The organism is Neolewinella persica DSM 23188, from assembly GCF_000373105.1.
Lineage (GTDB): Bacteria > Bacteroidota > Bacteroidia > Chitinophagales > Saprospiraceae > Neolewinella > Neolewinella persica.
In genome coordinates, this window is the sequence record NZ_KB890419.1 from 57,672 (window position 1) to 115,342 (window position 57,671).

At 52.6% G+C, this 57,671-nt stretch carries 36 protein-coding genes (2 of these 36 cut by a window edge); 30 read left to right on the forward strand and 6 right to left on the reverse strand.

Annotated features, from left to right (window positions below):
- The 9 genes from sucD to B036_RS0105855 form a co-directional block, all read left to right on the forward strand.
- On the forward strand, nucleotides 1-769 hold the 3' portion of the coding sequence (gene sucD / locus B036_RS0105815; protein WP_020567752.1) for a succinate--CoA ligase subunit alpha. Its footprint begins 104 nt before the window's first position; only the last 769 of its 873 coding nucleotides appear in the window; the start codon falls outside the window, past its left edge; its stop codon occupies nucleotides 767-769.
- Nucleotides 770-1,540: 771 nt separating this feature from the next.
- On the forward strand, nucleotides 1,541-4,267 hold the full coding sequence (locus tag B036_RS0105820; RefSeq protein WP_044101909.1) for a two-component regulator propeller domain-containing protein: 2,727 nt from the start codon (nucleotides 1,541-1,543) through the stop codon (nucleotides 4,265-4,267).
- A gap of 169 nt (nucleotides 4,268-4,436) precedes the next feature.
- The gene (locus B036_RS0105825) at nucleotides 4,437-8,009 is read left to right on the forward strand and encodes an SGNH/GDSL hydrolase family protein (RefSeq protein ID WP_020567754.1); all 3,573 of its coding nucleotides are present in this window, start codon (nucleotides 4,437-4,439) and stop codon (nucleotides 8,007-8,009) included.
- Between the two features lie 497 nt (nucleotides 8,010-8,506).
- Nucleotides 8,507-10,363, forward strand: coding sequence for a glucoamylase family protein (locus tag B036_RS28210; RefSeq protein ID WP_083926148.1), 1,857 nt, complete (start codon nucleotides 8,507-8,509; stop codon nucleotides 10,361-10,363).
- A 36-nt stretch (nucleotides 10,364-10,399) separates the two neighbouring features.
- Entirely contained in the window at nucleotides 10,400-13,102 is a 2,703-nt protein-coding gene (locus B036_RS0105835) for a T9SS type A sorting domain-containing protein (RefSeq protein WP_020567756.1), read from the forward strand.
- 11 nt (nucleotides 13,103-13,113) lie between these two features.
- A complete protein-coding gene (locus B036_RS0105840; protein WP_044101912.1) occupies nucleotides 13,114-14,526 on the forward strand; it encodes a glucoamylase family protein in 1,413 nt (470 codons plus the stop codon).
- Nucleotides 14,527-14,574: 48 nt separating this feature from the next.
- Nucleotides 14,575-16,800: a beta-glucosidase BglX gene (gene bglX / locus B036_RS0105845; RefSeq protein WP_020567758.1), complete on the forward strand. Its 2,226-nt coding sequence runs from the start codon at nucleotides 14,575-14,577 to the stop codon at nucleotides 16,798-16,800.
- Nucleotides 16,801-16,840: 40 nt separating this feature from the next.
- Nucleotides 16,841-19,834, forward strand: a complete 2,994-nt coding sequence (locus B036_RS0105850; protein ID WP_026231731.1) for a SusC/RagA family TonB-linked outer membrane protein — start codon at nucleotides 16,841-16,843, stop codon at nucleotides 19,832-19,834.
- A gap of 91 nt (nucleotides 19,835-19,925) precedes the next feature.
- The gene (locus B036_RS0105855; protein ID WP_044101945.1) at nucleotides 19,926-21,389 is read left to right on the forward strand and encodes a RagB/SusD family nutrient uptake outer membrane protein; all 1,464 of its coding nucleotides are present in this window, start codon (nucleotides 19,926-19,928) and stop codon (nucleotides 21,387-21,389) included.
- 150 nt (nucleotides 21,390-21,539) lie between these two features.
- Here the strand turns inward: B036_RS0105855 and sov are convergent, their stop codons facing one another.
- Both sov and ruvA read right to left on the reverse strand, forming a co-directional pair.
- Nucleotides 21,540-29,177 carry a T9SS outer membrane translocon Sov/SprA gene (gene sov / locus B036_RS0105860; protein ID WP_020567761.1) on the reverse strand — a complete coding sequence of 2,546 codons (7,638 nt, stop codon included), beginning with the start codon at nucleotides 29,175-29,177 and terminating at the stop codon, nucleotides 21,540-21,542.
- Nucleotides 29,178-29,318: 141 nt separating this feature from the next.
- Nucleotides 29,319-29,912 carry a Holliday junction branch migration protein RuvA gene (gene ruvA, locus B036_RS0105865; protein ID WP_020567762.1) on the reverse strand — a complete coding sequence of 198 codons (594 nt, stop codon included), beginning with the start codon at nucleotides 29,910-29,912 and terminating at the stop codon, nucleotides 29,319-29,321.
- A 315-nt stretch (nucleotides 29,913-30,227) separates the two neighbouring features.
- Between ruvA and B036_RS0105870 the strand changes: the two genes are divergently transcribed.
- The 15 genes from B036_RS0105870 (at nucleotide 30,228) to B036_RS0105940 (ending at nucleotide 47,292) form a co-directional block, all read left to right on the forward strand.
- On the forward strand, nucleotides 30,228-31,928 hold the full coding sequence (locus B036_RS0105870; RefSeq protein WP_020567763.1) for a M3 family oligoendopeptidase: 1,701 nt from the start codon (nucleotides 30,228-30,230) through the stop codon (nucleotides 31,926-31,928).
- A gap of 184 nt (nucleotides 31,929-32,112) precedes the next feature.
- Nucleotides 32,113-32,358 carry a 4a-hydroxytetrahydrobiopterin dehydratase gene (locus tag B036_RS0105875; protein ID WP_020567764.1) on the forward strand — a complete coding sequence of 82 codons (246 nt, stop codon included), beginning with the start codon at nucleotides 32,113-32,115 and terminating at the stop codon, nucleotides 32,356-32,358.
- Entirely contained in the window at nucleotides 32,351-33,904 is a 1,554-nt protein-coding gene (locus tag B036_RS0105880) for a hypothetical protein (RefSeq protein ID WP_020567765.1), read from the forward strand. The genes B036_RS0105875 and B036_RS0105880 overlap by 8 nt, the downstream gene beginning before the upstream one ends.
- A 187-nt stretch (nucleotides 33,905-34,091) precedes the next feature.
- A complete protein-coding gene (locus B036_RS0105885; protein ID WP_020567766.1) occupies nucleotides 34,092-35,732 on the forward strand; it encodes an NAD+ synthase in 1,641 nt (546 codons plus the stop codon).
- Nucleotides 35,733-35,734: 2 nt separating this feature from the next.
- The gene (locus tag B036_RS0105890) at nucleotides 35,735-36,739 is read left to right on the forward strand and encodes an ADP-ribosylglycohydrolase family protein (RefSeq protein WP_020567767.1); all 1,005 of its coding nucleotides are present in this window, start codon (nucleotides 35,735-35,737) and stop codon (nucleotides 36,737-36,739) included.
- 23 nt (nucleotides 36,740-36,762) lie between these two features.
- The gene (locus tag B036_RS33445; protein WP_020567768.1) at nucleotides 36,763-36,909 is read left to right on the forward strand and encodes an ADP-ribosylglycohydrolase family protein; all 147 of its coding nucleotides are present in this window, start codon (nucleotides 36,763-36,765) and stop codon (nucleotides 36,907-36,909) included.
- Nucleotides 36,910-37,035: 126 nt separating this feature from the next.
- The gene (locus tag B036_RS0105900; RefSeq protein ID WP_020567769.1) at nucleotides 37,036-37,326 is read left to right on the forward strand and encodes a helix-turn-helix domain-containing protein; all 291 of its coding nucleotides are present in this window, start codon (nucleotides 37,036-37,038) and stop codon (nucleotides 37,324-37,326) included.
- Nucleotides 37,323-38,537 carry a type II toxin-antitoxin system HipA family toxin gene (locus B036_RS0105905; RefSeq protein ID WP_020567770.1) on the forward strand — a complete coding sequence of 405 codons (1,215 nt, stop codon included), beginning with the start codon at nucleotides 37,323-37,325 and terminating at the stop codon, nucleotides 38,535-38,537. Before B036_RS0105900 ends, B036_RS0105905 begins: the two co-directional genes overlap by 4 nt.
- Before the next feature lie 11 nt (nucleotides 38,538-38,548).
- The gene (locus tag B036_RS0105910; RefSeq protein WP_020567771.1) at nucleotides 38,549-39,508 is read left to right on the forward strand and encodes an ADP-ribosylglycohydrolase family protein; all 960 of its coding nucleotides are present in this window, start codon (nucleotides 38,549-38,551) and stop codon (nucleotides 39,506-39,508) included.
- Between the two features lie 261 nt (nucleotides 39,509-39,769).
- Complete coding sequence (locus B036_RS28215) at nucleotides 39,770-40,234, forward strand: MarR family winged helix-turn-helix transcriptional regulator (protein WP_044101914.1); 465 nt, start codon at nucleotides 39,770-39,772, stop codon at nucleotides 40,232-40,234.
- Nucleotides 40,227-41,423 (forward strand): efflux RND transporter periplasmic adaptor subunit, encoded by a 1,197-nt coding sequence (locus B036_RS0105920; RefSeq protein ID WP_020567773.1) that lies wholly within the window; start codon nucleotides 40,227-40,229, stop codon nucleotides 41,421-41,423. The genes B036_RS28215 and B036_RS0105920 overlap by 8 nt, the downstream gene beginning before the upstream one ends.
- A gap of 86 nt (nucleotides 41,424-41,509) precedes the next feature.
- Nucleotides 41,510-44,716 (forward strand): efflux RND transporter permease subunit, encoded by a 3,207-nt coding sequence (locus tag B036_RS0105925; protein WP_020567774.1) that lies wholly within the window; start codon nucleotides 41,510-41,512, stop codon nucleotides 44,714-44,716.
- A 108-nt stretch (nucleotides 44,717-44,824) separates the two neighbouring features.
- The gene (locus B036_RS0105930; protein ID WP_020567775.1) at nucleotides 44,825-45,370 is read left to right on the forward strand and encodes a 5' nucleotidase, NT5C type; all 546 of its coding nucleotides are present in this window, start codon (nucleotides 44,825-44,827) and stop codon (nucleotides 45,368-45,370) included.
- Nucleotides 45,367-45,843, forward strand: coding sequence for a GtrA family protein (locus B036_RS31695; protein ID WP_020567776.1), 477 nt, complete (start codon nucleotides 45,367-45,369; stop codon nucleotides 45,841-45,843). Before B036_RS0105930 ends, B036_RS31695 begins: the two co-directional genes overlap by 4 nt.
- Nucleotides 45,844-45,948: 105 nt before the next feature.
- Nucleotides 45,949-47,292: a TolC family protein gene (locus B036_RS0105940; protein ID WP_020567777.1), complete on the forward strand. Its 1,344-nt coding sequence runs from the start codon at nucleotides 45,949-45,951 to the stop codon at nucleotides 47,290-47,292.
- Between the two features lie 121 nt (nucleotides 47,293-47,413).
- On the opposite strand, the gene B036_RS0105945 is transcribed toward B036_RS0105940, so the two are convergent.
- The 3 genes from B036_RS0105945 to B036_RS0105955 form a co-directional block, all read right to left on the reverse strand.
- Entirely contained in the window at nucleotides 47,414-48,409 is a 996-nt protein-coding gene (locus B036_RS0105945) for a T9SS type A sorting domain-containing protein (protein WP_020567778.1), read from the reverse strand.
- 9 nt (nucleotides 48,410-48,418) lie between these two features.
- A complete protein-coding gene (locus B036_RS0105950; RefSeq protein ID WP_157472052.1) occupies nucleotides 48,419-49,150 on the reverse strand; it encodes a hypothetical protein in 732 nt (243 codons plus the stop codon).
- Nucleotides 49,151-49,403: 253 nt separating this feature from the next.
- A complete protein-coding gene (locus tag B036_RS0105955) occupies nucleotides 49,404-50,003 on the reverse strand; it encodes a hypothetical protein (protein WP_020567780.1) in 600 nt (199 codons plus the stop codon).
- A gap of 102 nt (nucleotides 50,004-50,105) precedes the next feature.
- Here B036_RS0105955 and B036_RS0105960 point away from each other — a divergent pair, with 102 nt between their 5' ends.
- The 6 genes from B036_RS0105960 to B036_RS0105985 all read left to right on the forward strand — a co-directional run bounded on the left by B036_RS0105960 (nucleotide 50,106) and on the right by B036_RS0105985 (nucleotide 57,218).
- A complete protein-coding gene (locus B036_RS0105960; RefSeq protein WP_020567781.1) occupies nucleotides 50,106-51,617 on the forward strand; it encodes a GH3 family domain-containing protein in 1,512 nt (503 codons plus the stop codon).
- A gap of 249 nt (nucleotides 51,618-51,866) precedes the next feature.
- Nucleotides 51,867-52,445 carry an SH3 domain-containing protein gene (locus B036_RS31700; RefSeq protein WP_020567782.1) on the forward strand — a complete coding sequence of 193 codons (579 nt, stop codon included), beginning with the start codon at nucleotides 51,867-51,869 and terminating at the stop codon, nucleotides 52,443-52,445.
- Between the two features lie 71 nt (nucleotides 52,446-52,516).
- Entirely contained in the window at nucleotides 52,517-53,431 is a 915-nt protein-coding gene (locus tag B036_RS0105970) for an LpxD N-terminal domain-containing protein (RefSeq protein ID WP_020567783.1), read from the forward strand.
- A 98-nt stretch (nucleotides 53,432-53,529) separates the two neighbouring features.
- The gene (locus B036_RS0105975; protein WP_020567784.1) at nucleotides 53,530-54,141 is read left to right on the forward strand and encodes a ribonuclease HII; all 612 of its coding nucleotides are present in this window, start codon (nucleotides 53,530-53,532) and stop codon (nucleotides 54,139-54,141) included.
- A gap of 173 nt (nucleotides 54,142-54,314) precedes the next feature.
- Nucleotides 54,315-55,508 carry a helix-turn-helix domain-containing protein gene (locus B036_RS0105980; protein ID WP_020567785.1) on the forward strand — a complete coding sequence of 398 codons (1,194 nt, stop codon included), beginning with the start codon at nucleotides 54,315-54,317 and terminating at the stop codon, nucleotides 55,506-55,508.
- A 69-nt stretch (nucleotides 55,509-55,577) separates the two neighbouring features.
- Complete coding sequence (locus B036_RS0105985; protein WP_020567786.1) at nucleotides 55,578-57,218, forward strand: serine hydrolase domain-containing protein; 1,641 nt, start codon at nucleotides 55,578-55,580, stop codon at nucleotides 57,216-57,218.
- On the opposite strand, the gene B036_RS0105990 is transcribed toward B036_RS0105985, so the two are convergent.
- On the reverse strand, nucleotides 57,175-57,671 hold the 3' portion of the coding sequence (locus B036_RS0105990; RefSeq protein WP_157472053.1) for a hypothetical protein. Its footprint extends 175 nt past the window's final position; only the last 497 of its 672 coding nucleotides appear in the window; the start codon falls outside the window, past its right edge — the gene reads right to left on this strand; the stop codon is at nucleotides 57,175-57,177. The genes B036_RS0105985 and B036_RS0105990 overlap by 44 nt on opposite strands.

The window sequence follows — 57,671 nt, forward strand, 5'->3', positions numbered from 1 at the left end:
GGTTGGTGGTGTTACCCCCGGAAAAGGCGGTCAGGAAACCCTGGGCGTTCCCGTATTCAACACCGTAGCTGAGGCGGTAGCCAAAGTCGGTGCTGACGTCACCGTTATCTTCGTGCCCCCGCCCTTCGCCGGTGATGCGATCATGGAGGCAGCGGTTGCTGGCATCAAGGTCATCATTTGTATTACCGAGGGTATCCCGGTACAAGACATGGTGAAGGTGCGTTCCTTCATCAACGATTACGACTGCCGCCTGATCGGCCCGAACTGCCCCGGCGTCATCACGCCCGGTGAAGCCAAGTGTGGTATCATGCCCGGATTCATCCACAACCCCGGCCGTATTGGCATCGTTTCCCGTTCCGGCACCCTGACTTACGAAGCCGTAGACCAGGTCACCAAGGCTGGTATGGGCCAGAGTACTTGTATCGGAATCGGTGGTGACCCCATCATCGGGACTACCACCAAGGACGCCGTAGAATTACTGATGAACGACCCCGATACCGACGGTATCGTGATGATCGGTGAGATCGGCGGTACAATGGAAGCCGACGCTGCCTACTACATCAAAGAACACGGCACTAAGCCAGTAGTCGGTTTCATCGCCGGACAGACGGCCCCGAAAGGTCGTACCATGGGCCACGCCGGTGCCATCGTAGGCGGTCATGAAGACACCGCCGAAGCCAAGATGAAGATCATGGCCGAATGTGGCATTCACGTAGTAAGCAGCCCGGCGGAGATCGGCATTACTATGGTGAAGGCGTTGAGTAAGTAATTTATTACTCCGTTTACGATAAAAATGCGCTGACGCTCTCTGGAACGTCAGCGCATTTTTTATGCCTGGTCAGGAGTTGGACTATAGTTGCCCCGGTCATCAGAGGTGATTTTGCGTTCGCGTAACGAATGCGGCCTTTAAGAAGTCTGTCCAGTAGGGGCGCCCCTTGCGGCTATGGTGTGCACACATCTTTACGGTGCTCTAAATGATCGCGATTTTACACATCCGATGAACTTTCAGCCGACTACGTCAGGCTGAAAGATGCATCGGATGAGAAAACCGCGTGACTGTCGAGCCGTTTTCTCATCGTAGGCATCTTTTTTGAGCACGGAGGCGAAGCCGAAGCGCTCAAAAAAGTTCCTCCGATGTGTAAAACGGCGGGTCTGTAAACTTGTGTGCACACCATAGCCCTTGCGGTCGCCCGACTGGTCGCCCAGCAGGTGAAATATATTCACCTCCGGAGCCCGAGACTGGTATAGCCAGTATCTTCCTGCAGTGAAGTTGTCTGTTCTAGGCCGAGTTGTTGTTTCAGGAGATTAAAATTATCCCCTCTATTGACGCAAGTCCGAATGGAAAATGAGGAATCACGATTCGCAATGGCTGGCCTTCTACCATTCCCTGCACCTGCGGCCGCGCCTGAACATCATCGTGCGCTACTCAGAACAGTTCAGGCATTGTTGAAGACACTACGACCTTGCATAAATTTAAACCAGTACTTCCCCCTACCTTTACCCACCAACCAAACCAATCCAATTGCCGCTAAAAGTCTTCTTGTCCATACTCCTGCTAGTGCTGCCAGCGAGCGGGGGCGGTCTGTGGAGCCAGGAAAGCCTTTCCTTTCCGAAGGTGCATGCGTTTACGACCAATACTTATGGTGGTGGCAACCAAAACTGGGACATCGCCCAGGGGGAGAACGGTTTGCTGTACGTAGCAAATACCTCCGGAGTCCTGAAGTACAACGGCGTTAACTGGACGACCCTTTCCTTGCCCGGGAATCCTACCGTACGTTCCCTTGCGGTAACTGAAGCCCGACTATATGCTGGTGGCTACGGCGAATTCGGCTACTTCGAAAACCCGGAAAATGCGGACCCGAAATGGATCTCTCTGGCAAGTGACCTTACCAGCCCTGACCGGAATGAGGAAATTTGGAATATTGAGCTATTGCCTGGCGGGTCAGTTGCTTTCCAATCTTTTGGCCGCCTTTTTATTTATGATGGGTCCTCGCTTCAAACGGTCGTTCCTCCGGGGGTGATGATGTTTGCGCGGGTGTGGAAAAACGATTTGATTGTTCCCGTAACGGGGCAGGGTCTTTTTCGCTGGACGGCCGAAGAAGGCTTTTCTCTTCTGCCCGGCACTACTGAGCTTGGAGACCAGGAAGTCGTCAGTATAGTACCCTGGGAAAACGGTCTGTTACTCGGCAACGCTGACGGAATTCTATTTTGGGACGGCACCAACTTGGTGCCATGGTCAGCCACCGTAAATGCACAACTTAGGGATCGTGAAATAAACAGACTGGAGGTGCTGAAGGATCACTCTTTGGCGATCGGTACCATCACCAGCGGTTTATATATTTGTAATCCGACGAAGCAGACATTACTTCACCTTGATGAGGTTAGTTCCCTGAGTAACAATACGGTGCTATCGCTTTTTCAAAGCGCTGCCGGTAATTTGTGGGTGGGCCTGGATCGTGGCATTGATCTGATTGACCGCTCCGGAGCGATTAAGTACCCCTCCAGAATGGAGCGACCACCGGGAGCTGTCTACGCTGCGCTTCAGTATGGCGGGCGAACCTACCTGGGGACGAACCAGGGGCTCTACTGGTTAGATACCTTGCGCGCCACCCCGATGTACCACCTGATTTCCGGTACCTCCGGCCAGGTCTGGGAGCTGAGACCTACGCCTAAGGGTTTACTTTGCGGGCATAATGAAGGAACTTTTCTGATTCAGGATACCACCTCCAACGTGATTTCTGAACGTTCGGGCGGTTGGCAAACGGTTGACTTGAAGGACGGGACCAACCGGCTGTTACAGGCGACCTACACTAACCTGCAATTACTAACGCCCGCAATAGCCGGGTTCGAAGCCGTTGACATTCCTGGGTTCAGTGCGCCTATTCGGTACCTTAGACAAACGGGACCAAGATCTTTTCTAGCACTCCATGGATCCAGGGGAGGATTTGTTGTCCATTTAAGCGAGGACTACCTGCGGGTCATTAGCACAGACACCTTAGGGGAGCCATCGTTGATCAAGGCTGGAATGGTTGCCTTCCATGACACGATACTGGTTCAGAACAACGAAGCAATCTACCATTTTAAAGAAGGGAAGCTGGAAAAAATAGCTGCTTTTCGCGGGGTCCCGCTTGAGCGAGGCAACTATTGCCTCAAGGGGGAGGAGCGCACCAATGAGTGGTTTGTTTATCAGCCTGACCGGGTCAGGGTATATCGAGGGAGCAGTCAGATAGCCGAAATGCCATTGCGCCTAAGGTATCCCTTCCCCGTTATTCTTCCCTGGAAAGACAACAAGTACCTGTTCTTACTCGAAGAAGGCTTTGCGGAGGTAGAGGTGTCAAAAGAGGAAGGCCCATTTCCCGGCCTGCTCTTACAATCTGCCTGCCGAACGAACCTGGATTGGCGCGTGTTGGAAACCAGCGATGCACTACCGGAACTCCATTATGCGAATAATGACCTGCACTTCTCGTTTGCACTTCCAGTATTTGACCGGCCGGTTCGTTACCGGAGCAGGTTGGTCGGATACTCCGCCGAAGACTGGTCGGCGTGGTCCTCACTGGGAGAGCGCGAGTTCACCAGTCTGCCAGCAGGTAATTACCGATTTGAAGTAGAGGCGAACTGGTTTGGCACAAAGGCAGAACGCTCTTTTTCCATTCTGCCACCCTGGTATCTATCTAATTTTGCCTACCTGGCTTATGCACTCTTTTTAATGGTGTTGGGCCGACTACTCTACCGGCTGCACCTGCGCCGGTTGGAAAGGCAGGCACGTCACCTTGAAGTAGTACGGAAAAGGGAATTACAACGGGAGCGCATCCTGGCCAGGAATCGGGAGCTTCGGACCGATGTAAAGCGAAAAAGTAAGGAGCTGGCGAATACAACCCTGACTTTGGCAAAGAAAAACGAAATGCTGCTGGCCCTGAAGGAGGAGTTAGCTAAAGGACATAATAACCCATCGGGAGGTATCGACCACCGAAAAGTAGGGAAGCTGATTGACCGGAACCTCAATAACAAAGAGGACTGGGCCATCTTTGAATCTCATTTCAACGAAGTCCACGAGGCATTCCTGAAACGCCTGCGAAAAGAACATCCTGAATTGACTACGGGTGACCTCAAACTGGCGGCTTACCTGCGTATGGACCTTAGCTCCAAAGAGATTGCTCCGCTGCTGCATATCTCGTTAAGGGGCGTAGAGAATAAGCGCTACCGGTTGCGGAAAAAACTGGGCCTGGGAGGGGACGATAATATGAATCGATATTTATTGGAATTTTAGATATGGTGAGAGCCTGTTAGCAAAAGGAATCTATACCTCTCCCCAACGGGTTCGGAAATTGTCGAAACCAGAAAAAAGGGGCCTGTGGTGTATTGGTGGTGAGGTGAATTCCTTGGCGATTTCCGGAAAATGGATCAATTTGAGCAAGACACAATTAACTGATTCGATTATGCTGAAATTTGATTTCTTCGCCTACCTGTTTTGCTGCGTAGTACTAGGAGTGTTTTCACCGGCGGTTCACGCTCAAACACCGGTAAATGATACCTTGCTCATTGACTTCGGAAATCGCCTTTCCCCAGGTCCCTGGAATAATATTCTGGAGCCGGCGGCTCCGGACACTACTACACTGACGAATTCGGCGGGCTTTACTACTACTTACGGTCTATCCGTATTCGACCCTTTTAACAATATTAACACAGGAGGTACGCAGGATCCAGACGCTGCCCTGGGCTTTCCGGCGACAGCGACGGGAGACAGTTTCTTTGGTAACGTAACAACCTTCGGAGGTCAGATCCAACTGACTGGTGGGGTGGAGCTGGTGAACCTCCTACCGGGGAAAAATTACTCCCTTACCCTTTTTGCTTCGAGAGATGCAGCGGACAACCGGGAAGCCCAGTACATTATAGAGGGCCTTACTTCGGACACCCTATATCTTGATGCTTCCGACAATGCCTCGATGGTCGTCATGTCCACAGTTCTTCCATCCGTAGATGGCCGTATTCGAATTACGGCCTCTACTGGCCCAGGTAATAATAATGCTGCGGGTTTCTATTATTTCGGTGCCATGAAAGTGGTGTACGCACACGAAGAAGTGGAGCTGCCACAGGATACTATTTTAGTGGACTTTGGCAACGTTATCTCTCCACTTCCCTGGAATAACCTCGCGGATCCCGTTGCCGGAACCATTCAGGATATGTTAAATACGGCCGGGTTCTCCTCTGCCTATGACATCAACGTTTTCGACGCGTTTAACAACATAAATACTGGCGGGACACAAACCCCTGACGTATCACTAGGGTTTCCGGCTACTGCAACGGGAGATAGTTTCTTCGGTAATGTGACGGAATTTGGCGGCCAGGTTCAACCTACGGGAGGGGTCGAGTTGACGGAGCTGCGCCCGGAGAAAACGTACACGCTAAGTCTCTTCGCCTCAAGGGATGCTACCGATGTGCGGGAAGCACAGTACATAGTGGAGGGCCTTACCCGCGACACGCTTTACCTTAATGCATCTGATAACACCGGCACTATCGTTACCACAACGTTGTTCCCTGCGGCAGACAGTACCTTACGGATCACCGCTGCGCCCGGACCGAATAATAACAATGGTGCGGGTTTTTATTACCTCGGTGCCTTGCGCCTGAACTACGATATGGAAGTACGGCCACCGATTGTCGACACCGGAGGCGATACCCTTTTGATTGATTTCGGGGACAATCTGTCGCCGATTCCCTGGAACAATGTAACCGACCCTGCGGTGGGGATGATTCCGGACTTGCTGACCGCCAACAACGCTTCCAGTGGCATTAGCCTTATCGTTTTGGATTCCTTTAACAATATTAATCGGAATGGAACACTGAGCCCGAACCCATCTATTGGATTCCCGGGAACGGCAACCGGCGACAGCTTCTTTGGTAACGTTGCCGCCTTCAGCGGCCAAACCCAACCAACCGGAGGAATAGAGCTTGGTAATATGGATCCGGATATACCCTATTCCTTTACCATCTTTGCCTCTCGATCAGCTTCGGACAATCGGGAAGCACAATACGTTCTGGAAGGTTTGACGCTGGATACGATTTATCTTGATGCTGCGTCGAATGCAGACAGTGTTTCTACGGCAACCTTATATCCCAACGCGGAAGGTGAAATTCGGATCACGGCCTCTCCTGGTCCAAATAATACGAATAGTTCCGGGTTCTATTACCTTGGAGCCATCAAGGTAGGCTACGAATCCACGCCAATTATTCCTCCCTTTGACACAATTTTAGTGGATTTTGGCGGTACAAATACTTCACCGGCACCTTGGAATAACGTGACCGACCCGGTGGCTGGTAGCATAGAGGACCTACCTAATTCCAGCGGTTTCTCAACGGGATATGCCCTCACCGTGGTCGATGCTTTCAACAATATTAATACTGCCGGTACCATTAACCCCGCCCCAGCCATCGGCTTGCCCGCAACAGCAACGGGTGACAGTTTCTTTGGCAATACACAGACTTTCGGCGGGCAATCCCAACCTACGGGAGGAATAGCACTAGAGAGCTTAAACCCTGAAAAGTCCTATACGCTTGAAATTTTCGCCTCCCGCACGGCAGCCGACAATCGGGAGACTCAATATGTTATCGAAGGGCTAACCAACGATACGTTATTCCTTAATGCTTCCTCTAACACGGACAGCGTCGCGACTACCACAATTTTTCCAGCACCCGACGGAAGCATCCTGATTACCGCTTCGGCAGGTCCCAATAATAACAACGCCTCCAGCTTTTACTATTTGGGAGCGCTAAAAATCATCTACGAAGATGAAGCTCCGGCCGGCGGCACCACTTTAACCTTACTTGCCCCGAACGGAGGGGAATTTTTACAGGCTGGAAAAACCACCCCGATCCGTTGGGAGAGCAGAAACCTGGCCAGGGTAATTTTAGATTATTCGATAGACGCCGGAAATTCCTGGATAGCCATCGATACTGTGGCAGGTTTTGCGCAGGAATATTTATGGACCATTCCGGACAGTCCTACTTTGGAAGGCCTGGTCAGACTTACCGCTGACACGCTCGTGGAGATTAGCGACGACGTTTTCGAAATTTCCCAAGACGGTACTTCGTGTAACATCGTGGTGCTGGGGTCTTCCACTGCAGAAGGTACTGGTGCCTCTTCCCCGGACAGTTCCTGGGTTAATCGTTTCGCTCACCTCCTGGCTGGTGACACACGGTATAAGGTGACCAATCTCGCGCGGGGAGGATTCACGTCCTACCATATTTTACCAACGGGTACGCAGATTCCAGCAGGTGTAAACATCAACATCGACCTTGCACGCAACGTCACCCGGGCACTGGAGGAGGATCCCTTTGCCATCATCGTAAATATGCCTTCAAATGATGCGGCCAACAACTTCCCGGTTGCGGACCAGCTGGCCAACTTCAAAGCAATCGCCGAGGCGGCGACCAGCCAGGGTGTTAGGGTATGGGTGGCAACTACCCAACCTCGCAATTTTACCAATCCGGCTCAGATAGCGATTCAGCGAAATGTCCGGGATTCTATCTTGTCCATTTATGGTGATTTTGCGATTGATTTTTGGAATGGCCTGGCTGCAGAAAGCGGTTTCATCCTCCCGGAATTCAACTCAGGAGACGGAGTACATCTCAATAATGCCGGCCACCGGCTTCTTTTCGAAAGAGTACAAGAGTTGGGGATCGACACTCTAAACTGCTCGTTGACAACGGCAGTAGATGACATACCCGGACGAACCAACCCCGTAGACGTTCGGGTTTTCCCTAACCCAAACGAAGGGAGATTTCAGGTAGAGGTCACAACTCTAATAAGAGGAGAGATGACGCTAAGCCTGGTTGATCTTTTGGGTAGGGAACTATACCGGACGAACGAATTTGTTCCGGCAGTAGACAATTACCGGATTTCCGTTAATCCGGGGATAAACGTCTCCAACGCACAGCAATTATTTTGTGTGATCACCCTCCGCACGGTTAATGGAGTCCAACGCAGCGTGATCCCATTGGTCTTCAACTAATACTACTATACTCCTCACGAAGTAGTTTGGGAAATTACGTGGCGCTGAGCGCCAGCAATCGCTATTGACCTCAGGTCAACTGCATCCCAAACCTTCACGGTCACGGTTTGGGTATATAAGGCAGCTACTAAAATTTCGGGGGGTGTAGGTGTAAAAGCCTGCATCCCCCGTAAGTTTTCAACAACTACAACGGGCTTATGCCGACGTGATACCAGATGGATTGTCGTGTTCACTCCCGTAACTCCTGTTGGTGAGGTGATGATCTGATGCCGTTAACAGGCTTTAGGGAGTAATAAGAAGATGTAATTATTTAGTTGTCAAATAGTTACGGACTATTTTATGGCGATGTCCAAACCTACTACTGTTTAGATAATTTCTATAATGGCGTAGTCGTGGTGAGGTGAATATTTAGGATTAAAGGATAATTAAGCTGAAATTGTCTTTCGAATTGGAGGAGTCAGCCTCACTCCCTGAAAAAGTTGCCTAGTTTACCTATCATGCAGAAAACACTATCATTTATCCTTGCTGTTTTTATGTCGGCCACCCTCTCCGCTCAACCCGGCCCGGTAACTGGCGTGGAAATCAAGGCTTACGATCATCACATTGCGTTGCGTTGGGACCAACACCCTAACCCTACGGTGACCGATGTGAAGGTGTACGGTAAGACAGAAGACGGAAACTTCACCTTAAGAGGAACGGTAAACAACGTTACGACAGACTATGTCGACTTTCTCGGAGATTTTGATGTGACCAGTAGTTACTACCTCCGGGCCGTTGGCATCGGTAGCCAGGAAGGACAACCATCAGACACCGTTACGGCCACGACTTTCGAGATGAACGACTCCATGCTGCTGGACATGGTGCAGGAATATACTTTTCGCTATTTCTATGACTTCGGGCACCCGACTTCGGGCTTGGCGCGCGAACGAAATACGACTGCCACCGTTACCTCCGGCGGTAGTGGGTTCGGCATCATGGCCCTGATCGTAGGCGCCGAACGTGGTTTTATTACCTTCGAACAAGCGCGCCAGCGAACGACAAAGATCGTAGACTTCCTCCTAACCGTCCCCCGCTTCAGGGGGGCTTTCTCCCATTGGATGAACGGGACCACCGGCAGGGTGATTCCCTTTAGCGCCCTGGACGATGGCGGGGACCTGGTGGAAACGGCCTTCCTCATTCAGGGGCTACTGACCGCCCGCCAATACTACTCCGGAGACACCCCGGAGGAGGTTGCCCTGCGGGAGAACATTACCCAAATATGGGAAGAAGTGGAGTGGAGTGGTTATCAGCAGCCAGGAGATAATGTATTGAGCTGGCACTGGTCGCCCGCTAATCAATTCGCCATCGACCTGCCATTGCGGGGGTTCAACGAAGTTCACATCGCCTACCTCCTGGGTATCGCCTCACCAACGGCGGCCAACAAAATTCCGGCATCGCTTTACCACACCGGCTGGGCCGGTGCCAACGACTACGTCAATAACTTCAGCTACTACGGTATTCCCGTCCTGGTGGGCAGGGCAAAGGGTGGGCCACTGTTCTTCAGCCATTACAGCTACCTGGGTTTCGATCCACGCGGCATTAAGGACCGGTATACCAACTACTTCACCCGGAACACCAACCAGACCCTGATCAATTACGAGCACTGTCAGGACAATCCTTATAACCGCGTTGGCTACGGCCCTACGGTGTGGGGCCTCACCGCCAGCGACAATCCTGGCGGCTACCTGGCACACTCGCCCAACAGCTCTGCCGAAGACAACGGTACCATTGCCCCGACCGCTGCCCTCAGTTCGATGCCCTACACACCAGAATTGAGTATGGCCGCCCTGAAGCATTTCTACCGCGAACTCGGCGATAAAATATGGGGGCGATATGGCTTTTTCGACGCCTTTAATCAGGGCGCTAACTGGTATGCCGACAGCTACCTGGCGATTGATCAGGGACCCATCATCTGTATGATTGAAAACCATCGGAGTGGTTTGCTCTGGGACTTATTCATGCAGAACCCGGAAATCGGTCCCGCACTGCAGGAAATCGGCTTTACCACCGATTCTACTACTACAAGCATTAACCAGGTTCCTCAGTTCCTAACCTCCAAACCAAGTGTTTTTCCCAACCCAGCCAGGGGCTTCACCAACCTGACCCTTGAATTGGAGCGGGGAGGAAATATCTCCGTAGACCTGTTCACCCAGGATGGACGGAGCCTCGGCCAGGTGCTGCCTCCAACCCGCTTGCAGGCCGGCGCCCATCAACTTCCCCTGCACCTGCGGCCGCGCCTAAAAAGCGGCTACTACCTGCTAAAAATTAATGGTCCCGGCGGATCGGCCACCGTGCCACTGCTGCTTACGGACTAGCCTTTTATTTATTCGCTTAACTCAAATCAACCGATCATGCAAAGAGTATTACTTTTCCTTTTTATCGCCCTGTTCTGCGGCGGACTCAGTGCCCAGGTGGTACTGGAAGACTTCGAAGGCGGCGTAGCCGACCTAACCTGGGAAGCTTTCGAAGGTGTTTACGACGGGCCCGTCATGAACACTGCCGACACCCTGCTCAACACCAGCGAATGGTGCGGGCAATACACGAAAGCCGGCGACCGCGCCTTCAGCTTTTTTCGTGCCCAGGTCGCTACTCCACTCGACCTGAGTGTCAACAACCAATTCTCCATCCAGATCAATGCCGGAGCGGCTACCCAATTGCTGCTTAAGCTGGAAGGCGGTGGCAATAACATCGAAAAAACGGTCAACATTGCTACGGCTAACGTCTGGCGGACCTACACCTTCGACTTTAGCGCCGCAGCCGGCTTTACCGGCCTGACCGACATCATCCTCTTCTTCGATCCAGGCGTCGAGACAAGCACGGATACTTACCTGTTCGATAACATCATCGCTTCTCCTGCCGGGATCTGCGCAGGTACGGTTCCAGATCCGACGATTCTTGATGATTTTGAATGCCAGCGCAACGCCACCTACGGCGTTCCCGGTTTCGATGACATCTCTGTCGTTGCCAACCCCGCCCCCGGAGGCATTAACACCAGCGACGGCGTCGGCCGCTATACCGACCAGGAAGGCGGTTTCCACGCCCTGGTCATTAGCTATAACTCAGCCATTGACCTCTCCACCAACAACCAACTTTGCCTCAAAGTGTGGGCCCCGGTAACCGGTAACCTGCTCTTTAAGTTGGAAGGAGGCGTCTCCCCTGCCTTTGAAACCGGCGTGCCCGTGGAAGAAACGGAAACATGGGTAGAAATCTGTGCCGACTTCAGCAGTCAAAGCAATGCCAACCATACCCGTTTGGTCTTCTTCCTTAATGCCGGACAAGATGGCACTGGAGATATTTATTTCCTCGATGACATCACGATAACCCCACCGCCACCGGCTGAAGCGCTGGAAGATTTCGAAGACGGTGCTAACCTCGCCTGGATGCCATTGAATGGCGACAATGCCCTGCACGGTACCTTCACCGGGCCAATTGCCAACCCCGATGCTACCGGAGATAACACCAGCGACAATGTTGGTCAGTACGTCCGCGGAACTTCTATGTTCTCCACCCTGACGAGCGTACTGCCCGACGGAATCGACCTGAGCACCAGTCCGCAACTTAATCTCGACGTGTGGGCACCTGCCGGTGCCACTAAGGTGACGCTCCAACTGCGCAGCGCCATTGAAGGCGCTAAAAGTGCCGAGGCCAACATCACCGCCACGGAAACCTGGCAAACCCTCAGCTTCAATTTCGAAGCTTTTGCCGACGTGACGGACTTCAGCGACGTAAACATCCTTTTCGATTCTGAAACGGCGGGTACGGGCACTTACTACTTCGACAACCTGATCCAGGGAGAAAGCACGGTGGATGCCTGTGCAGGCGTAGCACCTGATCCGAGTATTGTTGACGACTTCGAATGCCAGCGTAACGCCAACTACACTTGCTGTAGTGCTGTTCCGGTGCCGGTAAATAACCCCGACGTATCGATGGGTAACCCCAGCGACAAAGTGGGCGAATTTATCGATCCTCCCGGTGCCTTCGATGCCTTGGTCATTGAGTACCCCCAGCCCATTGACCTGAGCCTGAGGAACATCTTCTCGATGAAAACCTGGGCACCGGTCGCCGGACAGATCCTCTTCAAGTTGGAAGGCGGCACCGCAGCTAATGTGGAAGTTTTTGTTGATATCCCTTCGACCGAGGAATGGGTAGACTATAGCGTAGACTTAAGCGCTCATGCCGATGGTGGCTACACCAAGCTGGTCCTCTTCTTTGGTGCGGGTACCGACAACGCCGAGCCAAATACTTACTACATAGACGATCTCCGCTGGAACCGGGCACCTTTCGTCAGCTCTTGTGTGTCTTCCTTTGACGATGATGATTTTACCCTCCTGGGCTGGAGCTACTTTGCCAACGGAGCATTGGAAGGGAATGAATTCATGGTGGTGGATAACCCGCTAATGGATGACGTGAACAGCAGTGCCACGGTTGGCGTCTTCGAAGAAGCCAGTGATGGAGAACCATTCGCTGGTTCGTTTGCGGACCCTGATGCCCCGATCGCCTTGCCCAACGACAATAAGGTTGTGACCATGAAGGTACTGATGGACGTAGCCGGGCAAGTCGTACTCAAACTGGAAGGTGGCCTGGACGGCGCACCGGCCTCTGGTGATGTTACTGCTGAATATACGACCGCAGGAGCGTGGCAGGAACTGACCTTCAATATGAGCGTACTCCCGGATGATGCCAGGTACAGCCGCATCACGATCATCCCTAATTTCGGGGTTGTACCAACGGAGAACCTGACCCATTACTTTGACGACATCAGCGTAGGTGGCGGAAGTTGTATGACGACCAGCATCTTCAATCCCGTGGTCATAAAAGACCTGCGGGCTTATCCGAACCCCGTCGGTGAACAACTGACGATTGAGAACGCAGAAGGTGCCCGTACTTTCCAATTAACGGATATGCTGGGCCGGCGGGTTCGTCAGCTGACGGTTTCAGGGGCGCGTACGCAGGTGCAATGGGAGGTTAATGGCCTGCCCGTTGGTACCTACGTACTGACGGCCAGAGGCGAAAATGGCAGCCTCGTTGCCCGGACCATGATCATCAAGGAGTAAAACACCGCTTGATGAAATACTTACCGCTATTACTGCTTTGGGCAGTAATGACGGCCTGTCAGTCATCAGTTGCTGATGTGGATGAAATATCCACATCAGCAGCCGGTGGCCCTGGCACCGCCGTCCCTCTTAATACTGAATTCAGCATCGATGAACTCCAGCGAAGGACCTTCAACTACTTCTGGGAAACCGCCCTGCCGGGCAACTACCAAATCCCGGATCGCTGGCCAACCAAACGCTTCAGCAGCATTGCCGCTACTGGTTTTGGCCTCACTGCTTATCTGGTAGGCGTAGAGCGTGGCTACGTTAGCCGCGCCGCTGCCGCTGAACGAACCATGCTGACGCTGGAAAAACTATGGTCCCTGCCCCAGGGGGCAGAAGAGTCCGGGATTGCAGGGTACAAAGGACTTTTTTACCACTTCCTTACTAATGATGAAGCACTACGCTACAAAAACGTAGAGCTTTCCACCATCGACAGCGGGCTGCTCATGGCCGGAGTACTCTCCAGCCAGGTCTATTTCGACGGTAATACTGACCATGAAAAACGTATCCGGGAACTAGCAGATCAACTCTACCGGCGGGTGGAATGGGACTGGGCACTGAACGACGCCGGTCGCATCAGCATGGGCTGGCACCCGGAGAAAGGGTTCATAAAAGCAGACTGGAACGGATACAATGAAGCGATGGTCCTCCTGGTGTTGGCCATGGGATCTCCTACCCATCCGGTACCCGATAATGCCTGGGAGAAGTGGTCTGAGAACTACCAATGGGGAGAATACCAAGGTTATGACCACCTCAACTTTAGTCCACTGTTCGGCCATCAGTACAGCCAGATGTACATTGATTTCCGGGGAATTCGTGACGACTACATGCGGAAGCAAGACAGCGATTACTTTGAAAACAGCCGTAAAGCAACCCTGGCTAACCGTGCCTACTGTATGGAAAACCCCACCGGTTTTGTTGGTTACGGCCCCAATCAGTGGGGACTTACGGCCTGCGACGGCCCCGGAGGACTGGACACCCTTTATAATGGTAACCCCGTTAAATTCCGGGCCTACTGGGCACGTGGTGCCTCCGGTCGTGATGTCCGGGATGATGGCACGATTGCCCCTACGGCGGTTGGCGGCTCAGTCCCCTTTGCACCCGAGGAAACCCTTGCTGCGCTCGACCAAATGTGGACGACCCACTACGACAGCCTGATCGGCCCCTACGGTTTTAAAGATGCCTTCAACTTGTCTTTCCCCGACCAGGAACGGCCTGACGGCTGGTTTGACGTCGACTATCTGGGCATCGACCAGGGACCGATCGTGATCCAGTTGGAAAATCATCGCTCCGGCCTGGTGTGGGAGCTGATGAAGAAAAGCCCGTACATCCGTAAAGGGCTAGAACGCGCCGGCTTCACCGGCGGCTGGTTGGAAAACTAATTGCCGCCCTTCCTGCGATATAACCTGAAGGGCTATAAAAATTATCACATGCGTATTTGTTACCTCTTTATTTTATTTCTCCTGGTTAGCCCACTTGCTGCCCAAGTGTCTGTTCCCGACTGGTATAACGCCGGGCATGAGGCCCATATCGACAGCCTGCTCAGCATCATGACGCTGGAGGAAAAGGTGGGGCAAATGACGTTGTTCACCAGTGATTGGGACGTAACCGGACCCACCATCCGGAAAGGTTACGAAGCCGACATCAAAAGCGCTCGCCTTGGAGCAATTTTCAACGCTCACACTGCCGACTACACGCGTAAACTGCAGAAAATCGCCGTAGAGGAGACCCGTTTGAAAATACCGCTGCTATTCGGTTACGACGTTGTCCACGGCCACCGGACGATCTTTCCAATCCCCCTGGCGGAAGCCGGGAGTTTTAATCCGGATGCCGCCGAAGAATCGGCCCGCATTGCCGCCAGAGAAGCAGCCGCCGCAGGGCTGCACTGGACCTTTGCACCAATGGTCGACCTTGTCCGCGATCCAAGATGGGGACGCGTGATGGAAGGTGCCGGAGAGGATGTCTATCTGGGTGAGGTCATGGCTGCCGCGCGCGTGCGCGGCTTCCAGGGCAAGGACCTGAACGATCCGTTCACGGTGTTGGCCTGTGTCAAACATTTTGCCGCCTATGGTGCTGCTCAGGCCGGTCGGGATTACCATACCGTCGACATCTCTGAACGTGTTCTTCACGACATTTACCTGCCACCTTTCAAGGCGGCACTGGACGCTGGCGCAGCCACCTTCATGACCAGTTTTAACGAGGTCGACGGTGTCCCCGCTACCGCTAATAAGCACCTGCTAACCAAAATCCTCCGCGAAGCCTGGGGGTTTATGGGATTCGTCGTAACGGACTACACCAGCATCAACGAACTGGTCCCTCATGGCGTAGCGGAAGACGAAGCTGCCGCCGGCCAGCTCTCGGTCAAGGCCGGCGTAGACATGGATATGCAGGGAGCTGTCTATTATAACCACCTGCGTAAACAGGTAGAAGATGGAGCAGTAGCGATGCGCCAGGTAGACGAGGCTGTTCGCCGTATCCTCCGCATGAAGTATGCCCTTGGCTTATTCGATGACCCTTACCGCTACAATGACGCAGCGCGCGAACGGGAAAACATCCTCACTGCTGAACACCGGGAAGCCGCGAGGCGGATTGGGCGGGAAAGTATCATCCTGCTGAAAAACGAAATGCAAACCCTGCCGTTGCGCAAAGACCTGAAGCGAATTGCCGTCATCGGTCAGCTGGCCGATAGCCAGGTTGACATGATGGGAGCATGGAAGGCCGACGGGCAGGCTAAAGACGTCATTACTTTACTCACCGGTATTCGGGAGGCTGTAGGCAAATCTACCAGGATTGACTACGTTAACGTTCCGGCCATCAAGGGAAGTGACCGGACCGGTTTCGACGACGCGCTCAAGGCTGCCAGGGCTGCCGACGCCGTCATCCTGACCCTGGGAGAGACCTGGGAGATGAGTGGCGAGGCGGCCAGCAGGACCGATATCGGCCTGCCGGGGGTGCAGGATTTGCTGGTTGCTGAGTTGACCGCTACGGGGAAACCAGTGATCGCCGTGCTATTCAATGGCAGGCCACTGGCCATCCCCGAACTTGCGGAAAAAGCTACCGCTATTCTGGAAGCCTGGTATCCGGGAACTGAAGCCGGCCACGCGGTGGCCGACCTGTTGTTCGGCGACCATGCACCGTCGGCGAGAGTGCCGATGACCTTCCCCCGGTCCGTCGGCCAGGTACCACTTTTTTACGCTGCCAAAAACACCGGCCGGCCCCTCAACCCAAACGATAAGTACACCAGTAAATACCTGGACGAAAGCAACGAGGCGCTGTACCCTTTTGGTTTCGGACTGACTTACACGACCTTTTCTTACGGAAATCCAACGATCGACAAAAAAAGCATTACTGCCAACGATCGTGTCACGATTAGTATTCCCGTCACCAACACCGGTCAACGGGCAGGGACAGAGATCGTCCAGCTCTATGTCCAGGATGTTGTGGGCAGCGTGACCCGCCCGCTGCGCGAATTGAAGGCTTTCGAGCGGGTCCTGATCGACGCTGGACAAACGCAGGTGGTCACCTTTACACTAACTTCCGACGACCTGGCCTTCCACCGCCAGGACATGACCTACGGTACCGAAGCGGGCACCTACCGGGTATTTGTGGGCGGAAGCTCTCAGGCGGACCGGGTAGTTGAATTCAGTCTGAAGTAATACTTCCCGCAATCGCCCAATCAAACAAAATCAACATATCATGCGACAACGATTTATTACCATCCTTGCTCTTATGCTCCTCCTTTGCACCGGCGTCCGCGCCCAGAAAAGTGTCAGTGGAACGGTGACCGCCAACGGGGACCCCCTGATCGGCGTAAGTATCCGGGCGACGGGCACAAGCAGTGGAACGGTGACGGATATTGACGGAAATTATTCCCTCTCCATCCCGGAAACCACCGACAGTCTTCAATTTTCGTACATCGGATTTAATCCGCAAACCATTGCTATAAACAGCCGGTCCAGGATTGATGTGGAGCTTAGCGAGGCATCTGAATTATTGAATGAAGTAGTTGTCATCGGCTACGGTGTTCAAAGAAAAAGCGATCTCACCGGCGCAGTATCGGTGGTGGAAAGCGAGGACCTGGTGGATATACCCACCCAGTCGCTGGGGCAGGCCCTGCAGGGCAAAGTTTCCGGCCTGCAGATCATTCCCGGCTCCGGTGCTCCTGGTGCCGATGCCATCTTTCGTGTCCGTGGTGTAGGGACACTCAATAATGCTGATCCGCTCTTCGTGGTAGACGGTATGATTTTGAACGACATCTCCTTTTTGAACCCACGCGACGTGGCCAGCGTATCGGTGCTTAAAGACGCATCGGCTACGGCCATCTACGGCGCAAGGGGGGCTAATGGCGTGATTATTGTGACAACTAAGCAGGGCGGGGACGCAGGTGCAGGCCGCATCACGTTGGGCGCATACACCGGAACGCAGGAGGTGCTTCGCACCATCGATCTGGCCAATGCCACCGAGTATGCTAACCTGATCAACGAAGCTGATCTGAACGAAGGCCGGGTGCCCCGCTACCCGAATCCGGAGGAATTCGGCGAAGGAACGGACTGGCAAGACGCCATATTCCGCGCGGCGACGATCCAGAATATTCAGTTGGGTTTCGCTAATGGCAACGAGCAGTCTTCCCTGAATTTGAGTGCCAACTACTTTCGTCAGGAGGGCATTATTTATGGATCGGCATTTGATCGGTTTACGCTGCGGTTGAATACTTCCCGTAAGGTCAAGGATTGGCTTAAAATCGGTAACAACCTCAGCCTGGTATTGAGCGGTTCAGACAACATAAACGCAGGAGGGATTCTACTGGATGCTTACCGGACTTCGCCTATTGTCAGCCCACGGGATTCATTGGGGAATTTCAACAATACTTCTGCCGTCAGTAATACGGGAAACCCACTTGCTACGATTGAGTTTACGGACAACAAGAGCCAGGAGTACCGCGCCGTAGGTAACCTTTACGCCGAAGCGGGGCTGGGCAAGTTTTTTACGTTGCGTACCAGTTTCGGCCTCGACTTCAACTATGCCCGTAACCGCAGCTTTACGCCGGTTTTCGAAGTCAGTGCCAACCAACGCAACGAAGAAAGTATCCTCAGCGTCTTCAACGGCTACCGCCGTAACTGGCTTTGGGAAAATACCCTTGCCTACAATAATGACTTCGGCAGGCATCACCTCGATGGCGTAGTGGGGCTTACGTATCAGGATAACTTCGGAGAATTTATAAGTGGAAGCAGGTCGCGCCTGATCGGTGAGGATCCTTCGTTTTTCTACCTGAGTTCGGGAGATATTCTGACGGCTACCAACAACAGTGGTGTCAACGGTGGTGACTGGGGATTGGCCTCGTACCTCGGCCGGGTCAACTACGTCTTTGATGATAAATACCTGATTACGGTTTCTGGCCGCGTGGATGGTTCCAGCCGCTTTGGTGCGAACAACCGCTATGGATTTTTCCCTTCTGTTGGCCTTGGCTGGAACGTAAGCCAGGAGGACTTCTGGAATGCCGACGGTCTCATCAGCCGGCTTAAACTACGGGCCAGTTGGGGACGGACGGGCAATGATCGCATTGGGGATTACAACTACACCGCTCTGGTGAACAGCGGACTGAACACGGTATTTGGGACGGACGAAATCCTGTTCCCCGGATCAACGCTCACCGCCCTGGCTAACCCGGACTTGCGCTGGGAGGAAACGACCCAGTCCGACGTTGGCCTGGAGCTAGGCTTCTTTGCCAATAAGCTGCAACTGGAGGCCGACGTATACCGCAAAGTAACCAGCGGTGTTCTCTTCCGTGCGCCTATCCCTGATTACCTGGGGGCTGAACCTGCCGTCAGGAACATCGCTGAGGTACTTAACCGGGGAGTTGATCTTCGCCTCACCTGGCGGGAGACGCGGGGAAAACTAACTTATTCGCTGGGCGCGAACTTCAGTACGGTTCATAATGAAGTGCTGAAACTGGATGGTGACCGTAATGATTTCTTTGCTGGCGGACTTGGTATCGGCGGTCAACTGGGGACGAATTCGCGGGCGGGTAACCCCGCCGGAGCCTTCTTCGGCTATGAGCTGGATGGCGTTTTCCAGACGGAAGAAGAACTCAATCAGTTTCCAACACTTGGCACCCAGCGGGTGGGCGATCTGCGATTCCGTGACCAAAACGGCGACGGTATGATCACCCCCGACGGAGACCGGGTGGTGCTCGGTTCGGCTATCCCCGACGCTATTCTGGGGGTCAACGGTAGCGTTGCTTACGCGGGCTTCGACCTGAGTTTTGACCTAACGGGACAATTCGGCAATGAGGTCATTAATGCCAAAAAAATGTCGCGCTTCGGTGCTTATAACTACGAAACCAGTTTCCTGGACCGCTTCAGCCCCGACAACGCCAGTGACACTGAACCCCGGGTTACCCTGGCCGGACAGAACATCGAAACCCTCTCCAGCCGTTTTGTAGAAGATGGTTCCTACCTTAGGTTGCGGAACCTAACCTTTGGCTATCGATTACCAAATACGTTAACAGATCGACTTAAAATGCAAAATTTCCGGGTCTACGTAAGTGGTACTAACTTATGGACAAACCAGGATTACTCCGGTTATAACCCGGAAATTTTCAATGGTTCGGTATTTGATAATGGGATTGACCGGGGGACCATTTACCCCATCTCCAGAACGGTAACCTTTGGCCTGGACGTCACTTTTTAAACCCATTTCTACTTAGCGTAAGGTTCCGGAAACACAGCATGTTTCAAAATTAGTGAACCCTGAGATCGGTTTCACCATTAAATTAAGCATCATGAAATTATCAAAAATAAGCGCCCTTTGCGGGCTACTCTTACTGTCTTTTTCCTGTAATGAAGTACTGGAGCGAACGCCACAAGGTGTTTACACGCTCGACAATTTCTTTCAGACGGAGGAACAGGCGGTTCAGTCGGTCAATGCCGTCTATAATCAACTTCGCACGTGGCAAGTCCACGTTTTTAGCTTTATCGGGATGACGGATATTGTCAGCGATGATTCCGAAAAAGGAAGTTTCCCGTCCGACGGATTTTTTCTTCAGGAGGTAGAAGATTTTGAGCACACGCCTTCTAACGTTGCGCCAGCCTCGGTTTGGGAAGGCTACTATGTGGGCATTTTCCGGGCTAACCTGGCCATTAACCGTATTCCTGATGTGCCGGAAATGGATGAAGTGCTACGGACCCGGTTGATTGCTGAAGCACAGTTTCTGCGCGGCTATTTCTACTTCAATCTTGTGCGTTGGTTTGGCGATGTCCCGTTGATTCTGGAACCATTTCCCGAAGAGTTTGCCATTCCACGTGCTTCTCAGGAGGATGTTTATGCACAGATTATTGCTGACCTGGAGGCCGCTGCGGCCGTACTTCCGCAAAAGTCGGCCTACGCCTCCGTTGACCTGGGTCGGGTAACGAAGGGAGCAGCTGAAGGCCTGTTGGCTAAGGTGCATCTAACCCGTGGTGAATACCAGCAAGCTGCTGATTTCGCACTTGGCGTTATCAACTCCGGCCAGTATTCCTTAGCCCCCAGTTTTACCTCGATTTTCAGCCGGCCGGGCGAGAACGGGCCCGGCAGCATTTTTGAAGTGCAGGCCGCTGCATTGGAAACGGGCGGTGGCGGTAGCCAGTATAACGAAGTGCAGGGCGTGCGGGGAACGCCTAACCTCGGCTGGGGTTTTAACCGGCCAAGTGATGACCTGATTGCCGCTTTCGAGCCGGGAGACCCACGTCGGGAGGCAAGTATCCTTTACGTAGGAGAGGTATTGCCGGACGGCTCCGCTATCGTCCAGGATAACCCCAACATCGTCGGAGAGCGCTTTAACCAAAAAGCTTTTGTGGTGGATCATCCCGGAGGCAACGGTAACGGACCGGGTAATATTCGGATTTTTCGTTACGCCGACCTTCTGTTGATTGCTGCGGAGGCGCTTAATGAGTTGGACCGGGCCGGTGAAGCACTACCACTTCTGGAGCGGGTGCGGGCACGGGCTCGTAGCGGTAACAGCCGTATTCTACCCGTAGTAACAACGACTAACAGGGCCGAGCTGCGTACTGCTATATTACGGGAACGCCGGGTGGAGCTTGCGCTGGAGCAACACCGCTGGTTTGACTTAGTCCGTACTGGCCGCGCTGCAGCAGCAATGCAGGCACTGGGCAAAGCCTTTGTGGAAGGAAAGCATGAGCTGTTTCCCGTTCCTCAGGGGGAGATCGATCTTAGTGAAGGTGCTTTGACGCAGAATTCTGGATATTGAGTGAATGGGAGAATGAGTGAAGGGTAGAATGCGTGAATAGCTGCCGCAAGTACCGTTCGCAAAGCTTCGCTTGCTCACCCTGGCGAACAAGCGAAGCGACGTGAGTGGTAACAGCGGCAGCTATTCTCCCATTCGTCATTCTCCCATTCTCTACTGGAGCTGGAAGCGTACCACCATTCCTCCACTTGCCGCTGTCTGCGGGAAACCGAGGGGGTTAAACGGTGTCGTTTTGCGGTAATCGAAGAACGCCCGCAGACTGAGCAAATCATTGACCTGGTACTCGACGGACGGCGCCAGGGTAAAGACCCGACTACCTTCTACGATCTCGCGGATACGCGGGTTCAGACGGCTGGCGTAGGTTTTGCCATCCCGGAGGCTGAAGTTGAACTGGATGTCCATGTCACTGATGGACAGCCGGCCACCGGACTGGCTATTGCCACGACCTCTTTGAGGGGTGCGCTGGTTCGCTTGTTCTTCCTGCTCCCGACTTGATGAACGCTTCTTTTTCTTGCCCTGCAGGAAACCAATCTGAACGTCTTCGAGTACAATGCCGAAACCACCAATAATCTCCTTGTTGACCTGCTCACTGAGCAGCTTACTGGTGATGTTGATGCTTTTGTTATCCTGGCTCTGGTAAGCAAAGTTGAAGGATAGTCCGTTTTGCAGTTCCGCTTCGATGGACAGCAGCGGTGCGAAAGATTTAGACTCCGTAATGTTCGGGATTTCGATGCGGGGGAAGTAGTTCAGGGTTACCGTATCGAAACCAATCAACGGTGCTGTGGCGTCCTCCAGTGCATCCAGGTAATCCAGGCTGGTGCCATAACTACTGATGGAGAAGGTAGACTGAAAACCGTGCTGAATGTTAACCCGGCGGAAAATCTCACCGAGGGCGCCGACTTTATCCAGCCCCGTCCAGGTCAATCGCCAGTTCGGACTAGCCTGCAGGTCGAATGGATTAAGGCTCACGTTGTTCGCGTCTTCTCCACGGTAGGCGGCGAGGAAGGCGGGCAACAGAACGTCTTGTTGGTTTGGTCCGTAGCCCTGGCTATAACCTTGCTGTGCCAGGTTCGTATCATCATGAAGGCTGGTGCTTCCTCGTTCCCGACCTAAACGCTGACTAACGATGAGTCGGTTGGACTCGAACGTTTCAAACAGCGTGTTCAAATTCGTTGTGTCCTGGTTGAAAAGAGAGTTGGCTCCGCCGTTGGTGAAGGAGAGGGCACCATCGCGGATCGGCACAGAATGGAGGAACGGTGCATTCGGAGTTTTCTCCTGGACTTTGAAGGTTTCCGTATAGTTTTCGGTGAAGGAGCGATCCATCGTTAATTCCAGGCGGAAATCCTTAAAGGGTTCAATGGTTGCACTACCGTCCCAGGTTTTGGTGTAATTCTGGATCACGTCATTACTCTGGAAGGGGTTGACGGAGAGATAGCCGTTGTCGGCCAAATCCATCAGGTAATCATCTGGCCCACCTCGTTCTCCTTCAGAGAGTTCGCGGATTTTTGGTTGTATGCCAGCAACGAAGCCCCATCCCGGCGAATCGAATCCAGCGGATTGACCAAAGAACTGCGGCTCGGGCAGGAAACCAGGAATAACGGTTTCTAAATCTTCGCTGTAGTTGACACGAACGCTCCGTAAGGCCAATAGCGGGCGAATGAGTAAGCGGGCAGCATTACTAGGCCCACTGTTCTTCTGCCGTTCCCGGGGTTGGGCTTCTCCTTCTTTATCGTCGGTATTTCGAGAACGACTGGCGGGTCGTCTACGCTGTGGCCGGTTGATCTGGCGGAGAAAGTCAAACTGGTCGTAGAATTTTTCAAAATTCAGGTTGGCCGTCAGCTGCCGGCTCTGGCTGTTCTGGATGCTGTTGCCTAAGCTGGATCCACCCGGCGTATTGGGGCCGGTAAGGCTGAGCGGCGAAGCGTTCCAGGTATACCTGGCCAGGTAGTTGGCGCGGACGTCGACAAAATCGAGGAAAGGCAGGAAGCGAAGTGGTAGCTGGTAGCTGGCGTTCAGGCTGTGGGTGTAAAGCTTGGGTCGACCACCATCGGTCAGGTTGCTCCAAATACTGTCCTTACGGATCTGATCCCGTTCGGCTTCGGCAAACCTCAGCAGCTTGTTTTCATCCGGTTCGTCGATCGTGGCATTCATGTTGGCATTGAAGCCCAGTTTGATGCTTCGGGTGAAGTCCCAGCGAACATCATAGCTACGGTCCCAGGTAAATCGTTTGTTATAGAATGTATTGAATTCGGGGTTGACACCGGCAAACCGGTATTGTGTAGTCGCAAAACTCCGGTTGAGGACATTGGCAAAGGTGAAGCTGTTCGGCAACGGGTTAATGTTGATCTCGCTGATCAACTTCAGGTATTTGCTCTTGATGCCTTTGAACGGCTCAATGGTTCCTCCCCGGCCTCTGCTGAAGGTGTAATCCAGCGCTCCGGTATGGTCTTTGACCACCTCGCTTTGGATGAATGGGTCTGATCGTTCGGTCTTTGTAAAACCGTAACTGACACTAAAGTTGGCAGGGTCCAGGGGGCTGGGTTTTTCCCGGCGGGTAGCAGGGGTAATCCCGACGTTGTTCAGGGCAATAGCGGATATCTTGTTGATTTCCCGCGCTTGTTCCTGGATGGAGTCCCGAATCGCATCGTTATCTGCGGAGTCAACTTTGTCCTTCAGCCTAATGTCCAGATCGTACGGGTCGTATTCCGGCGTACTGACGGTTTTACTATGCTGTAAATACAGCGGCAGGCGCAGTCCGAGCTGCTCGGGGAAGAATTTGTCAAGGGCAATATTACCCGCCAAATCATACCCTGCAGTCGCTTCCCGGGCACGTTCGGTCACGTTATTGTCCAGCGCCCCGAAACCAATACTACTATAGTTGGCTGCAGCGGTGAAGGTGCCCAGGTCCGCCAGTTGAATATCTGCCCGGGCAAGGCCGGCTACACCGCCCCTTTCGTCGAGCCCTTCGAGCCTGAGTTCGTTCACCCACACCTCTGAACTTATACCGTTGTTGTTCAGGTCGTCTTTTGCTTTTATACCGATCATGAAGACTTTAACGAAGCCAAGGTTGGGGTTACCCCTCACCCTAACGGTGTGGCGAACACTACGGTCATAGGCTGTCACTTCACTCCCTTCCCGATCTTCGAACGGCAGAAATTCTTCAGAATAGTCCTGGGTCACCGAGGCGTTCTCATTATTTCGTCTCAACTTAAGGTCCCTGAGCAGCGTCAGCGGCAAGTCTACCTCGTTAGCAATTGGCCAGACTTCCTGGGCATAGCAACTGGTGTTTTCAAGCCGGCCGTTGCCGGGGGGCAGAGGGCAATCGTTGATTGCCATCGTATCAGACATGCGCAGCGGCACCTCGTACTCGTAGTAGTTGGACTCGAAGTCGGAACCCATTCGGATAAAGAGACTGAGCTGGCCGGTATCCGGCCGTTCGAAGCGGCTGTCACCCAGTGGTTCTGCGTGGACGAACATTTTCAGGTCGTCGTACAGGCGAAGGTCCGTATCGGTGTATTTGAAAACTGCCCGGCGCGCGCCCGGTTGCAGGTTGTTCACTTTGAGCGCCAGCGATTGCTCGTTTTGCAAAGTATTTACTACGCCAAGGCTCTGCTCCCGACGAATGCCATTGGGCAGTACGTAATTGAACGGCAGGCGGCTGCTGTTCTCTTCGATATTGACGGCATCGATATTGAATTCAGTATTGTCCTCACCACCGATCGATGGACCAGCCTGGAACTGGCGGGTATACCGACGCCAGCTGTTGCGGACTAATTCAAACTCCGCAAAGCGGAGAACCACCGGGGCTTCGAAGCCCCGCATGTACATCCGCATGAAGCGAATGGAGCGGAAATCCTGGATGCCGCCAACGGCTTTCTTTTGGTCCGAGTTCAATGGTACACGAAAGCGGTACCAGATGCGACCGTTGTCAGCTTCCAGCCGGTCAGTGATAAAGGGTGTTGCTTCCTGGTCAAATTCCCTGGGATTTGCCCCGCTTCTGACGAAAGGAATTTCGTACTGAAAGTAGCTTTCTGATTCGTTCAGCGTGTTGTCCTGATTCAAATCCTCCGCATCCGGAAGGTTTGTAGTACTCTCCCTAATATTATTGCTGGTGCTGTTGTTGGCGGCGGAGTTTCCTTCCATGCCGTTCCAGCCGCGGTAGCGGGTGAGCAAGTCGGTTCCGTCGGGGTAGCGGTCATTGTTGAAGTAGTAGAAGTTATCGTTGGAGGGGTCTTCAAGCAGGGCCTGGAAACCGACGCTGTTGCCTCCTCTGTAGGCATCTACGTAGTCGCTGAACTGGGTCGCCTCTATAGAGTCGCTTACACCATCCAGGCCAACGTCCTGCAGAATACGGGTAGCCGGATCATTGTCAAAGCCACGGGTGATTTGCTGTGCTACGGGGACGCGTGACCACACCGTCTGGTCAACCGGCCGGTTTGGGTTGGCCGGGCCAGGGAGGCCGTTTTCGAAAAATTTACGACTGTCCTTCAGGATGTCTTCACTTACGTTACCCAAGTTCAGGTAAAGGGTGCCCTGCTTCTGTGCACCATCCGGAGCGGCTTGCCGGGCATTTGTTGGGTCAAGGAAAGGGGAAAGCATCCAGAATTCAACAAATTCGATGTTGGAGCTTTGAAAATCGGGGGTCCGCATTTCCCGCATAATACCACCCCAACGGGTTTCCGGCTCCTCTAGCTTAATGGGGCAAAGTGGGTCTCCTTCAAGTACGGCTCCTTCAGTAAAACCTGGGTAGCCCTCGGGGAGGTCAAAGTTGTAAGGCCCCCGTTTTTCAGGGTAGAAGGCCATGTCAAAGGTGAAGAACGGAAGCCTTTGCCGTTGGCTGATCGGAATGTCGAGGTTAGGGAAGACTTCCTGTTGCGGTACGGCACTCGTGTAAATATTGTCTCCCGCTCCCGGGACATTGGTCCGGGAGTTTGGTTCCAGTCGGTACCAATTCAGTAGTGCCCGGTTAGCTCCCGACACCAGGCCCTGTTGCTGAGACTCCGGGAACAACGGGTTGTTGTTGCCGGCGTCATTTTGGGGGACCGAAGCCAGGTACCATTGCTGGACCGGCGTCTTCAGGTCAATGGGGCTGGCGGTACCTTCAAAGTCATCGAGGTAAACGATACCGTCTTTGTCGCCCCTAGCCCGGTTAATGGCTTTACTGTGGCCAGGTTTGAGGAAGGCCGTTTCTGCCGTCAGGCTGATGTTACTGGGCGCGCTTGTGCTGAAAAACGGCAGCTTATCCACCATCCGCGTCAGGAACCCGGATTCTTTCTGGAAGGTGGCATCGAAGCCGTAAATTTTATTATTAATCGGATCGTCTCCAAGGTTAACTTTCTGCGTAAATGGTCTTTCGAACAATTGCATGTAAGTACCGCCAATACTGAGGTTGTCATTGACCTCGTAATCGGCCCGTAAACCGATCATGGTTTTGGTTTGCAAACTGAAGACGGTGTTGTCCTCGAAGCTTACATTGATTGGTACGCCAGAACTAAGGATAGCATCGTTCAGAATTCTGACCCGGCCGGTGCCATAGTCGACGGAATAATCCCGCCCTTCCTCCAACAGCGCACCACCAGCCGTTACCCGAACAGAGCCCGGAGGTAGGTTGTAGGTGCCGAGGCTGATCTCAGACTGCACCGAGGATTTATAGGAACCACGAATCACGAAGCGGTTTTTCTCTGGGAACTCCTGTGCCTGGAAAATAGTGGAATCGTAAAGCTCCTGATACACGAATCTGGCGTGGTCTTCCGGCCGCAATAATTCTTTGAGGTCGCTTCCGAAGGGCTCAAGCACCGGGAAGTAAATCCGACCGTTGGTAGGGTTGATGGTAACTCCAGGGACAAAATCGAACACACCATCAGGTACCGGGTCATTCTGCACGTTCAACCGATCGAGGTTGAAAGCACGGATCAGGGGCAAGCCAGGGATGTAGTTCGTACCGTTTGGTTCGTCGGCCACCGGAACCGGAAGGAACCGTTTGAAACCCTCTCCCGGATCTTCGTACTGGATGTCAAGGCGAAAATCTTCCTCGTTTACCTGATAGGCACCGAGAGAATAGACGTTTTTCATCATCAAGTCCCAGGTCGGCAGGCCTACCCTTTGGGTGGAAGACTTCAACATCTTAGTGAAAAGCACCTGGTTGCTGAAGCTGCTGGTGTCTTGCTGTGTTTGTCCGGGGCGGTTAGGAAGACCGTTGCTGGTGTTGTCGGTATTGACCGACAATTCACCTACTTTATAGATGTTGCCATTGTACTTGTAGCGGTAAGAGACGGCGACCACCTGATCGGGTTGGACGTTGATGTTGAGGGAGATAAAACCCAATTCTGCGTTCACGGAGTATTCCCGCGAGGTCAGTTTACGTGCGGATACTTTTTCGAAGTCCCGGATGGGTTGCAGGCCGAACTGGGCGGATTGCAGGGTCGAAACGGCCTGGTCGATGTCGCGAACACGGTCACCCAAACCAACCAGTTTACTGTACAGGTTGTTGGCGCCGTTATCCGGGAGCGGTACGCCGCCACATATTTGCTGATAGGCCGGGTCTGCACCAAAAGTGTTGACGGCTCCGGGGTTGGTCAGGTTCTCCACCGAAGGTTCGGCCAGGTCGGCCAGCGCTACGATGTCTCGTACTTCCAATACCTCATTCCGGTCGTTGGTAATCCAGACTTCAATGTTCTCAGCGTGGAACAAAGAGTTGATCTGCGGGAGGTTTTCGAGGCTTTCCTCGTAGGTGCTGCGGTTGAAATGGCTGAGGAAAAAGTGACGGTTTTCGTCGTAGCTATCGGCATAGACCTGGAATTCAGACAGTAGGGCACCGCCTTCAATCGTCAGTTTTTCACGTTGGCTCCGCTGTTGACTGGCGATGGCGGTCAGTTTGAGGTGCCCGAATTGTAACTCGGTCTTGAGGCCGAACAGAGACTGAGCACCTTCGATGAGGGTACCGCGCAGCGGCAAGCTCACGTCTCCGGCCTCAATCTTGCGCAGGATGTCGTCTTCGCTGAAGGCCTCCGAGTTGTAATCGAGTTTGATTTGGTTGTCGAAGTTGAAAGTAGCGCCAGTATTGTAGTTCGTATTCAGTTTAAGCTTATCGCCAATTTGCCCGGTTACGTTCATCTGGATGTCCATGTCGAAATCGAAGATCGTGTTCTTACGGAAGCGTTCAACGATGAAGGGGTTGTCCTGAAACTGGTAGTTGAGACCAAAACTAAGGTCAACACCACCCTGTGGTTGGATGTCAATCTCTGTACCACCGAAAAGGTTATTGATCAGGTCGGGGTCCAGTTCAATATCGTCCAGCGGATCTCCAATGCTGATGGCATCCTCGGGATTTCCAACGCCACCAAGCTGCTTGAAGTAGCGGTTCTGGTCCTCTTTTTCACGGTATTTAAAGTACTCCTCGAAGGTTAGGTAAGTCGGTGGGCGAAAATCGATCTCCCCCAACTTTTCTCTAACGATGTAGGTTCCGGTGGCAGGATCATACTCAACGGTTTTTTGCAGGCTGGCCGGGTCACGCAGGTCAACTGAGTTACGGTTGGGGTCGGTGATGAAGTCACGGTTACGGTCCTGGATAGGAGGGATGGTATCCGTTGGGTTCCTATTCACCTCACCAATAAAGCCCGGCAAGTCTTCACTTCTTACCTGATTAGGCAGTGGCTGATAGGTGATGTGCCAAAACAGGCGCATCACCGCATCGTTAGCGGAAGCAGTTGATGCGGCCGGTTTAAGTGGGGAATAGGTGAAGTTAAGCGAGATTAGGGCAAAACCGAGTAGTAAAAGTAGCGTCTTATTCATATGTCAATCCTTACCAAAAGCCCGGGGAAAATTCGGGCGGTCCATCGAAAACGAACGCGAAGGGGCGAAAAAGTTTCCAGGGATCAATTTTAAGATTAGAGCGACCGGCGAAAAGCCGGGTGGGCAGCAAAAAAGGTGAAATCAGGAAGACAATTCCCGGAGAGCGAGTTTGATGATCTCCTCCGGGGTACCCAGGTCCGGCTTTGCAGCAAAAACCCGGTTAAGGGCACGCTGCACAGCAGGGCGGGCAAAACCTAAATTCACCAAAGCAGATAACGCCTCCGTTCGGTGGGTATTGCTTTGAGAGGACAGCATTGTCGGGGAGGCGAAGCTTTCTTTCATCATCTTGTCCTTTAGGTCAATAATAATGCGCTGGGCAGTCTTTGGGCCAATACCCTTGACTTTGCGAATGCTGGCCACATCCTCGCCGAGGACGGCCGCTTGAAATTCTTCCGGATTCATACTGGAAAGCACGACGAGTGCCGTGGCCGGACCAACCCCGTTCACCCCAATAAGGAGCCGGAAAAAACTTCTCTCCGTTTCGTCATGAAATCCATACAACGTCTGTTGATCTTCCTTGACGTGGAAGTGTGTCAGCAGTTTTACCTGCTCCGCTTTTTCAATCTTAGTGTAAGTATACAGACTGATGTTGACGTGATAACCGAGCCCCCCAGCTTCCACGACGACGAAACTCGGCGTTTTGTGGGCAATCGGGCCTTTTATGTAGGTAATCATTTAGAGGGATGATTTTTTTTGAGGCCGCAAAGGTAAGGCTTAATGGATTGACAATAAGGGGGTTGTTTTTTCTCAATGGGTTATTTGTAGCAGGGCGGGGCCGCAGGTGCAAGGACGGGTAAAGGGCTGTAAGCCCGGCCTGTTTCCCCTTTTTACCCTTGCTTTCAGAGGTGTCCGGACATTGGGGGCACCCGCCGGGTGCCGGATCAGCCCGCTAGCCCTCCACCAAATATTGCACCTGCGGCCGCGCCACCCGCTTCTTTTACGAACATTCCGTGGAAATAAACCTTTTCTTTGCTGCAACAAACATCATTTATGTCCGTCGACCCTACTGCCTCTTTTCCCGATTTCGCCTATGAACGTCCTGACCTGGAAGCCAATGAAGCAGCCTTTAGGGCCGTTTTAGAAAAACTGGAAAGTGCCGGCTCCATTAATGAAGCAATTGCTGCGGTGGAACAAATCGACAGCATCAGAGCCGCAGTTGCTACAGCCTACAACATCTGTTATGTACGGTACAGCATTGATACGCGGGATGAATTCTACAAGGAGGAGAAAGCCTGGTTTGATCAGCACCTGCCAGCCACCGAGGCCTGGCGAATGGATTATTACCGGACCTTAATCTCGAGCGCTCACCGCGAAGCACTGGAAGCAAAGTTTGGCCGGCAACTCTTTAATACGGCGGAACTGAGTATCAAAACCTTTCAGCCTGAATTGATCGAGGATCTGCAAGCGGAAAACAAGGGATACAGTGAATACACCGAGCTGAAAGGCGGTGCGCAAATCGAACTGGAGGGAACAACCTATAATCTGAGTAGCATTATCCCGCTGGAGCAGGTTGCCGATCGTGCCGCCCGTAAACGGGCCAGTAAAGCGAAGTGGGACTGGATGGGAGAACACCAGGAACGAATGGAGGCCATCTATGGAGACCTGGTAAAGCTTCGGCACAGCATGGCCCAGAAACTAGGGTACGAAAATTTCGTTCCCCTTGGTTATGCCCGGATGAACCGCACGGATTATGGGCCAGAGCAGGTCGCTAACTTTCGTAAGCAGGTAAAACAGTTTATCGTGCCGATTGCTAAGGACCTGGCCGCCAAACAGGCGGAACGGATAGGTGTGGACCGGTTGCGGTACTACGACAATAATTTTCGTTTTCCTGACGGTAATCCAACACCGGTTGGCGAAATGGGCGATACCATTGCCGCAGCACGAAAACTTTACGATGGACTAAGCGAAGAAACGGGGTTCTTTTTCCGGATGCTGGAGGATCGTAAGTTGATGGACCTGGAGTCAAAGGACGGAAAGGCCACCGGTGGTTATTGTACTTACATCAATGATTACGGAGCCCCCTACATTTTCTCTAACTTTAACCGGACGAGCCACGATGTGGACGTGCTCACCCATGAGTTCGGCCATGCCTTTCAAGTGTACAGTAGCCGACACCAAAAGCCAATGGAATACAACTGGCCAACTTACGATGCTGCCGAAATCCATAGTATGAGTATGGAATTCTTCGCCTACCCGGGCGTCCCCGACTTCTTTGGTGATGACGCGAAAAAGTATCTGTACGGCCACCTGGAAGGAGCGATCCGTTTCTTGCCCTATGGCTGTGCTATTGATGAATTCCAGCACCTGGTCTATGAAAACCCGCACTGGACTGCCGCCGACCGCAACGCTGCCTGGAAGCGCCTGGAAGCGGAATACCTGCCACATATCGATTATACGGACCATCCTTTCCTGTCACAAGGGACTTACTGGCAAAGCCAGCTCCACCTCTTCGGCATGCCGTTTTACTACATTGATTACTGCCTGGCGCAAATTTGTGCCTTCCAGTTCTGGCTAAAAGACGAAGAGAACCACGAAAAAGCCTGGGAAGACTACATCCGCCTCTGTCGCGCCGGAGGCTCAAAAGGCTTCCTGGAATTGGTCACACTGGCCGGGCTGGAGAATCCCTTCCTCGATGGGGTGATGGAAAAAATTGCGGCTAAGGTGACGGAACGATTAGGGGAGTTGAGTTAGTAAATATTGAATGAGAGAATAATTGAATGATAGAATAAGCTGCCGCTGTTTCCACTCACTGCGCTACGCTTGTTAGCTAAGGTGAGCAAGCGTAGCGCAGCGAACGGTACTTGCGCTAGCTTATTCACTCATTCCCTCATTCAATTATTCTATACCTTTACGAAGTCTTAATCCCAAATAAACCATGCCCTGGACAACCAAGGATAATGCCCTTAACGGCGAATTTAAATTCGCTGATTTTACCACCGCCTTCGCCTTCATGACGGAGGTGGCCTTTGCCGCTGAATCAGCCGGTCACCATCCGGATTGGTCCAACGTTTATAACCGAGTAAACATCCGCCTTACCACGCATGATGCGGGAAACACCATTACGGACAAAGATCATGCACTGGCCGCGGCGATAACTAAGATTTACGGGAAGTATGCTTAGAGTGCTCTTGCTGACTTTTGTGGTGTTTTCCTTCGGGGGCGTGCGGTCGTTCTTGTCTGCAAACGGGGATGAGAAAAATTCAATAGCCCTTAACCCGGATCTTGCTGCTTGTGAAGCACGGACCACAGCCGGAAACAACGAGAAGTACTATGCACTCACTACTCCGGCGCTAGCCATCTACAATCGGGTAATGTCGCTCGACCTGGACGGTGCTCAGGCAGACATTGATGCTTTCCGAAGTAAATACCCCACTAACCTGGCGGCTGAGCATCTTGAAAGCTACCTTGATTTCTTCCGTCTGTATCTAAAGGGAGATGAGCGGCTGAACGAGCGGCTCTCCGCCCGCTTTGACCGGCGCATCGATGCCCTGGACCAGGGAGACGAGAACTCTCCCTATTACCGATATGCCCTGGCGGAGGCCCGGCTACATCGTAGCCTTATTCATCTCCGTTTTGAGCGCCACCTTTCGGCTTTCAGAGAGCTCAATAAGGCCAATAAACTTTTGCGTGACAACGCCATTTTGTTCCCTGATTTCCTGCTCACCTACAAAGACCTCGGTCTCTTGCACGCTGCCGTGGGTAGTATTCCGCCACAATATAAATGGGGCGTTGAACTGTTCAGTTCGCTCAACGGCACCATTCAGGAAGGCCGTGAGGAGATGGAACTTGCCCTGACCAATAAAGAGAGTCCTTTTTTGCTGGAGACTGAAGTGCTGTATGCCTTCTTGGAGTTACACCTTGCGGGAGAACAAGAGGCTGCATACCGAAAAGTCAACGCGCTGGGGCTTACGCCGAAGACGAATGCGCTGCACTGCTTTATAATGGCAAACCTGGCCATGCGCAGCGGAAGAAATGAAATTGCACTACGGATACTGGAAGGGCAACCCCGTGGGGGCCGCGTGGCAGATTTCCCCTACCTCGACTTCATGCTCGGCCTGGTGAAACTCCGTAACCTTGACCCTACGGCAAGAATACATTTCCAGTCCTTTAGCGTCAGGTATCCCGGCCGCCATTTCAAAGAAGAAGCACAGCAAAAAATTGCCTGGTCTTACTGGCTGGAAAAAGATGAAGCTGGTTACCTACGGGCGATGGAACGGATTGGTGGTGGCAGCCAGGCTGGAGGCGACCAAAATGCAGCCCGGGAGGCCGCCCGGCAACGGGCGCCGCATCCGGAGTTGCTCCGTGCAAGGCTCCTCTTTGACGGCAATTATTGCACCCGCGCCCGCGCCCAACTGGAAAGTATTGACGTGAAAACGCTGACCGAGCAAGAACACCTGGAATACCTCTACCGTACCGGGCGGGTCCTTGATGGGCTGGCAGATTATGATGGTGCGATCTCCTTCTACCTGAGAACCGTGCAACTGGGCCGGGAAAACCCCGCCTTCTATGCTTGTAAATCAGCCCTGCAAGCCGGTCTTATCGAAGAGAAACGTGCTAAGAAAGCTCAGGCCAGGGAATATTTCAACAACTGCCTTAACATTTCTCCCGCCGAGTATAAGACGGGGCTTCACCTGCTGGCCAAAGCAGGGCTGGATCGGGTAAAGTGACCCGGCTGCCACGTGTTTATTCAGGTTGATCGGGGGAGGAAGCCTCCCGTGAACAGTCTTCTCAACTAAGGTAAAGTTTGGCAGATTCACTAATGGCGATTTTCTAACCTACGACCTACTATTTTAGTACTTAGTTTTGTTTTTAAGTTAACTTGCACTTACCTTTGCCGTCACCAAAAAAGCAACCATGAACATTGCCCTTGCCCAAATCAACGTCCATGTAGGAAACTTTGCCGCCAACCTTGCTAAGATGTTGGAATATACCGCAAAGGCCAAAGCCCAGGGTGCCGACATTGTGGTGTTCCCGGAGTTGGCCACGGTTGGTTATCCCCCGCGTGATTTTCTGGAATTCGACGACTTTGTTGACCAGGCAGAAGCCGTGGTCCACCAACTTGCGGAAGCGGCAGAAGGGATTGCCATCGTGGTAGGTTCCATCAGCCGCAACCCCGTGGTCGAGGGCAAAGACCTGTACAACAGCGTTTACTTCCTTTCCGGAGGCCGTATCCAGAAAGTACAGCACAAGACCTTGCTGCCGACCTACGACATTTTTGACGAGTACCGCTATTTTGAACCCGCCCATGAATGGGGTGTGGTGCGCTACCAGAACAAAACCATCGCCATGGTGGTGTGTGAAGACAGTTGGAACGTTGGAAATGAGAACCCGCTGTATAAGATCAATCCGATGGACCGGATGATGGAACATAATCCGGATCTCATCATCAACGTTTCCGCTTCTCCTTTTGCTTACGATCACGCTGCCGAGCGCATCGAGGTGCTGAAGGCCAACTGCGAACGCTACAATCTCCCGATGTACTACGTTAACCACGTAGGTGCACAGACGGAAGTGCTTTTCGATGGTGCTTCCATCGTACTGCACGCTGACGGCACGGTAATTGACGAGATGCCTTACTTCAAGGAAAGCATGCGGATCTACAATACCGAGGAAGTTGACAAAAAGGACAATGTCTCTGGCGAAGAGGCAAAGGAGAAAATTCGGCTGATCCATGACGCCATTGTGATGGGGATCAAGAATTACTTCGGAAAACTGGGTTTCAAAAAAGCCATCCTCGGCCTGAGTGGCGGCATTGACTCCGCCCTGGTGGCCGTGCTGGCAGCACGGGCACTTGGTGCCGACAACGTGCGTTGTATCCTGATGCCAAGTCAGCACAGCTCGGACCACAGCGTGAACGACGCCCGGGCCCTGGCGCAGAACCTCGGTTGTCAGTACGACATCGTCCCGATCGAAAGTATCTATGACGCGTACATGAACGTGCTGAAACCGCATTTCTGGGCCAAAGAAGAAGGCCTGGCGGAAGAAAACCTCCAGGCCCGTGCCCGTGGGATGCTCCTGATGGCCTTCAGTAATAAGTTTGGCAGCATCCTCCTTAATACCAGCAACAAATCTGAAATGGCCGTTGGCTATGGCACCCTTTACGGCGACATGTGCGGTGGCCTGAGCGTGATCGGCGATGTCTATAAAACGGAGTGTTTCGAACTCGCGCGCTACATCAATAAAGACGAGGAGGTCATCCCCGACAACATCATCACCAAGCCCCCGAGTGCGGAACTTAAGCCAGACCAGTTCGACTCCGACAGCCTGCCCCCCTACGACCAGCTCGACGCGGTCCTCTACCAATACATCGAGATGACCCAAAGCCCGCAGGACATTATTGACATGGGCTTCGATGAGGCCCTTGTGAAACGTACCCTCCGCCTGGTGAACATCAACGAGTTTAAACGCTACCAGACGGCACCGGTGCTTCGCGTTAGCCGGAAGAGCTTTGGGATGGGGAGACGGATGCCTATTGTGGCTAAGTATCTTAGTTAGGAATGATCACCTCCGGGCAATTTCACGATCTTTTGGCAGGGTTTTCCGTAGGAGATGCTTTCGGAGCCGGTGTGGAGTTCCAAGACCGTGACTGGATTAGGCAAAACGTGGACTTTACGCAGTTTGTTAATGCTCGGAACCAGATTCAAATCGAAGACAAACGTAAAGCACTCTTTACCGACAACTACCGTGCCTGGGACTACACCGATGATACAGAAATGACCGTCGGCCTGGTCAAGGCACTGATGGAAACGTCCCCCTTTACCGAGGAGTTATTGGTAAGAAAATGGAAAGAAGAGTATGCCGCAGGAATTCGTGCCAAAGGCTACGGCCGGAACGGACATGGCTCAATGGGGTGGTATTATCGTGGCGAAAAATCCATCGAAGATATCCGAAATTTTCAGCGCGATCGCCCGAACCCGGGCAACGCTCCTGCCATGCGAGCGGTTCCGCTTGGCCTGCTGCCTGACGAGTTGATTAACGAATATGCAGCCACCAATGCCCGGGCTACCCACCCGAATGAAATGGCTATTATTGCTAGTCAACTTGTGGCTCGTGCGGCAACTTACTTGCTGATCCTGCAGGGAGACCCCGCAAAGTTGATTGCCTACTGTCGAAAAGTAGTTCCATTGAACGAGGCGTATGAAAATTACCTGTCGACAATTGATCGTCTATCGGCATATGAAAATTTGACAGATTCGGATTTCATTACCCTGTGTGGGCCGCAACCAATTGTTCCTCCTTACTTTTTGCCCGGCATAAATGGGGTACCCTCTGACGCAAAATTTACGGCAGGTTGTGTGCTTTACGTACTCAAGTACAGCCAAGATGCTATGGATGCCCTTCGTAAATCCATTAATTTGGGAGGGGATGTGGATTCCGTTGCATCTATCACCACGGGTATTTTGGCGGGCAGCAAAGGCTTGGAGAGTATTCCTGATTTTATGCTTGAAGCAACGGAAAAAATCCCCGGCCTGCAGGCGTTGTCTCTCCCTACAAACAAATAGCCCAATAATACTAAATTTTCAACATGACCAACCCCATAACCACCGCCCTGCTAGGCCTCTCCGTAGCCGACGCCATCGGCGTCCCCGTAGAATTTCAGTCCCGGCTGGAATTGAACAAGAACCCGGTTACCGACATCCGGGGGCTACGGATACCACTGCCTGCGTTGTAGGGGCTCCGGCAGCACTACGCTACGGCGTGGAGGCTATCCCCTCAATTGGCTCGCAGGATAAATAAGTACTAATATTTTAGTAAATAATGCATTAAATGCGTATTTTTACTAAAATGTTAGTACTTAATGAATCGATACAGTGTAGAGAAATTCCCCGCTGATGTTATGCGTGAAATGGCAGATAAGCATACTGTGCTGAGGAAGCAACAAGGGTATTCACAGGCAGATTTGGCCAAACGTTCGGGAGTGTCTTTGGGCAGCCTGAGACGATTTGAACAAACTGGGAAAATTTCTCTGGAACACCTTTTATTACTTACTCATGTACTGCAACGTTTACGGGACTTTGATCTTGTTCTGGAGGCCGGAGAAGACCTGAAAGAGGTGGGAAAACTGTTTACAAACAAATCGAAAAAGTGAGGAACCGGCTGGCAGTGAAGGTTGATTTTTCAGGGACTGCCATTGATGTTGGGGAGCTTGTGCGCAATGAAAGGAACGTCTACTTCAGGTACGATGAAGATTTTCTGCAAGGCAATCTGAATTTGTCTCCGTTTTACTTAAAACGAACTACCGAAATTCAGCGACCTAATACCCCAGTATTCGATGGCTTGTTCGGTGTTTTTGCAGATTCTCTACCGGATGGCTGGGGGCGTTTATTACTTGATCGTGCATTAACTGCAAAGGGAGTAAATTTAGGGGAAATCTCTCCGTTGGATCGCCTCGCAATGGTAGGGACAGCAGGGATGGGCGCGCTCACGTTTCATCCCGTCAAAACGATGGAGGAAGCCATTGATTCTTCTATCGACTTAGATGTGGTAGCTAGAGAGTCGCGAAGTGTTCTTGCCGGAGGTGCTTCGGATTTACTTGACGAACTTGTTCAACTAGGAGGCTCTTCTGGTGGCGCGCGTCCAAAAATTGTTGTCGGCTATGATCCAGCAACCGACCGGATGATAAAAAGCATGGAAACACTGCCGTCAGGTTTTGAACACTGGCTCATTAAATTTCCTGCGGGTATTGATCCTAAAGATGTGGCCAAGACCGAAATGGCCTATTATAAAATGGCGTTGGCTGCGGGTCTTAAAATGACTACGTGCCGGCTTTTTAAGGGCAAGTCAGGCCAAGCCTTCTTTGGGACAAAACGATTTGACCGGAATGGAGACGACCGCCTGCATTTACATTCTGCCGCCGGACTGCTTCACTATAACTTTCGCCTGACCAATATCGATTACGGCCACGTTATGGACGCGGCCTTCCGCTTAGAGAAGGATGTACGCGCTTACGAAAAAGTCTTGCGACTTGCTGCCTTCAACGTCTTCGCACACAACCGGGATGACCACAGCAAGAACATATCTTTTCTGATGGACGAAACAGGTAATTGGCAATTGGCTCCAGCCTACGACCTCACGTTTTCCCAGTCTTCACATGGTTACCACAGCATGACGGTAGCGGGGGGGAGTAAGCGTCCCGGTCGGGAGCAATTGTTGAACCTTGCTAAAAATTTCTCCATTAAAAAACCGGAGAAAATCATCGATGAAGTTCGAGAGGCGGTTGGCAATTGGTCTGAATTTGCAAAAGCTGCAGCTGTTCCTCCAGGCTCCCTTAAGAGCATCAATAGCATTCTCAACCCTTAACGATTCACCTGATGAACCCAATAACCACCGCCCTGCTAGGCCTTTCCGTAGCCGACGCCATCGGCGTTCCCGTAGAATTTCAAACAAGGGGAGAACTTGACAAGAACCCTGTCACTGACATCCGGGGATACGGGACCTACAACCAGCCGCCGGGGTATTTTTCGGACGACAGCAGCCTGGCGTTTGGTTTGGCGGAGAGTTTGGGGGTGGGAGTGTTTGATCTGACCAACCAGGCGAAGCGCCTAATTAATTATAAACTTCATGGCTACTGGACGCCTGAAAATCAAATCTTTGATATTGGGCGAACGACTAGTCTGTCGATTGATCGGTTGGAAATACTATTACGTGAAGGGAAAGAGAAAGAATTAGTTAGTCTCAGGCACGGGGCAACTGAGCAGGACAACGGCAATGGCGCGCTGATGCGCATTTTTCCCTTGTACGCCTATCTGCGTGACAAGCCGGTGGAAGACTGGTTCGAGTACATCTGGCAACATTCGGCGCTCACACATGGCCACATTCGTTCAGCGTTTTGCTGCTTTTTGTACCTCCGGTTTTGCGCGCACCTGGATGGCAAAGTCGAGAAGACCGAAGCATTGAAGGTGGCCCGGCGCGAGTTGCTTTCTGTAATGGGCGAAAAAAAGCCTTCGCTTGCAGAGTACGATGCGCTGGAAAAATTATTCAAGGCAGATTTCGCCAATCTGGCGCGGACGCAGGTGCAAGGAAGCGGATATGTGGTGCATTGCCTGGAAGCTGCCCTCTGGTGCCTGTTCAACGCCGACAGTTACCGGGAGGCCGTGCTAAAAGCAGTGAATTTGGGCCAGGATACGGACACCACAGCCTGCGTTGTCGGTGCACCGGCAGCCCTGCGCTACGGAGTAGAAGCCATCCCCGCCAACTGGCTCGCTGCGCTCGCCCGCCGTGAGGAAATTATTGACCTGGGGGATCGGTTGGATGCGGCGTACCCTCAGTAATCAGTATTGGTGTCTTAGCTGTCAGACAAACTTTTGTCGGATAGCCGGAGCGCCCGTTTGACTATTGTTCCGCATTTCCAAATAGCACCAATAGACCAATAGACCAATAGCACCAATAGACCAATAGCACCAATAGTACTAACATACCCCCATAATCCCGAACCGTAGACTCTTATTACCGGATGGTCGATCAATTAGGCCAGACCTGAACACTTTGCTTTTCTATTCGTTAACTCGTTGCAAACGCAACAAGTTTCCCCTTTGAAGGACCCCCAGCAAAATCTGATTTTCCTGACCAACCGTGTTGGTCGCCAGCTTTCCCGCCTGCTATTGGAGCGGATGGAATTCGAAGAATTCCTACCGCAAAGCACGCATATGGGCCTGCTGGCGGACCTGATGAACAACGATGGCCTGCGCCAGCAGGACCTGGCCATCTCCACCATTAAAGACAAGGGAACCGTGGCGCGCGCGCTCAAGCAATTGGAGACCGCAGGCCTCATCAATCGGGAAGTAGACCCGGAAGATCGGCGACAGAAACGCATCAAATTGACGGAAAAAGCCCACCGGATGTGGACTTACGTTCATGACCATGCGGACTACGCCATCTGTTGCGCCAAAAAAGACATTCCCCCGGAAGAGCTGGCAGTTTGCACCAGCGTTCTGAATAAGATATACCACAACCTCCACCAGCAACTGAGTTCCCCCCAAAGTATTGACCATGAGTAATCGTAATATTCCACGTACCATCTTTTCTATTATTCTAGGTGCACTGATTTTGGCTGCTGGATGGTTCGGTTGGGGCTACCTGGCGAGCCAGAAAGCCGCACCAGTGAAGAAGGAGATTCCCAAGCGGATCAAAACGGTGGATGTGGAAACAATCGCCAACGGGAAAATTGCCTCCAAGCTCGATGTACAGGGCCGGTTGGAGGCATACAATAAGATCGCCCTGTTCACCGAAGTAGGCGGTGCCGTAAAAACGTCCAAACCCTTTAAAAAAGGAACTTACTTCAATAAAGGAGAAGTTATGATGCGGGTGGACGATGCTGAGGCCCGCCTCAACCTGCAGGCACAAAAAGCCACGCTGATGAACGCCGTGGCAATGATGATGCCTGATCTGAAAATCGACTACGCTGAAAGCTTCCCCGCCTGGGAAAACTACCTTAGTAGCTTTGACATTGATGCGCCCATCAAGGCGATGCCAGAGGCAAAGAACCAACGCGAAAAGCTCTTCGTTGCCGGCCGCAATCTCTACACCCAGTACTACTCGATCAAAGGCGTGGAAGAGCGACTAAGTAAATACGTGCTTTACGCTCCGTTTAGCGGAGTGCTCACTACTGCGGATATCAACGAGGGAGCCGTCATCCGCCCCGGGCAACAACTTGGTGAACTTATGGCAACGGGCTACTACGAAATGGTGGCTACTGTACCCCTGAGTCAGCTGGATTTTCTCCAGCCAGGAGGCGAAGTAAAACTGTACAGCGAAGACATTAAAGGCTCCTGGACCGGAAAAATCCGCCGGATCAGCGATCAGATTGATGCCGGAACGCAAACAGTCAACGTCTTTGTAGGTGTTTCCGGCAAGAACCTCCGGGAAGGGATGTACCTGCGTGGAGAGGCCGATGCGCGTGTACTCGACGATGTGGTGGAAATTGACCGTAACCTGTTGATCGATGAAGGTGAAGTCTACGTGGTGAAGAACGACACCTTGCTGGCCCTTGTACCCGTGAACGTCCGGAAGTTCGACCGCAACACCGTCATCATAAGCGGACTGCCAACCGGGAGTAAATTACTGACCAGCGACGTAGCCGGGGCCTATGACGGTATGCGCGTGAAACTGAATGATACGGAAACTTCCAGTAAGAAAACGGCCAATGAAAAGGCTGCTTCAATGACGGATAAACCGGTTTCAAAATAATATCAAGTTGTCGGGTTATCAGGTTATTAATCGCTCAGAAGCGATAACCGGGTGACCCGATAATTCGACAACTCGAAAAACAAGCGATGAAAAATTTCATAGCCTACTTCATAAAGTACCCCGTTGCGGCAAACCTGATCATGTTCGGGATCCTGTTGATGGGGGTCGTGAGCCTGTCGCAGATGAAGGCCACTTTTTTTCCGGAATTCAAGAGCCGGACCATCAACATCCAGTTGATCTACCCTGGTGCCAGCCCGGAAGAAGTAGAAGAAGGCATCATCAATAAAATCGAAGAAAACCTTAAAGGACTGACCGGTGTGGAACGGTACACCAGTATTAGTTCGGAGAACAGCGGCAGCGTTATCGTGGAAGTGCTGAAAGGTTACGATACGGAACTCATCCTGCAGGATGTGAAGAATGAGGTAGATCGTATCAACTCCTTTCCGGTGGGTATGGAACCACCAGTGATCTATAAGCAAGAATCGCTTGGGCGAGCTATCTCATTTGCACTGACTGGCGACGGCGTCAGCCTCGCCGCACTGAAGCGCGCCGCCCGTCAGGTGGAAGACGACCTGCTGGCCATCGACGGTCTTTCCAAAGTAGAACTTTCGGGCTTCCCCGACGAGGAGATCGAAATCGCTTTTCGGGAATCCGACCTGCAACGCTTCGGCATGACCTTTCAAGACGCTTCGGAGGCGGTACGCCGCACCAACGTCGACATTACGGGAGGTACGGTAAAGGGAGAACAGGAGGAATTGCTCCTCCGGGCCCGTAACAAAGAATACTACGCCGATGGCCTCCGGGACATCATCGTAAAGACAACGCCCGACGGCGGAACGGTACGCCTCAACCAGGTAGCAACCGTCCGTGACCGCTGGGCTGATAAGCCCAACCGGACTTACCTGGACGGTTCTCCTTCCGTCAACGTCAACGTTCAGAATACGCTGGAGGAGGACATGCTCGCCATTACCGATAACGTTAAAGAGTACCTTGAAGAATTCAACGCGAAGAACATCGACATCCGTGCTGAGATCGTTAGCGACGCCAGTATCACCCTGCGCCAACGGATCAATACCCTGATCCAAAACGGTTGGCAGGGTTTCCTCATCGTTTGTCTTTTGTTGGCTGTCTTCCTGCACTGGCGACTCGCCTTCTGGGTGGCCCTGTCGATTCCGATCAGTTTCGCCGGTATGTTCATCATCGCCAACGCACTGGACATTACACTCAACGTCATAAGCCTCTTCGGCATGATCCTGGTGATCGGTATCCTGGTCGACGATGGTATCGTGATCGGTGAGAACATCTACAGTTATCATGAGAAGGGGATGCCGCGCATCCGCGCGGCCATCGACGGGACAAATAACGTGCTCGGTGCCGTTTTCGCGGCCATCATCACTACGGTCATCGCTTTCAGTAGCTTCTTTTTTCTCGACGGCTCTTTGGGTGATTTCTTCCCGGAAATGGCAACGGTGGTGATCTTCTCGCTGGTCTTCTCCCTCATTGAGGGGGCCATTATCCTGCCAACCCACGTAGCCCACAGTAAAGCCCTGGCTAAAGGAGCCAAGCCTAATGCGGTGCAACGGACTTTCGACAAGTTGATGGACTTTATGCGCGACCGGATGTACGGTCCCGTACTAGCCTGGACCATGCGAAATAAATTTATTTCCCTTTCCTTGTGTATTGCGATCCTGTTCTTCAGCTTTGGCGTTGTTCAGGCCGGGTGGGTGAAAACGACTTTCTTTCCCATTATCCCGGGAGATGAAGTCAGCATCACCTTACAGCTGCCGGCCGGTACGCCGGAAAGCCAGACAAAGTTCCTGCTCGACCAAATCGCGAATACGGCCGACCGCGTCGGCAAAGAGATCAGTACCGAAGCCTTTGGCGACGGCGGCAAACAGGCAATAGAACGGATTGAGGTGAAGGTTGGCCCTACCACTTACCAGGGCAGCATTACCGTAGCGATGATCCCCGGCGAGGACCTTGAGCCGGTCACCCAGGAGCAAATGACCCGGGCTATTCGCCAGGCCGTAGGCCCGATCGATCAGGCGGAGGTGCTTTCCTTTGGTGGCCGCTCCTTCTTTGGTAAGCCAGTAAGTGTAAGTTTGGTGGGTAGCGATATCAAAGAACTTGCCAAGGCCACTGCCGACATTAAAGCTGAACTAGCCCTGATGCCGGAGCTGGCAGACGTTGTGGATAATAACCAGGAAGGCCTGCGGGAAATGAACATTACCCTGAAGGAAAAAGCCCGCTACCTTGGAGTCGACCTGCAGGACATCGTTGGGCAGGTCCGTTCGGCCTTCTTCGGTACCGAAGCACAGCGATTGCAGCGGGGAGAAGATGAGGTGCGCGTTTGGCTCCGTTACGGTGAAAACGAGCGCCGGAGCCTTGCTGATTTGAATAATATGCGCATCCGGTTACCGGGTGGGGTAGAGTACCCGCTTTCGGAAATCGCTGAGTTTACGCCGCAGCGCGGCGTGATCGGCATCAACCACGTTGACGGTAAGCGGGAGGTGAAGGTGGAAGCTGACATCAGCAATAACTCCGTTTCCGTTACCGACATCAACGCTCAGGTGCAGGATGAGATTCTGCCCGTTGTTCTTGACCGGTACCCCAGTGTCAGTACGGTTGATGGGGGGCAGGTGCGGAACCAGAAGAAAACCGGCGCCTCGCTTGGCCTGGTCATGCCGATAGTTTTCGGCCTGATGTTCTTCGTCATTGCACTTACCTTCCGGTCCGTCCTTCAGGCACTGATGCTATTCCTGCTCATTCCGTTCGGATTCATCGGTGTTATTGGCGGGCACTGGCTGATGGATAAGCCGATGTCTCTGTTCTCTGGCCTGGGCATCATCGCATTGATCGGTATCATCGTGAATGATGGTCTCGTTTTCATTGCCACCTACAACGATAACCTCCGGGCAGGGATGCCAATGATGGAAGCCCTGGCCGAAGCTGGCCGCAGCCGCTTCCGACCCATCCTGCTTACTTCGGTGACGACCTTCGCTGGCCTAGCGCCGCTGCTGCTGAACAAGAGCCGGCAAGCGCAGTTCCTCATTCCGATGGCCATTTCGGTAGCCTTCGGCCTGCTGGCCATCACTTTCATCCTTCTCATTCTGTTGCCTGCCTTGCTGGTATTGCTGAATCGTTTTAGGTTTAACCTGGCCAGAGCGCTCGACCCGGATGCCGATCTTAACTACAATATGGTTGAACCTGCCTATAAACAGATGCAGTTCGACATCAACGAGGGGCTGGAACCGGAACCAGAGCCTGAACGAGAATTTGAGCCTGGAGAATAGGTTCGTCTTATTGGTCTGTTGGTGCTATTGGTCTGTTAGGCCGCACCAATAGTCCAATAGTATAATAGACCAATAAGACCAACAGACCAATAGTACCAAAAGACCAACATGCGCATCATCATCGACATGGACGAAGTAATGGCCGATAATTTCCCCTCCTTTCACCGGGCGGCCGAGGAGCGCTTTGGCCGTGTCGTCCGCCCGGAAGAGTACCGGGGAAAGAAGTTGTACGACTTGCCGGGCCTTGCTGAAGTTCGAAATGTTCTGTACGAGAAAGGGCATTTCCGACACTTGCCCGTTATCGAAAACGCGGTAGAGGTTGTTCGGGAATTATATGAGCACTACGAAGTGTATATCGTGACTACGGCAACGGAATTCCGGTACAGCTTCCTGGACAAATACGAATGGCTGGAGGAGCACTTTCCGTTTATCCACCACAGCCGGATCGTATTCTGCGGCGACAAAAGCATTGTACACGGGGATTTCATGATCGACGACAAGGCTAAGAACCTCGACTCATTTGAGGGGGTAGGCCTACTCTTTACTTCCAGCCCTAACCTAAACGAGCGGCGGTACCACCGGGTGAATAACTGGCTGGAAGTCCGGGATTACTTCAGGCAGGAACGGAAGGGCCGCATAGCACAAGAAGGATGATGGAACGACTCTTTCATTTCGTGAAGGAAAAGATTCCGTTTGCGCTGACCGGGCTGGTGGCTACGGGCATCAACTTTGGAGTGTACCTACTCTTGGTTGACCGATACTTACCACCGGGGCCAGCTACTGTAATTGCTTACTCTAGCAGCGTCATTCTTAATTTTTTCCTGCAACGCTACTTTGTTTTTAAGCTCAATCGCTCCGTACAGAGTGCCTTCGCACTAAGTATGCTGGTGAGTGTGGGCGGGTTGATGCTCGACTGGCTAATCGTGACCGGGTTGCACAGTTTCCCTTATCTGGGCGACCAGGAATGGGTGATCAAACTGGCGGCAACGGGGATCGTTTTCTTCTATAATTTTTACGCCAAGCGGCGAGTGTTTGAAGGTAAGAAAGGGGAAAAGGATCAAGGGGGAAAGGGGGGCGGGGCCGCAGGTGCAGAAACATTTTTTGAAGAGCTAAGACCACCTACGTAGGGTGGTTTTCTCATCGGATGCATCTTCCCCACTGGCGAAGCTGTGGGGGCGTTCATCCGATGTGTAAAACTACTTATAGAGTTTAACCAAGAATCAAAAGAACAAATGCGAATATTCTATCTCTGCCTTTTAACCTGCTTTGTCTACACCAGCGGCCGCGCCCAAAAAGAGATGAGCCTGAGTGATGCCCTGCAGCTAGCTCTTGAAAACAACTATCAGATTCGTCTGTCTCAAGCAGACCTGGCGGTGGCGCAAAACAATAATAGTGATGCGCTGACTGGCAAATTACCGACCATCTCTCTGGGCCTCAGCCCCGGAATTGGTTACCGGAATAATAACAACCCGGCGAGCATCGTCGCTATGTCTTCGACTTTCTCCTACAACATCGCTCCTTCCGCTACGCTGAACTGGACCCTCTTTAATGGTGGTCGGATCGAGATGAACAAGGAACGCCTGGCTACCCTGGCCGACCTGAGTGCCGGCCAACTGCAAACCCAGGTAGAAAATACGCTTGCTGACGTAATTGACGCTTACTACAACGCCGTAGTCCAGCAAGAGCAAATCGATGTACGCCAGCGTGTTCTTAACCTGAGTCGCGACCGAATCAAATACCAACAGGTTCGTGCTGAATTCGGCCAGGGAGGCACCTTCGATGAACTCCAGGCCCAAGATGCTTACCTCTCGGATTCTACCAACCTGGTCGTACAACAACTCAACTATAAGCTGGCCATACGAAACCTCTTGCAGGTAATGGGAGCTGATGAGTTGAACCAGGAAATTTCCCTGCTTACTGAGCTGGATGAGGTAACTGGGGAATACGACCGTATGGCGCTGGAAAGCCGTTTGCTGGAAACCAACAGCCAGTTACGCACCCTGCGGGTCAACCAAACCCTTGCCGACATCAATACCCGCCTCATCGAAGCTGAAAACAAACCCACCGTTAGCTTCAGCGCGGGCGTCAGCTACGACTATAGCCTCGCCACCGGTACCCAGACCTTCGTTTTCGGTGATGCCCCGCCGGATCCCCGTGACCTGCCAGGCATTGGTGCTACTACCCTCAACGGACAGCTCGGCTTGTCCGTCAACTACCTGCTCTTCGACGGTGGCGCGCGCGACGTCCGCGCTCAAACATCGAGGCTACAGGAAATCACTTCCCGGCTGAATGCGGAGGCCGTCAGTCAACAGCTACGTGCTACCTTACTTAATACCCTCGATCGGTACGAAAACCAGCGGGAAATTGCGAACCTGACTCGTCGGCTAATCGCCAACGCCGAACAGAATCTTGGTATCGCTGAGGAGCGCTTTAAGGGCGGTACGATCAACAGTTTTGATTACCGGGCCATCCAGGTCAGCTACATTAATGCCGAATTTCAACTACTGAATGCGCTGCTGAATCTGAAGAATACGGAGACAGAAATTCTTCGGCTTACCGGGCAGATAGTGGATTAAAAAGGTAAGCTTTGCCGCCATTTACTGGCAGGGCTTCGGGTGAACTCAGCGTTTTCATATCGTTCCACTACCGGGAACGTGCTGAGTTCCGGTACCTGCCTAAATTAAGAGCGAAGGTGATTTACCGTTTTAAAATGACCCGTTCCAGCCGGTCTCCCAGGCGGAGAAAGTAGGTGCCCGCCGCCAGGTTGGCCGGAAAGACGAAGCGCTGGTTCGGAACTGAGGGGTTTACCTGCTGCCGCAGGATAACGCGGCCGTCACTGTCGTAGAGCTCCAGACTGGATGTCATGGCGGCGTCCACGGTAAAAAATATTTCTCCGGAGCTGGGGTTGGGGTACACTCCGGTAGCATAATCTCCAATATTGAACCGGACCACCCGAATGGGAGAAAAAGAGAAGGTCCCATCGGTATCCACCTGCCGTAGACGGTACGGAAGTTGCTGTACACGTGGAGGTGATGCGTCGATAAAGGAATATTCTGTGACAGATTCGCCGCTGCGTCGGGCCGCAACACGGCCGATGGCGGACCAGGTTCCGGAGGCAGTTTCCTGGCGTTCTACCTGGAAGTAGTCGTTACTTTCTTCAGCTGTCGTAGCCCAATTGAGCAGCACTGATTTTTCCCGGACCTCTGCGGAAAAGGTGAGCCAGGAGACGGGCAGGCTAACGTCAAACACAACGTTTGCAGCGGTAGGAGTATACTCCATCCGCCAGTCGGTATCCGGAAGGTTTTCGGGGGAGAAGGTTCCGGCAAGGCTTCCGGACAGCACGACCGTATGAATTACTATACCGGCCGGGGAGTAGGCAGCTGTTTTAGTTGCATCGATGGGCCCACCCAGGGTAGCCCCGCCGTCAGCCGTTACCCGGCCGTAATCGCTGCCTGCGGTGGTACCGCTGATTTCGGTGGCCAGGGTACCGTCGGCAGTAAATGTTTTGTTGGTGTAAACGATCCCCTGATTTGTCAGGGTGCCGCCGGCCTGCAGGTCAACATCCAGGCCAACTGCGGTAATTATGCTGTTGGAGGCAATGGTGATCTGGCTGCCGTTGGTGATGGTGAGTTGAGCCTGCACGGAAGTAACCAGTCCCAACCCCACGAGTAATGGAAAAATTAAGTTTTTCATGGTCTGGTTTTAGTTAGTGGGTAGGGTGTAGGAAATGACGGCTCCCTTGATGTGGAGGTCACCACTCCAGCTGGTGGAGTAAGCAACCAGGGTGTAGCCGGCGGAGCCTGAGACGACGTGGTCGACGTTAACCGGGCCACTGTTCGTCCAGTCCGGACTGGCATTGACCACTCCCGTGGTAAAGTTGGCAACAGTGTTGAAAAAACCGGAACCAAGGAATTCCTGCGTCAGAGATAGGCTCATTTCTGCTGCACTGGTTCGGTCCCGGTAGTAAAAAGTGATGCCGGTTATCCGGCTGCCGACGGGCAGATGGAAGGGAGCCACCAGGCCACCCACACCAGTGGTGATATTGGCACCACCCTGGCCGACAGCGGAGATGTATACATCGTTAGATTCACGTGCATGAAAATGGCCACTGGAAAGCGTGATGGATTGGGTAGGGGTAACTGCCGGATCAGCTTCAGGTGCCGGCCCCAGTTCCACCCATTCGTTGGCTACTGTATCAAAAACATTGAGCCGGCTTGTGCTGGTGTTGTAAATCACGAGGCCATTGGGAGGATTAAGAATGATGTCGCGTTGGGCACGGTCCAGTCGGGGAGGTAGAAAGCCCTGGGAAGTGCTGCGTAATTCCAGGAGGGCATCTTCGTCGGGGTTGCCGTTGTCGGGGCTGATGAGCACACCCTGTCCGGAGAGCTGGCCAAAGCAAACGTAAGCCAAAAGAATAAGGAAGAAGTACTTCATGGGTAAGGGGATTTGGAACACCCTTTTATTACCGATGACCAGCATTTGTTACACCTTTACGCGTAAATTTGAACAAAGACGTTCCTCCTTGTTCTGGGCATATCATGGTTCGTCGCTACGCAGCGAGCCGAGCTGCATGTTAGCAGTACCCACTAGTGAGCAGAGAAGGGTAGCGAGCCGAGCTGTGCGGAGTACTACCCACTACCAGGCGCGAAGCGCGTCTACTGAGCAAGGGAGCGCAGCAACTTTGCGCCTACCGTTGTTCCATGTAATACCGGGTAGCCCGGCGTACCACTTCTACCGTAGTGCCGAAGGCAACGTGACCTGCGAGGTTTTCGATTTTATCCGCGGCAACATCTTTTACGGCGGTTGGGGCGAAGCCAAGGGCCGGGACGGCGAATTGCTGAGCGGCGGTCCATAGTGGCGCGCCTTTATCCGTATTTGCCTCGGGCATTGCTTCGACGATCAGGCCGTAAACACCACCGATCAGGGCACCGATACCTACCTCGATGATGGCCGCCGCTGCTGCTTCGTCTTCAGCATCGAGGTTAATGCCGGTCATTTCTTCGGCAGAGTCAACGATGTCGTCGGCCAATTTGTCCTCAAACTGAACGGTGTCTGGCGCCATGGCGCGGTCCACCAGCATTTTGACGCCGACGCCGACTAGCCCACCCAGTACACCGGCAAGGAATCCTCGCCCGTAGTTTTTAGGTCCGGTGTGCTCAGTTTTACGCATGAACTCATCGACCGTATCAATACGATGCCCGGTAAATTGCTCGATTTGACTGGGGTTAACGTTGGCCGCCGCATCTTTAACGGTGTCCATAATCATCTGGAAGGTGGAAGAAGCCATAAGTTATATTAATCTTGTGTATGAAAAGTAACGATGCGGATGGTCTGAGGTTCGCCGGGAAGAGAATTAGCTTGGTGTATCATTCTTTTTAAACGTAAAAACATGTTGCTTGATCGCGTTATTGAACTTGGGCTGGAAGCCGCTGACAAATTCCCTCGCCGCCGCCGGGCACCGTGGGCCGCTCAGCAGCGGACCCTGAAGAAACTGCTGAAGAAGGCTCGAAAAACCGTTTTTGGGCGGGCCTACGATTTTGCCGGAATACTGAAGTCTGAGGAGCCCATCCTTGCATTTCAGCAAAAGGTGCCTGCGGTGGACTATAACGGCATGTTTACTCCCTGGTGGGAACGGGTGTACGAAGGAAAGGAAGACATTACCTGGCCCGGAGGTACCGAATATTATGCCCTGAGCAGCGGTACCAGCGAGGCAAATACAAAGTACATACCCGTAACGGAAGCGATGCTGAAATCACTCAGCCGGGGGGCGTTCAGGATGTTTTCCTGTTTTCCTGATTATGGGCTTTCGGCGGATGTGTACACCGCTTCCTGGCTGGCCATTGGCGGCACTACCCAGCTGACTAAGCAGGGCGGCCGACGCTTCGGTTACCTCAGTGGCATCAACGCGCGGGAACAACCGCTGTGGGCCCGGGGCTTTTACAAGCCTGGCCAACGGATTGCCCGGATCGAAAATTTTGATGACCGGGTGGAGGAAATAGCCCGCAACGCCCCGAACTGGAATATCGGGGTCATTGTGGGGATTCCGCACTGGGTACAGCTTACGTTGGAGCGGATACTGGAAATCCATCAGCTGGAGACTATTTCCGAGATATGGCCAGACCTGGAGTTGTTCGTCAGCGGCGGTGTCGACTACCGCCCATACGTGAAAAGCTTTGAGCGGCTGATCGGTCACCCCATAAAGTACATGAATACCTACCTGGCCAGTGAAGGAATGTTTGCTTTCCAACGCAACGCGACGGCCGAGGGGATGCAGCTGTTGCTTGATAACGGTATATTTTATGAATTTCTCCCGTTCAACGAAGAAAACTTTGATGACGAAGGTAACATTCGCCCCAATGCCAGGGCCCTGACGTTGAACCAGGTGGAGGAAGGACGTGAATACGCTTTGCTGACAACCTCCTGCAATGGAGCCTGGCGATATCTCGTGGGAGATACCGTCCGTTTCCTCGACGCCAAAGAAGCGGTGATTCAGATCAGCGGGCGGACCAAACATTACATCAACCTGGCGACCGAGCACCTCACAGTCGATAACATGAACGCCGGCGTACTGGCGGTAGAACAAGCCTTCAACGTTCGGATTCCGGAATTCACCATCGTACCGGTGAAAGACGACCAGTACATTGCGCACGAATGGTACCTGGGGAGTAAGGACGTACTTGATGCAGCAGCTATTCTGCCCGTACTCGACGCTGCGCTTGGGGAGGTCAACGATGACTATAAGTCTGAAAGAAAGACCGCCCTGCAAATAAAGGTCAATACGGTGCCCCTCCAACGCTTCTATGACTGGCAACGGCAGAGCGGGCAAGTGAACGGGCAGAGTAAAATACCCCGGGTGCTCAAAGGTGCGGCTAAGGATCGTTGGCTTGGGATGCAGGCGTAAAGGGTATAAAGGAGGCCGAAGGAATACACTGCTTGCTAATTCAAACCCATAATTGCACCTGCGGCCCCGCCCCTTTAAAGTACTTAGGGGAAAGTATTTAAGATGCAGCATTAGTGCTCAGTATTCAGGGCAGCGCAAAAACAACCTGCCCTGAATACTGAAACCTGATTACGGAGTTCTGACGCCTTAAAACTGAACCTTGAAAACTGTACTCTATCTTTGTCGTTCCAACAAACGCCCCATCCCTGTATGGCCACAAAGAAAACAAACAACGCCCGCCTGGTTCCTTTCATCATCATGTCATTGCTTACCCTGATCTTTTTGATTTGGGCGATGCAACAATGTGGTACCCGCGACGGCGATTATGCCATGATCGCTGAAGGAAAAGCCCGGGAAACTTATCTGGACAGTATCCGGCAAGTAGAACAAAATGACCGCATTGAGGCAGAAATCAACGCCGAAGCAGAGGCCCGGGCCGAAGCGCTGCTGCGGGCGCGTACCCAACCAATGCCGGGAGATAGTGTCGTCCGCCCGCCCGCGTCAGAGGTGGTCATTCAGAAAGTAACACCGCTATATTCAACAATCAACGGTCTCAACGTACGCAGTGGCCCCAGTATGAAAAGAGGAGTTATCACCCGCCTCAAGCTCTATGAAGAAGTCATCTTTACTGGCGAAGTGACGGATTCGCTGTACAGCATTGATCTGGGGGAGATAACCCCGACTGCTCCCTGGGTCAAAATCCGCGTAGCAGACGGCAAGGAAGGTTGGGTTTACGGTGCCGGTGTATCCTACTATAAATATCAGTTGAAGGGGGTGATCACGGATTAGAATAAGGTATACCTCCTTAATTTAGTCCAACGCGCTGATTTGACGCAAACAAGAAAAAGTAATCTCCATCCATGAAACTAGCCCAACCCATTACCGCCGCAGCACTGGCCGCTCAGCTCTCTGCTGAACTGATTGGTGACGGCAGTATTCTGATCACCGGGATCAACGAAATTCACCACGTTGAGACTGGTGACCTCAGTTTTGTCGACCACCCCAAATATTACGGTCCGGCACTGGCTTCTGCGGCGTCGGTCCTCCTGATCGATCAACGTATGGAATGCCCGCAGGGCAAAGCCCTGCTGGTCATCGATCAACCGTTTGCCGCATATAACGGTCTAGTGCTGAGCGAACGCCCGGTACGCCAATGGACGCATACCATCGATCCAACGGCCCGGATCGGGGCTAACACAAGCATCGCGCCGGGGGCAGTGGTGGGAGCATATGCCATGATTGGCCGCGATTGTATAATCGGCCCCAACGCTATGATTGGCGATTGGGTGGTGCTCGAGGATCGCGTGACTGTAGGCTCTGGCGCCGTCATCGGCAGCGAAGCTTTTTATTTCAAAGGGGGCAAGGACGGACTTACTCCCTGGCGCAGCGGCGGGTCAGTATTGCTGGAAGCGGATGTGGCCATCGGCCCGAACTGTAATATCGCCCGGGGGGTCTCTTCCACTACGACGATTGGCCGGGGAACGAAGCTCGACGCTCTGGTTCAGATCGGTCACGATTGCAAGATCGGCCGGCACTGCCTGATGGCCGCTCAGGTCGGTGTTGCGGGCAACACTACGGTGGGTGATTGGTGCGTATTTCAGGGCCAGGCGGGCATTGCGCAAAACATTGTGTTGGGCGACCGGACGGTTATTTTAGCCCAGAGCGGTGTCGGTAAAGACCTGGAGGGAGGAAAATCCTACTTTGGTAGCCCGGTGCAGGAGGCGCGTAAGGCGTTTAAGGACATCGCGGTGTTACGGAAATTGGGGGAAAAATAGATTGGAGGAAGTACTGCATACAAGTATGTTTATATGTACCGAATGCCATGAACTAATCCCTCTTTAAAGATAGTTAACTCTCTCCTTACTTTTATCCCATGTTATTACCCCACCTCGAACCCAACCGCCTGGAAGCCGGCTGCGACGAAGCCGGTCGTGGCTGCCTCGCTGGTCCCGTTTTTGCCGCGGCGGTCATCTTTCCGCCTGGATACTCCGACCCGGAGTTAAACGATAGCAAAAAATTGAAGGAAGCGGACCGGGATAAGCTCAGAAAACGCATCGAAGAAAACGCACTGACCTGGCGGGTGGCCAGCTACAGTGTGGAGGAGGTCGATAAGTACAACATTTTTCAGAGCAGCTACCGGGCCATGCACCGGGCACTGGACGGACTGCACACGCCGCCGGAGTTCCTGCTGGTCGACGGTAAGTTCTTCATCCCTTACGGTGAAATGCCCTACGAATGTGTCATCAAAGGAGACGGCAAGTACCAGAGTATCGCCGCCGCCGGCATCCTGGCAAAAACCCACCGGGATGAGCACATGCGGAAACTGCATGTGCAATATCCGCAGTACAGCTGGAATACGAATGCGGGTTATCCGACCATTGCACACCGCAGGGCTATTGAGGAATTTGGTGCCACGGAGCACCACCGGAAAAGCTTTCGGTTGCTGAAGGAGGGGAAGCAGTATAGCTTGTTTGAGAATAAGTAGTATTCAGTATCCAGGATTTATTAGTCAGGTTTCAGGATGAAGGATACAGGGATCGGCAATTAGGTTTTAGTAGTCAATACCTTGCATCAATGATCCTCGATATGAACCCTGAATACTATGCACTGATCCCTGAGTACTGATCCCTGCCCCCTGAACACTACCTTTGTTGGCCGATGGAATTCAACGTCAGCTTCCAGACCGCCTGTCTCTTTTTCTTCTTCGTCCAGGGCTTGCTTTTTGCGGGTTTACTTGTCGTGCGTGGTCGGGAATATGGCCATCGGCCGAGTTACTGGCTTAGCCTGTTCATTTTCTTGTGCTCCTGTTATATCGTACCGTTTATGATGGGTTACAGTGGCTGGTACGGCAAGGATGGCTATCGGGAATTTCTCTTTTTTGTCCCTTTTCAGCAGTTCTTTCTGATCGGACCAGTGATTTACTGTTACACGAAGAGCTTGCTTGATGCTGATTATCGGCTACAAGGGAGGGACTGGCTGCATTTTCTTCCCGGTGGTATATACCTGCTGTATAGCCTGCTCGTATTTGTAACGGACGTTTGGGTCCTGAGTGGAGATTACTACTTCTACGCTGATGGTCGGGATAAGGACCTGGCCCCTTGGTATCAAATTACCGGATTACTGGCGATGATGGTTTATTCGGGTCTTAGCCTCGGTGAGTACAACCGTTACCGCAAACGAATTTTTGAAGAGCTGAGTTATGCTGATACCGTGGTGTTCTCCTGGGTGAAACAGTACCTCGTCGCGCTGTTGATCATCATGACTTTGCGGATCGTGTTTCTGATCTTACTCCCGAATTTCGGGAGCTTTGGCAAATGGTTCTGGTACTACATTGGCTTTGCCGCACTGTATTATTTTATCGCTTTGGCTGGCTATACCAATGTTGTTAAATCACTGGCTCCGCTACACTGGCGACGGCAGCAATCACCGGTTTTGGAGGCCCAAATAATCCATGAATCTGAAGTAAAAGAAATTGACGATGATCCGGCAGAGCTGGACAGTTGGAAACCAAAAATACTAGATTTGATGGAGGTTGATCGGCTATACGAAAACCCGACCCTGACCTTGAATGACGTGGCTGACCGACTGGAAATAACGAGCAAACAGGTGTCCGGACTCATTAACCGCGGCTTTGAGCAGAATTTTAATGACTTCGTGAACACCTACCGGGTGGAGGCGGTAAAAGCACGGTTTGAGCAGGGGGATCAACATCAGTTCACCATCCTAAGCATCGCTTTGGCGTGTGGGTTCAACTCTAAAACAACGTTCAATCGGGTGTTTAAGCGGGTGACGGCGCGGACGCCGGTGCAATATTTAGCAGAAAGGAGCAAGGGAAGTAGTACCACATCGTGATTTGGCGCGCCGGGGGCAAGGAAATCGGGCATTTTTGCCCCGAACCAATTATAAAACTCCTTTTTGCGGATGAAAACCTTACTTCTCCTTATTCTCCTTTCTTTCGGTTGCGGTTACCTCCTTTCCCAGTCCCTTACTCCCGAACAAACGAAGGCCATCAATAAGGCCTTCATGGCCGATATCCCCGACGGTGGCCCCGGCGGGGCCATTGGTATCATCCGAAACGGTAACGTTGTCTACACCCAATACGCTGGCCTGGCGGACCTGGATACTAAGCGCGCCATCGATGGACAAACCCGCTTCAACATTGCTTCTAACGCAAAACAGTTTACGGCCATCGCCACCCTTAAACTGGCACGGGAAGGAAAATTAAACCTGAAAGACGATATCCGTGAGTATTTCCCTGAACTCTATCCGGACATCAAGGAAGCCATCACGGTCGCTAACCTCCTAAATCATACCAGCGGTATTCGGGACGTCTATAATCTGTGGAGCTTTCAGGGCATCACCTGGTGGAAAAAGACACTGACGAATGATGATGCACTCGAACTGATCAGGAATCAACGTGAACTCAATTTTACGCCGGGCACCCAGCACCTCTACAGCAATACCAATTACATCTTGCTGACTTACCTTGTTGCTAAGGTTTCGGGTAAATCCTTTCGGGAGTATACCGACGGCTTATTTAAAAGCCTTGGCATGACCAATACCAATTTCGTTAGCGACCACAATGATATGGGGCCCAACGTTGGCCGGCCCTACTTCAACTTTGACACCTGGAGTACCTACAAATGGCGAACGGACCTGCACGGAGACGGCTCCCTTTTCTCAACACTTGAGGATCAATTAGCCTGGGAAGTAGTCGTCCAAAAGGGTGAAACCGCCTGCCTGGAGGCACCACTGTTGTCCCAAAGTCAATTACCGGTTAATACTGATGCTGATTACGGATTTGGCTTGGAGCGCGGAGCATACCGAGGCGTACCCGTTCGCTGGCACGATGGCAGCACCGGTGCCTGGGATGCCTCCTTCATCCGCTTCCCGGAGCAGCACCTGACCGTAGTCGCTTCGGACAACAGTGGTAAGTTTGGCACCTCCATGCTGGTCCGTACCATAGCAGACATTGTCCTGAAGGACGTATTTACCGAAGATGCTTTCCTGACAGAACCGAAGACCGTCAGAGCAGAGATCCCCGTCGAAAAACTCTTAGGTACCTACCTGGCGGACAATGGCTACGCCTTTATCTTTAAACTGGTGGATGGTAAGCTAATGCTGGAGCGGGATGGCCGGAGCGACAACGAATTAGAACTTGAAGAAGGAAACATTTACCGCCAGAAGTTTGACCCCGCCTTTAAGCAGGAATTTACCTGGGACGAAGAAAAGGGGATGCAGGTAACGGCCTATTACTGGGCCCATGCCCCGTACTCACTTACCCGCTCAAACGTAGACTGGAAGGGCTACGACTTCGCTGGCCTGAAAGGTGAGTTCTATAACGATGAGCTTGATGTAAGCTTTGATGTCTCCTACGCTGAAGGCCAGCAATACCAGATCAAATCCGGTAAGGAAAACATAAAAGGAGAGATGTATAAGCGGGACCAAATACTGGCCGGCGGCGGGAATAATATCAAAGTTGTTCGGGACGCTTCGGGTCAGGTAACCACCCTACTGGTCAGTGATGAACGGACGAAGAATCTGCGCTTTGTTCGGAAGTAACCTTGTGTCGACGGGGAAACCAAATTAAGCAAAACACCAACCACCAGGTAGCCAAAAAGGCGGGCACGATCTGGCTCCATGGCTCCCAGCCACTCATGACGGTGCCGATACCTGCGGAAACCAATGCCGTAAAGGCACCAGTCATCCGGAAAATATGGTCATATAACCAGAACTTAGGCTGTTTGATCAGGCCCGGCCAAAATACCCTAAGGAGGTCAAAGGCCAGAATCAGACAGAGGTAAAGGAGAATGTACCAGACTACCCGTTGGTTCCAAACGATATTGGCACTTTGCAGCTTTAAGAAGAAGTTGCCGACCAATAAGATGGCACCTGCCAGTACCAGCACATCTACTAATTGAAAGGGACGGCTCTTCAGCTTGAGGACCCGGAAACCGGTATAGGCCATATAGGCAGCCTGTAGCGTGACCACCGTCAGGAAAGGCCGGTCTCTGA

Excerpts from the sequence above, each read along its gene's own strand:
- B036_RS0105825 (WP_020567754.1), top strand. The coding sequence starts at position 4,437 with ATGCTGAAATTTGATTTCTTCGCCTACCTGTTTTGCTGCGTAGTACTA.
- B036_RS28210 (WP_083926148.1), top strand. The coding sequence starts at position 8,507 with ATGCAGAAAACACTATCATTTATCCTTGCTGTTTTTATGTCGGCCACC.
- B036_RS0105835 (WP_020567756.1), top strand. The coding sequence starts at position 10,400 with ATGCAAAGAGTATTACTTTTCCTTTTTATCGCCCTGTTCTGCGGCGGA.
- B036_RS0105840 (WP_044101912.1), top strand. The coding sequence starts at position 13,114 with ATGAAATACTTACCGCTATTACTGCTTTGGGCAGTAATGACGGCCTGT.
- bglX (WP_020567758.1), top strand. The coding sequence starts at position 14,575 with ATGCGTATTTGTTACCTCTTTATTTTATTTCTCCTGGTTAGCCCACTT.
- B036_RS0105850 (WP_026231731.1), top strand. The coding sequence starts at position 16,841 with ATGCGACAACGATTTATTACCATCCTTGCTCTTATGCTCCTCCTTTGC.
- B036_RS0105855 (WP_044101945.1), top strand. The coding sequence starts at position 19,926 with ATGAAATTATCAAAAATAAGCGCCCTTTGCGGGCTACTCTTACTGTCT.
- sov (WP_020567761.1), bottom strand. The coding sequence starts at position 29,177 with ATGAATAAGACGCTACTTTTACTACTCGGTTTTGCCCTAATCTCGCTT.
- ruvA (WP_020567762.1), bottom strand. The coding sequence starts at position 29,912 with ATGATTACCTACATAAAAGGCCCGATTGCCCACAAAACGCCGAGTTTC.
- B036_RS0105870 (WP_020567763.1), top strand. The coding sequence starts at position 30,228 with ATGTCCGTCGACCCTACTGCCTCTTTTCCCGATTTCGCCTATGAACGT.
- B036_RS0105875 (WP_020567764.1), top strand. The coding sequence starts at position 32,113 with ATGCCCTGGACAACCAAGGATAATGCCCTTAACGGCGAATTTAAATTC.
- B036_RS0105880 (WP_020567765.1), top strand. The coding sequence starts at position 32,351 with ATGCTTAGAGTGCTCTTGCTGACTTTTGTGGTGTTTTCCTTCGGGGGC.
- B036_RS0105885 (WP_020567766.1), top strand. The coding sequence starts at position 34,092 with ATGAACATTGCCCTTGCCCAAATCAACGTCCATGTAGGAAACTTTGCC.
- B036_RS0105890 (WP_020567767.1), top strand. The coding sequence starts at position 35,735 with ATGATCACCTCCGGGCAATTTCACGATCTTTTGGCAGGGTTTTCCGTA.
- B036_RS33445 (WP_020567768.1), top strand. The coding sequence starts at position 36,763 with ATGACCAACCCCATAACCACCGCCCTGCTAGGCCTCTCCGTAGCCGAC.
- B036_RS0105900 (WP_020567769.1), top strand. The coding sequence starts at position 37,036 with ATGAATCGATACAGTGTAGAGAAATTCCCCGCTGATGTTATGCGTGAA.
- B036_RS0105910 (WP_020567771.1), top strand. The coding sequence starts at position 38,549 with ATGAACCCAATAACCACCGCCCTGCTAGGCCTTTCCGTAGCCGACGCC.
- B036_RS0105920 (WP_020567773.1), top strand. The coding sequence starts at position 40,227 with ATGAGTAATCGTAATATTCCACGTACCATCTTTTCTATTATTCTAGGT.
- B036_RS0105925 (WP_020567774.1), top strand. The coding sequence starts at position 41,510 with ATGAAAAATTTCATAGCCTACTTCATAAAGTACCCCGTTGCGGCAAAC.
- B036_RS0105930 (WP_020567775.1), top strand. The coding sequence starts at position 44,825 with ATGCGCATCATCATCGACATGGACGAAGTAATGGCCGATAATTTCCCC.
- B036_RS31695 (WP_020567776.1), top strand. The coding sequence starts at position 45,367 with ATGATGGAACGACTCTTTCATTTCGTGAAGGAAAAGATTCCGTTTGCG.
- B036_RS0105940 (WP_020567777.1), top strand. The coding sequence starts at position 45,949 with ATGCGAATATTCTATCTCTGCCTTTTAACCTGCTTTGTCTACACCAGC.
- B036_RS0105945 (WP_020567778.1), bottom strand. The coding sequence starts at position 48,409 with ATGAAAAACTTAATTTTTCCATTACTCGTGGGGTTGGGACTGGTTACT.
- B036_RS0105950 (WP_157472052.1), bottom strand. The coding sequence starts at position 49,150 with ATGAAGTACTTCTTCCTTATTCTTTTGGCTTACGTTTGCTTTGGCCAG.
- B036_RS0105955 (WP_020567780.1), bottom strand. The coding sequence starts at position 50,003 with ATGGCTTCTTCCACCTTCCAGATGATTATGGACACCGTTAAAGATGCG.
- B036_RS0105960 (WP_020567781.1), top strand. The coding sequence starts at position 50,106 with ATGTTGCTTGATCGCGTTATTGAACTTGGGCTGGAAGCCGCTGACAAA.
- B036_RS31700 (WP_020567782.1), top strand. The coding sequence starts at position 51,867 with ATGGCCACAAAGAAAACAAACAACGCCCGCCTGGTTCCTTTCATCATC.
- B036_RS0105970 (WP_020567783.1), top strand. The coding sequence starts at position 52,517 with ATGAAACTAGCCCAACCCATTACCGCCGCAGCACTGGCCGCTCAGCTC.
- B036_RS0105975 (WP_020567784.1), top strand. The coding sequence starts at position 53,530 with ATGTTATTACCCCACCTCGAACCCAACCGCCTGGAAGCCGGCTGCGAC.
- B036_RS0105980 (WP_020567785.1), top strand. The coding sequence starts at position 54,315 with ATGGAATTCAACGTCAGCTTCCAGACCGCCTGTCTCTTTTTCTTCTTC.
- B036_RS0105985 (WP_020567786.1), top strand. The coding sequence starts at position 55,578 with ATGAAAACCTTACTTCTCCTTATTCTCCTTTCTTTCGGTTGCGGTTAC.